Source organism: Candidatus Accumulibacter similis, from assembly GCA_013347225.1.
In the GTDB taxonomy this organism is placed as follows: Bacteria; Pseudomonadota; Gammaproteobacteria; order Burkholderiales; family Rhodocyclaceae; genus Accumulibacter; species Accumulibacter similis.
In genome coordinates this window covers 1,611,953-1,669,623 of record CP054595.1, presented here as the reverse complement: position 1 = coordinate 1,669,623, position 57,671 = coordinate 1,611,953, and the positions used below count along the sequence as shown (strand labels likewise).

The following is a 57,671-nucleotide window of genomic DNA, read 5'->3' as shown; positions in this document are numbered from 1 at the left end:
CCTCGCCGCGCAGGACGCTCATCAGATTGCTCACGCGCATGGCGATCTCGCGGCCGAGCGTCCGCAGATCAGGCTGCGCGCCATCTGGTCGGCCGACTTCCCACTCGAGCGCCACCGTATGGAACGGAATCTGCTCGACATAGGACCGGACCGGTCCCTGCAGGCTGACGATGATCTGGTATGTGGCGAGCTCCTGATGATGTGCCGGCATCGCCTGTGGCTGATGGCTGCCGAGGTCGATTCCCAGCTCCTGCAGCAGGGCGGCCGAGGCTGTATCAAGGGTGCCGGCGCTGCGGCCGCGACTGTGGAACTCGCCAACATCGGGAAAGTTCTTGCGCGCGATCGCCTCGGCAATCGGGCCGAGCAGGCTGTTGTCCTCGTCGAGGAAGAGAATGCGGAAGAACTTCGGTCCCTTGGCCTGGCCGGTGACCGCGAAGACCGTGTCTTCGCAGATGTTCTTCGCCTGGTCGGAAACCCTCTCGAGCGAGTTGAACACCGTCAGGTACGCGAAGAGCTCCTGGACGTTCAAATGATCGCCTTCTCCGACCAGGTCGCTGAAAGCCATGTCGAAGGTCCGCTCGACCTGGTCGGCGATGACCATCGTCGCCTTCGCCTTCCCGGCATCGCTTTCGAGGAAGGCATCGACGGCCTGCTTGAGCATCTGCCGCGCTTCGCCCGCCATCAGTTCGATCTCGCGCGCCATCAGCCCCTGCGGGCGGGCGAGACGAACCGCCTCGCGGCAGATGGTGACGGCGTAGTCGCCGATGCGCTCGAGAGCGACATTCGCATGCACGACGGCCCCCATCAGGCGCAGGTGACTGCCGGTCGGCAGGTGCACGCCGATGAAGGCCATGCGCATGCGATCGAGTTCGTTGCTGACGGCATTGATCCGGTTGTCCGCCAGCACCGTCGCGTAGGCAAGCCGGTCGTCGTCGGCCAGCAGCGCATGGACGGCGTCGCCAAGAGCCTTCTCGACGAGGCCGGCGAGCAGGGCCAACTGTTTCTTGATCTGGGACAGGTCTCTCTCGAGACGTTCTTCATAGTGACTCATCGCGGTCTTCTTCCTCAGGCGCGGGAACACGGGCTCTGGCGGCGTGGCGCCGACGGCGTCGGTACCCCGCCGCAAACGGATCTACTTGCACTTCACCTTCTTCATCGGCGCGTAGCCTTCCTTCTCGATGATGCACTGGCCGGTGTCGCTCTTGATCCACTCCAGATACTTCTTCGTCTCGCCGGTCGGCTCGCCGTTCGTATACATGAACAGCGGCCTGGCGATCGGATAGGTGCCGTCGAAAGCCGTCTGTTCGGTCGGCTTGACGCAGGGCTTGCCGGCCGCCGGCGCGACGCAGAGCGCCTTCATGTGGTCGGTGACGTAGGCGAGCCCGCTGTAGCCGATCGCGCACGGCGTCTTCTCGACCAGGTCGGCAACGTCCTTGGAGCCGTGCATGTCGAGTGTGCCCTGGCGGAACTTGCCCTTCTCGCCGAGGACCGCCTCCTTGAAATAGGCATAGGTACCCGAATTGTTCTGCCGGCTGACGACGACGATGTCGCCCTTGCAGCCGGGAATGGTGATGCCGAGGTCGCTCCACCTGGTCGCACCGCCGTCACGCCCGTAGATCTTCGCCAGGTCGGTGACGGTGATCGTGTCGCCCGGGAAATTCTTGTGCACGAAGATGGCGAGAGCGTCGTAACCGATGATGTGCTCGACCGGCTGCCGGCCCTTGGCCTGCGCCTCCTTGATCTCCTTCTCCGACATCTTGCGGCTGGAGTTGGCGATGTCGACGGTGCCGTTGATCATCGCCGCGATGCCGGTACCCGAACCGCCGCCGGAGACCGCCACCGCCACCTTGGGATTGACCTTGCCGTATTGCTCGGCGAGCGATTGTGCTGCATTGACCAGGGTGTCCGAGCCCTTGTTCTGGATTTCGGTCCGGGCGGATGCGCCGGCGGCGGCCGTCACGCCAAGCGTCAGGACGGCAAGCTGGCACCACATCGAGCGAGAGTTCATCTGTCTTATCTCCGGGTATCGTTGGATTGCTGGATTCGTCGCCTGCCGATGACAGGACGACCGATCATCGCAGGCTTCTGCACGGCTGAAAATTCGGGCGGCAACGTAAGTGATGCTGCCAGCGTGGCGAGCCAGGTGGCGGGCGTCGACTGCCCGTGCAGCAAGCTTTCCGGGCACACGTAAGGGAAACCCTTACGCGTTCTTCCCTATTCCCAAACTGCGGCAGCGGCTGCAGAATGGGAACACGATCAACCTGCGACGGCCCATCATGCCGAAATCGGCGACCCGGCGACTCGCCTGGCGAGACGCACTGCTGCTCGTCGGCGGCTATCTGACGCTCGACTGGGCCAGCCACATCCATCGCCTGCACGGTTTCGACGTCACGCCCTGGAGCCCGGCACCGGCGCTCGGCCTGCTCTTCCTCGTCCGCCACGGCGGCCGCGCCGCGCCGCTGCTGGCACTGGCGATCTTCGCTGCCGACGCGTGGGTCCGCGGGGTGCCGCTGCCGTGGTCACTGTCCGGCGCGCTGGCGCTGCAACTCACGGCCGGTTACTGGCTGATCGCGGAAACCCTGCGCCGCCGCATCGGCCGCAAGGGGATGTTCATCGACCGGCGCGGCCTGATCGAGTGGGTGACGATCATCGTCGTCGGGACGCTTTTCAACAGCCTGGTGCTGATCGCCGGGCTGGCGCTGACCGGGCACCTGCCGACGACTGCCGGCGGCACCGTGCTGCTCGCGACCTGGCTCGCTGACGCCGTCGGCATCCTGATCTCGATGCCGCTGCTCGCCATGCTGCTCGACGAGCGCAGCCGCAGCCGCCTGCGCCGCCTGCTGCTCGGCCGCGAATCGCTGAGCCTGTTGACGACCGGCAGCGTTCTCGTGCTCACCTTCGTCGCCGGCAGGATGACCGAGTTCAAGTATTTCCCGGTGCTCTTCCTGCCGATCGCCTGGGCAGCCGCCCGGCAGGGCCTCGCCGGCGCCGCGCTGACCATCGGCCTGACCCAGGTCGGCGTCATCCTCGCGACGCAACTGCTCAATCTCTCGCCGCTGACCCTGATCGAACTCGAGGTGCTGGTCCTGGTGCTCGCGTTGTCGGGCTTCTTCATCGGCGTCGTCGTCGACGAGAAGCAGCGGCTGAATGCCGAGTTGCAGCAGACGCTGCGGCTCGCCGCCGCCGGCGAGATGGCCGGGGCGCTGTCGCATGAGCTGCACCAGCCGTTGACGGCGCTCCTCGCCTATGCGCGCGCCTGCCAGCAACTGCTCGCGCAAGGAGAGAGCAGCGACCGGCTGCGCGACGTGATCGACCGAATCGTCGCCGAATCGCAGCGCGCCGCCGACGTCGTCAGCCGCCTGCGCGACTTCTTCCGTACCGGCACGACGCGCCTCGAGCGAATCTGGCTGCGCGAACTGCTCTCGTCGGCGGCCTCGCGCTTCTCGGCGCAGGCACAGCAGCAGGGAATCGAACTGCTGCTGCAGCCGGCACCGCCCTGTGCCCTGCTGGCCGATCGGCTGCAGCTCGAGGTGGTGCTGCGCAACCTGCTCGCCAACGCCCTCGAGGCAGCGGCCGAGCGACCGCCGGCAGAACGGCGGGTGCGCGTGTCAGCCCGGCAGGACGACACCGGTCGGGTCTGCATCACGGTCGAGGACAGCGGCGCGGGGATCACTGAACAGATGGAGGAACATCTCTTCGAAGCATTCCATACATCGAAGGCAAGCGGCCTCGGGCTCGGGCTGGCGATCAGCCGGGCGATCGTCGAGGCGCATGGCGGCACCCTGGCGGCCGAAGTCGCCGATCATGGCCTGTTCCGGCTGACGCTGCCGATCGAGGAGGCTGCGACGGATGCCGCATAGAAGCAACACGGTCTTCATCGTCGAGGACGATCAGTCGGTGCGTGACGCGCTGTCGCTCCTGCTCGGCCTGCAGGGTCTTTCGGTGGCGCTGTTTGCCGACGCCGAAAGCTTCCTCGCCGCACGTCGTCCCGACTGGCACGGGTGCCTGCTGGTCGACATCCGGATGCCCGGAATGGACGGTCTGACGCTGCAGAAGCGCCTGTGCGAGAGTGGCTCCTGGCTGCCGGTGATCGTCATGACCGGCCACGGCGACGTCGAATCGGCGCGCCAGGCCTTCCGCAGCGACGCGGTCGACTTCCTCGAGAAGCCGATCGATCACAGCCGGCTCCTGGCGGCGATCGAGGAGGCATTCGCGCGACAGCATGTGCGCCAGGACGATGCCGAACGCGGCGCCGCCGTCACGAGCCTGCTGCAGACGCTGACACCGCGCGAGCGGGAAGTCATGGCGCAGGTGGTCGCCGGTCGGCACAACCGCGAGATCGCCCGCAGGCTGGACATCAGCCCGCGCACCGTCGAGGTGCACAAGGCGCGACTGCTGGCCAAGCTGCAGGTCGGCAGCATCGCCGACCTCGTACGCCTGAGCCTGCGGGCGGGCGAGAAGGACCACGGCTGAGGTCCGGCAGGCGCCGCCGGCGCCCCTGACGGCCACCCGGCAGTGCGCGGGCCTTGGCCGGGCCCGGTCAGTCGTCGATGGCGTGCATACGCTGCACCACCGCCGCCAGCACGGCCGTCGACCAGCCGAACATCAGCATGCCGGTCATCGCCTCGAAACCACCGAAACCGGCCCAGCCGTCGGGCAGCTTGCGCACCCCGACGCCCAGCGTGGTGTAGTACTCCATCGAGTAGTACATGGCGATCTCGGTCGTCGGCACCAGGTCGAGCAGCCGGAAGGCGACCGCCCAGACGACGATGCCGGAGAAATGGGTCAGCACCATGACGCCGACGACACCGACGGTGAACAGCGTGCGCGCACCACGGTTCCGCTCCCGCTTCAGCAACGGCTTGCCAAAGCGCTCGAAGCTGTTGCGCACCAGGCTCATGCCGACGCCGTGCAGGGCGACGGTCAGCGCCATCGGCACGAGTGCCGCCAGGATCTGCGTCAGATACTCGAGATCGACCATCCCCGTCCGCGACCTCCGCTGCAATGCGTCACTGGCAACAACCATGGCGGCCGCCGGCAGCACACTGCTGCCGGCGCGTCACCCGTCGCGGTACCGTGCGCCTGGCTCAGGTGGCGGACGATTCCCTTTCCTTCGCTTCCTTCGCCGGCTTGGCCGGACAATGGGTGTCGTACACCGTCTGCATCCGCCGCAGCTTGAGCACGCCATGGAAGACCGTCACCAGCATCGCGATCACCAGCAGCGAGGCGAAAGTCTTCTCGAGGTCATACGCCCCCTGCCGGTTGGCGACCGTGGCGGCGACGATGAGCGCGACGATGCCGAGGTTGATGGCCCAGTTGAGCGGCCGCGCAACGACGAAGTGCAGGGTGCCCATGCCGGCGAGCTGATAGAGCATGAACGGCAGGATGGCGACTGCCGGGATCAGTTCGGAGGCGCCAAGCGACACGTTCACCGCGCCGGGCGCCATGGCGTGCAGCAAACGGCTGTTCGCCAGTTCGTGGAACAGCGACGGGATGGCGCAGAGGATCGGCACGACCGAGAGCAGTTCGAGAATCAGTGCGCCGCTCCAGGTGCCGATGCGCGACGAATGGTCCGACCCTTCCTCGTTCGACTGGGCACCGATGAAGAGCCCGCCGACGATCGCCGAGATGCTCGCGAGCATCAGCAGTTCCACCGAGATGCCGAAGCCTGCCGGTTCACCGGTCTTGATCAGCAGCAGGGCCAGAAAGCCGGGCGTGTAGAACATGACGCGCACCAGCCGCGCCCAGACGCGCGCATCGCGCTCCGGCGGCAGGACAGGCAATGCCACGCCATTGGTGCCGATGGTCGCTCGTTCCTTGGACATCTCCAAACCTCCCGTTGGTACAGAAAAATTGACGGCCGGGAAGATAGCACGAAACGTGCCCCTTTTCCCGCTCCGCGACGGCGCCGCCTACGACCCCTCGGCGACGAAGCGGGCAACGATGCTGCCGTAGCGCGCTGGCCAGTCGCGCAGCGACGCATCGCCGCCGCCGAAGACACTGCGCAGGAAGGCGAGCGAGAGATCCCGGGTTGCCGCCTTCACCTGCGCGTTCAGTTCGACGCCGCCACTGCCGGCACGGTCGGTGAACATGCTGTGCGAGCCGCCGGCGAACACCGCCAGGATCTTGCGCGGCCCGGCGATGCCGGCGAAGACGGCGATGCGGTCCTCGGCGCCGGAGTAGTAGCCCGGGATGCGAATGATGTCCTCGGTGGCGGTGACATGCAGTGTCGGCACCGTGATCCCGGCGAGTATCTTCGCGCTGTCGCGTTCGCCGTAGAACGGCGGTGCCGAGAGCAGGATCGCGGCCCGCAGGCGTGCATCGGCGAGATCGATGACGCGACCGTGGCGTTCAATGCGCGCGCCCAGCGCCAGCATGACGGTGTTGGCGCCGTACGAGTGACCGGCGGCGACGATGCGCGCGGGATCGATCCGCGCAGCGAGCTGCGGATGTGCCAGCAACTGATCGAGAGCGAAACGCAGGTCGCCAACGCGCGCGATCGCTTCGTCCTCCTGGGCGGCGGCCTGCAGACGGCCGACGAGGCTGAAGACGTTGCCGGTCCACAACGAGCGGTCGCTGCCGACGTGCTGCAGGTGCAGGCTGGCGTAGCCCTGGCTCGCCCAGTAGGTGCCGAGATAGCTGTAGCCCCGCCGTGAACCGCCGATGCCGTGCGAAAACACGACCAGCGGCAGCGCGTGCTCGCCAGCCGCCGCAGCTGGAAGGTACAGGCGCACGGGTACCGGGCGCTGCCGCGTCGCGTCGAACCAGTCGTGATCGTCGACGATGACCGCCGCCGCCTCACCGTCGTGACCGCCTGCGCGCGCGCTGACGGCGACGCCCGGCAGTTCCTCCGCCGCCTGCGCCGCGAACGGCGTCGCGGCGACGAAGAACGTGATGCAGCCGACGACAGCTACGGTGGACGCGTTGCCGCCAGTGCAGCGTCTCCGCCAGGCGACGGGCAGCAGGCTGGTGGCGCGATTTCCCATGGTTTTCATTGTCTGCCGGTGGTTGCGGACATCGCCCACTGGCGACCGTCCAGAGACCCCGCCCGGCTGCCGAAGTTCCGCCGCCAGCCGGGCCGGTTGCCGCCACGAGCCTGTCGCTGCACGGCAGGCATGGACGTTCGACAAGTCTCCGACGGTACGGATATACTGCCGCATGCAAGTGGTCCCTGCCCGGCGCAGAGCTCACTGTCGGCGAGTCACCCCTTCCTGGCTGGCCGCTGCGGAACGTAGCGCAAGGCGGGGGGACGGCCTTCTTTTCGCCAGGAGCGACAGGTGGACAAGCTATCGAGCAGCTTACGGATCGGCGAGAAGATCGGCCTCGGCTTCGCTCTCGTCGGCCTGTTGCTCGCCGGGGTCATCTGGCACTACCACCAGACGCTGCGCTCGGTGGTCGACGATTACCAGCAGTTGCAGCGAATCTTCGAAGTCCGCAAGTCACTGGCGGTCGACATCGAGATCGAGATGGCGGCCGCGCGCGATGCCGAAAAGAGCTTCCTCCTGCTGCACCAGGAACGCTTCGCCGACGCCGTCCATGGACACCTGCAGGCGATGAACGAGAAGGTGGGCGCGCTGGCCAAGGTCGATCAGCAGTCGCAGCAGACAGCCGCGCAGTTGCAGGCGCTGATGACCGTCTACGAGCAGCGTTTCGCCGCCGTCGCCGAAGCCTGGCGGGCAATGGGACTGGACGAGAACTCGGGAATCCAGGGCGCCTTCCGGCAGAAGATCCATCGCCTGCACGAACTGTCCGCGCAGTACAACGTCGACCGCCTGCTCACCGTGCTGCTGCAGATTCGCCGCAACGAAAAGGATCTTGCCCTGCGCCGGGAAGCCACCTACCGGGACCGGGTGCGGCGGCTGGTCGCCGAGTTCCGCCAGCATCTGGAGGCTTCGGCGCTGCCGCCGCCAGCGCGGCAGAAACTGCTGGGCGAGCTGGCAAACTACTCCAGGAGTTTCGAGACCTATGCTGAAAGTGCGCTCAGCCCGGGCTACGGCGGTGGCGGCAGGGGACCGTTCCGTGACGCCGCGCAGCGGATCGAAACCATCCTCCACAGCCACTACGTACCCGAACTGGAGACGAACGTCCTCAGGTTGCGGCGTCGCGAGAAGGACTTCCTGCTGCGTGGCGACGAGTCCTACCCGCCGATGGTGGTCGAGATCGCACGCACGATTCGCGCGCAGATCGGCGAGTCCGCCCTCGCCGAAACCGACAAGGCGCAGTTGCTGGGGTTGCTGCGCGATTACCAGCGCAGTTTCCTGGTCCTCGTTTCACAACGGGCCAGCATCATCGCCCTGACCGCCGAGATGAATGCCGCCGCCGACCAGGTGGCGCCGCTGATCGAGGCGAACGTCGCGCAGGCCAACCAGACGATGAGCAGTCGCGCGCGCACCATCGACGAGGACGCGCAGGCCAGCGTTCGCCTCGGCCTGATCGTCACCGCCTCGACGCTGCTGCTCGCCGTCATCCTCGCGCTCGGCATCACCGCGCGCATCGTCCGCCCGGTACGCCAGATGGCCGGAGTGCTCGACGATCTGGCCTACGGCACGCCGACCGGGCAGGTGCCGACGGTGCCCGGCGGCCGCAACGAGATCAACGCGATGGGTGAGTCGCTCAATGCGCTGCTTGACCATCGCGCCAGTTTCCTCGGCTGGTGGAAGGCGTCGATGGACGAGCTGAGCGCGCGACGCGCAGTGCTGGCCAGCGAAAGCGAAGCGGAGCGCGACGAAGCCATCCTGGAACTGCGCGCCGCCAGCATCGTCAAGGTGCAGAAACTGAACGCGATCCGCGGCCGCCTGCTGCAGCATGCCCACGCCATGGTCGACATCGGCCGGCGGCTGGCCGCCGCCGGCAGCCTGCCGGCGAGCGACGGCAAGCTGCTCGAGCATTCGGCACAGGCGATCGAGTCGCTGCTCGATGTGGTGGCGGTCGAGGAGGACGCGCCACCTGCCGCCACCAGGACCGCCGCGGGCACGGCCGGCGCCGGCGCCTAGGCGCCGACTTGCGGCGAGCGGCCCGCCGCCCGCTGCCGGTGCCGGCAACCGGCCGCTCACTTGCCCGGCTGCACCCGCAGTTCGCGCCAGCGGCCGTCGACGAAGCCTTCGATCGGCCGGAAACGGGCCTTGTATGCCATTTTGCGGCTGTCACGGATCCAGTAACCCAGATACAGGTAAGGCAGTTCGTTGGCAACGCACTGGGCGATCTGCCAGATGATGTTGTAGGTCCCCAGACTCGCCGACGGCAGCGTCGGATCGAAGAAGGTGTACACCGACGACAGCCCGTCGCTGAGCACATCGACGATGCTGACCATGCGCAGGACTCCGGCATCGGCGAACTCGATCAGGCGCGTGTCCACCCGGCTCTGCAGCAGGAAGTGGGTGTATTGCTCGTGGCTGTCCTGGTCCATTCCACCGCCGGCATGCCGCGCCGACTGATATCGCAGGTAGAGCTGGTAGTGGTCGTCGCGAAAGGCGAGCGGCAGCTCACGCGCCTGCAGGCCGCCGTGCAGCCTGATGCTGCGCCGCTGGCTGCGTGAGGGCTGAAAACGTTCCACCGGCACGCGCACCGGCACGCAGGCCTGGCAGTGGTCGCACTTCGGCCGATAGGTGAAGACGCCGCTGCGGCGGAAACCGCCACGCACGAGTTCACCGTAGACTTCACTGGTGATCAGGTGACTGGGCGTCGCCACCTGCGATCGCGCCGATTGCCCGGGCAGGTAGCTGCAGGTGTACGGCGCCGTCGAATAGAACTGCAGCAGGGAAAAGGGCAGTTCCGAGTCGTTGAGTCGCGACATTCGTCTAGGTCCACGGTTGGCTGGCGGCATCGACCGGCCAGCGGCCAGGTTGCCATGCCTGGCCGACAAGTACCCGCAGGCGCTCGAGGAAGATCGTCCGCGGCATCTCGCGCGCGCCGAGCGAGGCCAGGTGCGGGGTGCTCATCTGACAATCTATCATGCCGAAACCCTCCTCTTCAAGGAAGCGGGCAAGATGGGCAGCGGCCACCTTGGAGGCATTGGCGGTGCGCGAGAACATCGACTCGCCGTAGAACATGCGGCCGATGGCCAGGCCGTAGAGCCCGCCGACGAGGTGGCCGTCGCTCCAGGTCTCCACCGAGTGGGCGACGCCGAACTGGAACAGCTTCCAGTAGGCGTCCTGCATCGCCGGCGTGATCCACGTCCCCTCCTGGCCGGCGCGCGGCACCTCGGCACAGGCCCGAATCACCGCCGGGAAATTGCTGTCGAGTCGCACCTGGAAACGCGCCGAGCGCAGACAGCGGCGCAGCGAGCGCGAGACCCGAAACTCCGCCGGCAGCAGCACCATGCGCGGGTCAGGGCTCCACCAGAGGATGGGCTCGCCCGGCGAGTACCAGGGAAAGATGCCGTGCTGGTAGGCAGCAAGCAGCCGCGTCGGCGACAGGTCGCCGCCGGCACAGAGCAGACCGTTCGGTTCGCGCAGCGCCCGCTCCAGCGGCGGAAAGGGCGCTCCCCGCTCGAGCCACGGGATCATCGCCGGAAGCTGATCGGCTGCCGGCTGGCGACCGGCTGTTGGACCGGCGTCTTGAAGGCGACGACATGATCGACGTCGAGGCGGATGCCGATTCGCTCGCCGATGGCGTGATCGTGATGCGAAGGCACCAGCGACAGCACCTCGACGCCGCTGTCGAGCCGCAGCGAGTACAGGATCTCGGCGCCGCGGAAGGCCTTGTGGCGGACTTCCGCCATCAACCCGGCCTGGTCGTCGTGAATCACGTCGTCCGGACGCAGCAGGACCTCGACGCCGCAGCCCTCGCCGCAGGCGGCGCATCCCTGGCTGCACTCGAGCGGCAGACGCGATTCGAGCAGGCCGAGTTCGACCCGCACCCGGTTCTCGTCAACGACGACACCTGGCAGGAAGACGCCCTGGCCGACGAAGTCGGCGACGAAACGGTTGCATGGCTGATGATAGACGCGATACGGGCTGTCCCATTGCTCGATGCGCCCGTTGGCCATGACGCCGACCTCGTCGGCCATCGCGAAGGCTTCGTGCTGGTCGTGCGTCACCAGGACGGCGGTCGTCGCCTCGCGCCGGAGGATATCGCGCACTTCCAGCGACAGGTGCTCGCGCAGATCGACGTCGAGATTGGAAAACGGCTCGTCGAGCAGGATCAGTCGTGGCCGAGGCGCCAGTGCCCGCGCCAGCGCCACGCGCTGTTGCTGGCCACCGGAGAGTTCGTGCGGGTAGTGCTCGCCATGGCCGGACAGACCGATCGTCTCAAGCAGTTCTTCGACCCGCTGCCGCCGCTGGCTGGCGGCGAGACCGGCGAGACCGAAGCCGACGTTGGCGGCGACCGTCAGGTGCGGAAACAGCGCGTACTCCTGAAAAACCATGCCGATCCGCCGCTGCTCCGGCGGCAGTCGGCGCCCGGCGCGGCTGAGCACCTCCCCGTCGACACGAATCTCGCCGGCGACGATGTCCTCGAAACCGGCAATGCAGCGCAGCAGCGTCGTCTTGCCGCAACCCGAAGGACCCAACAGGCAGGCGATGCTGCCCGACTCGACGCGAAAACTGACCGCATCGACAACGGTGTGCGATCCGTAGCGCTGGACGACGCCTTGCAGTTCAAGCTGTGCCATCAGAACTCGCTCATCAGGTGACCGTAGCCCGCGCCGCGCCGGCCACGCGCTGCCGGCGGCTGCAGACCGCCCGGAAAACCGGGCCCGTCAATTATAATTCTCATTCACCCGCCCAACCATGACCAGCCGTCACCTCAACCCCCTGCTCTTCGCTTCCGTCGCGATTGCCGCGCTGGTCGGCATGCCCGTCGTCAGCGTCCTGAGCAACGTCCTCAGCGGCGGTACCGGCGCCATCTGGTCGCATCTGGCGGCAACGGTGCTGCCGGATTACGTTGCCAACACACTGCTGCTGTGCGTCGCCGTCGGCACCGGCGTCATCATCGTCGGCGTCGCCACGGCGTGGTTGACGGCGATGCACGACTTCCCCGGCCGACGAATCTTCGCCTGGGCCCTGGTGCTGCCGATGGCGATGCCGGCCTACGTCCTCGCCTACGTCTACACTGATTTCCTGCAGTTCGTGGGTCCGCTGCAGACCTGGCTGCGCGATTCGTTCGCCTGGAACAGGAACGACTACTGGTTTCCCGAGGTTCGCAGTCTCGGCGGTGCGGTGGCGATGTTCATCTTCGTCCTCTATCCCTACGTCTATCTGCTGGCGCGTACGGCGTTCATCGAGCGCAGCAGCGGCATGCTTGAAGCCGCGCGCACGCTCGGTCTCGGTCCCTGGCAGAGTTTCTTCCGCATCTCGCTGCCACTGGCACGACCGGCCATCGCCGCCGGTGCGACGCTGGCGCTGATGGAAACGCTTGCCGACTACGGCACGGTCTCCTACTTCGGCGTCCAGACCTTCACCACAGGCATCTACCGCGCCTGGTTCTCGCTCGGCGATCGCGTCGCGGCAGCACAACTCTCGGCCGCGCTGCTCGCCTTCGTCATCGTCCTGCTGCTGCTCGAATGGCGCTCGCGCGGCCGTTCCCGCTTTCACAACACGAGCGGGCGCCGGCGTCAGCTGGCCGAACGACGGCTGTCCGGCTGGCGCGGCTGGCTGGCGACGGCTGGCTGCGTGTTGCCGCTGGGGATCGGCTTCGTCCTGCCGGCTGTCCTGCTCCTGCGGCTGACGCTGGCCGAGAGCGAGGCACCGCTCGGCCCACAGTTCATCGGCTTGGCGCGCAACAGCTTCCTGCTCGCCGGACTGACGTCGATCATCGCCCTGACGCTGGCGGTCCTGCTCGCCTATGGCGCCCGCCTGGCGAAGGGCGCCCTGGCACCGGCGCTCAACCGCCTGGTGGGCCTTGGCTACGCCGTCCCCGGATCAGTCATCGCCGTCGGCGTCCTGATCCCGGTCACCCGTCTCGACCACTGGCTGGCGGCAACCTGGCAGACCTGGTCTGGCGAGAATCCCGGACTGCTGCTCACCGGCGGCATCGCGGCGCTGGTCTATGCCTACCTCGTCCGCTTCCTGGCGGTGGCGCTGCAATCGGTCGGCAGCAGCCTGGGCAAGATCACGCACAGCATGGACGATGCCGCGCGCAGCCTCGGTCTCGGGCAGGCAGCGACGCTGCGCCGGGTGCACCTGCCGATCCTCCGCAGCAGCCTCTTCACAGCCGCCCTGCTGGTCTTCGTCGACGTCATGAAGGAACTGCCGGCAACCCTGGTGATGCGTCCCTTCGACTTCGACACGCTGGCGACGCAGGCCTATACGCTGGCGGCCGACGAGCGCCTGGCGGAAGCGGCGGCCGTCTCGCTGGCCATCGTCGCCGTCGGCCTGCTGCCACTGATCGTCCTCTCGCAGCAGATCTCGCGTCAGATCGCGGGTCGCGGTGGCTGATACGGACGGCGCGGGCAGCTTCGCGGGTGACTGTCAGCGATAACCGGAGCGATCGAAGATCAGCTGCGCCTTGGCGCGATAGGTTGCGAGCGAGCCGACCGGCAAGTTGTCGGCCTTGAACGTGCCGAGTTTCTCCAGCGCCGGGTTGCCGACCTTGACCGCCGCCACGACCGGCCATTCGTTGTTGCCATCGGCAAAATGGCGTTGCGCCTCATCGCTGGCAAGGTACTCGAGGAACTTGAGTGCTGCTTCCTTGTGCGGTGCCGTCTTCAGCATGCCGCCGCCGGAAACGTTGACATGCGTCCCGCTGCCCTTCTGGTCCGGCCAGACGACACCGATCCGCTCCATGGTCTTGCGGTCCTCGGGCTTTTCGGAGCGCATCAGGCGTGCCAGGTAGTAGGTGTTCGCAAGCGCGACCCCGCATTCGCCGGCGGCCACCGCGCGAATCTGATCGGTGTCGCCGCCCTTCGGTGCGCGAGCAAAGTTGGCAACCACCCCGCGCGCCCACTCCTCGGCCTTCGCCTCTCCCTGATGCGCAATGATCGACGCCAGCAGCGACAGATTGTAGGGGTGCGAGCCGGAGCGCGAACACAGCTTCCCGCGCAGTCGCGGATTGGCCAGATCCGCGTAGTTCTTCACTTCCTGCGGATCGACGACGCCTTTGGCATAGACGATGACGCGCGCGCGCAGCGAGAAGGCAAACCAGTCATCGGTGCGCAGGTGGGCCGGGATGCGCGTTTCGAGCAGCTTCGAGCGCACCGGCGCCAGCAGGCCCATTTCGTGCGCCACCGCCAGGCGAGCGGCATCGACCGTCAGCAGCACGTCGGCCGGACTGTTCGCGCCCTCGTTGCGAATCCGCTCGAGCAGTTCGTCTTCCTTGCCCTCGATCCGTTTGACGCTGATGCCGGTCTGCCGCGTGAAGCTGCCGTAGAGTTCCTCATCGGTCTGGTAGTGACGGGCCGAGTAGAGATTGACGACCTTTTCCTGCGCCGTCGCGCTGGCCAGCGAGGCGCAGGCCAGAGCGACGGCGATGAGGGGACGCAAGTGCAAGAGTTGCATGGTGCAGCCTCCGTGGTTGACGATGGGAATCCATTTCCAGTGGCCGATGATAGCAGCGGCCACTGACCATGTAAATGCGAATCGTTATTGATAAAGGCGAAAAAAAAGCGACGCTTGCCGTCGCTTCTTCCCGGAGAGAGCTGGTTCAGCGCGTCAGGAGGCGGCGGGCGCCGTTGTAACGCTGAATCCAGTAACTCTGCCGCATGTCTTCGACGCGGATCTCGGCGCCGGTTCGTGGCGCGTGCAGGAAGCGATTGTCGCCGAGATAGATGCCGACATGCGAGAACGCATGCCGCATGGTATTGAAGAAGACGAGGTCGCCGGCCTTCAGTTCGTCGCGGTCGATCACCGCGCCAACCTGACTCTGCTCACGCGCGCTGCGCGGCAGCAGGATGCCCATGGCTTCCTTGAAGACGATCTGCACGAAGCCACTGCAGTCGAGCCCGGTATCCGGATTCGTTCCGCCAAAGCGATAGTTGATGCCGATCAGCTCGAATCCCTTGAGGATCAGATCCTGTGCACTGTTGCTGTAGCGCTCGAGCAGCGACGGTTCCTCGAGGGCTGGCTGCGCTTCGCTGGCGTGGACGGAGCCGACCCCGGAGAGGCTGATCAGGGCGACGCTGAAGACGGTGCGGAGGAGGTGTTTTCTGAGCATGGGGCCCAATTTATGTGAAAAAAGTCACACTGTAAACCCCCTTGGGTCAAATGCCGGCCAGCCGCAGCATCTCGACTCGGCCGCGCTTCGCGATCACGTGACGGCGGAAAGCTGCGTGCGGGCCTTTCGCCAGCGGCCCACGCTGCCCGCGGCAGCTCCGCTGGCGGCGGTCGCCACCGCCGGCAATGCCTGCACGGCGGTCTTGCCAGCCGGCACCGACCGCGGCCGATACGGGAATGCGCGGTGGTTTGTGTTTATAATCGCCGCTCTGCCGACGCGTCGGCCTGCTGTCGTCGCCAACATTGTTGCCACTGATCCACTTCATGGAGTGCGCATGAACCCCTTCAAGGCTTTTCTGATCGAGGACCGTGAGGGTCGGACACACGCTGCCCTGGTGCGGATGGATCCGGCGCAACTCGATGCGGGCGAAGTGACGATCCGCGTCGCCTACTCCAGCGTCAACTACAAGGACGCGCTGGCGGCGACCGGCGCTGGGCGGATCATCCGTCGTTACCCCTGTGTCGGCGGCATCGACCTCTCCGGAACCGTCACCGCCAGCAGCGACCCGCGCTTCCAGCCGGGGGATGAGGTGATCGCCACCAGCTTCGACATCGGCGTCGCGCATCACGGGGGTTACGCCGAGTACGCACGCATCCCCGCCCGATGGGTCGTTCCCCTGCCGGCCGGACTGTCGCTGCACGACGCCATGGCCCTCGGCACGGCTGGTTTCACGGCCGCCCTCGGGGTCGTGCGGATGGAGGAGAATGGCCTGCGGCCTGGCCAGGGCCCGGTCATCGTCAGCGGCGCGACCGGCGGAGTCGGCAGCCTCGCGGTCGACATGCTCGCCGCCCGCGGCTACAAGGTGACCGCGCTCACCGGCAAGGAAAGTGAGCGCGACTATCTTCTGCGCCTCGGTGCCAGCGAGGTGATGTTTCGCTCGCAGTTCGACCCGACGCGCATCCGCCCGCTCGACAGGGCACTCTGGGCGGGCGCGGTCGACAACCTCGGCGGCGACGTGCTGGCCTGGATGGCCAGCACGATGCGCCAGGGCGGAACGATCGCCAGCATCGGTCTCGCCGCCAGCGCCGAACTGAAGACGACGGTGATGCCCTTCATCCTGCGCGGCGCCTGTCTGCTCGGCATCGATTCCGGCTACATCGGCGAACCGTACCGCGGCGGCGTCTGGCAGCGCCTGGCGAGCGACCTGCGACCGCCCCACCTGCACGAAATGACGCGCACCATCGCCTTCGACGACCTGCCGAAGGTCTTCGATGACTACCTCCGGGGTCATGCGCACGGCCGCGTCGTGGTCGCCATTGCTGGCGCCTGACGCGGTCGGGAGCGATCGGGGCAGCGCAGGCGCGATGGAAGAGTCCACCCAGAGCCCGCGCCTCCTGATCGTCGATGAATCGCGAATGGCCCGTGCAGCCCTGATCAAGCGTGTTCGCGAGCGCTACGGCTTTCGCGAGGAGGTCAACTCCGAGTCAGCCTGGCAGGCGCTGGTGCTCGACCATTCGATCCAACTGGTGATCTGTCCGCTGACGCTGCCACTGCTCGAGGGCGACGGCCTGCTGGTCCGGGTACGCGCGTCCCGGCTGGCGCGACTGCGACAGATGCCGGTCCTGGTGATCGCCGGCGACAACCAGGAAGCCAACCAGCGAGCCCGCGAACTGGGTGCATCGGATCTCGTCAGCCGCAGTATCGAAAGCGGCGAGTTGCTGGAGCGCATCGCCACGCTGATCGACCTCGCCCAGATGGAGAGCGAGCTTGCCCGGCAGGCAACGAACCCCGCACAGCACCCGCTGACGGGATTGCCAACGCGGCAGCACATCGAGTTGCAGGCAGCGAGCGCCCTCGCGCAGTCGCTGCGGCACGGCGCTCCGGCGAGCATCCTGGTCATGGGCTTTGACCGTTTCGACGCCCTGCGCAGCGAACACGGCGACGAGTTGGCCGGCAAGCTGCAGCAGAAGCTGGCCAGCATCCTGGCACAGAAGGTGCGCAAGGAAGACAGCCTCGGCCATTATTCGGACAGCGAGCTGGCGGTCGTCTCGCCAGGCACCCCGTACCCGGCCTGCGAAGCGTTCGCCAATCGCCTGCGCGAGGCCTTTGCCGTCGCGCACATCGCGGTACACGGGCAGCGCCTGGCCCTGTCCGTCAGCGTCGGAGTCGCCAACACGCCGGTCGATCGGGCGGCATCGGCGACCTCGCTCCTCGCGCTGGCCGGCGAGCGACTGAAGACGGCCCGCCAGGCGGGCGGCAACCGGGTCCTGGCCTGCGTCGACCAGGCGGAGCCACAGGCACCGGTACCCCGTCTCGGACACGCGATCGACCTCATCCGAGCCGGGAACGACGCTGCAGTGGTTCCGCATCTGGCGCACCTGTGCAGGGAAATACTGCCCTTTCTCGAATTGCTGGAAAGGGAGTGGAAGTTGGGTCTGCCTCTGGCAGGCATTCGTGAACGCATGCAGGACCGGGAGCGCGAATCCGAAGACACCCGGCAAGCATGAAAACCATTGGTGCAGGTGGTACATCTTTTTGAAGAGGGAGTCACATGACGACAGTCAAGGAATTTCACAAGCAGTCGATCGAGAATCCGGAGGAGTTCTGGGGTGAACAGGCGAAGCTGGTGTCGTGGCACAAGCCGTTCACCAAGGTGCTCGACTTTTCCCGGCCGCCGTTTGCCAAGTGGTTCGTCGGCGGCGAAACCAACCTGTGCTACAACGCCGTCGACCGGCACGCCGAAAAGCGTCCGAATGACCGCGCCCTCGTCTTCATCTCGACCGAGACCGACCAGGAAGTCGTCTACAGCTTCGCCGAGCTCAAGAAGGAAGTCATGCGCACGGCGGCGATCATGCAGAGCCTCGGCGTCGGCAAGGGCGACCGCGTCCTGATCTACATGCCGATGGTCGCCGAGGCGCTGTTCGCCATGCTCGCCTGCACGCGCATCGGCGCCATCCACTCGGTCGTCTTCGGTGGTTTCGCCTCCGGCTCGCTGGCGACGCGCATCGACGATGCGGCGCCCAAGCTCATCGTCTCCTCCGATGCCGGCATGCGCGGCGGCAAGGCGGTACCGTACAAGGACCTGCTCGACGAAGCGATCTCGCTGGCGCAGCACAAGCCGGCCAAGGTGCTGATGATCGATCGTGGTCTCGACAAGAACTTCAACAAGGTCGAAGGGCGCGACGTCGACTACGCAACGCTGCGCGCCCAGTTCATGGATGCCGAGGTGCCGGTCACCTGGCTCGAATCCTCCGAGCCGTCGTATATCCTCTACACCTCGGGCACCACCGGCAAGCCGAAGGGCGTCCAGCGCGACACCGGTGGTTACGCCGTCGCACTCGCCTCGTCGATCAAGAACATCTACTGCGGCAACGAAGGCGAGACCTACTTCGCGACCTCGGACATCGGCTGGGTCGTCGGCCACTCGTACATCGTCTACGGGCCGCTGATCGCCGGCATGGCAACGATCATGTACGAGGGAACGCCGCTGCGGCCTGATCCCGGCATCTGGTGGCAGATCGTCGAGAAGTACAAGGTCAGCGTCATGTTCTCGGCGCCGACTGCGGCGCGCGTCCTCAAGAAGCACGACCCGGCGTACATGCACAAGTACGACCTGTCGAGCCTGCGGCACCTGTTCCTCGCCGGCGAGCCGCTTGATCAGCCGACGCACGAATGGATCATGAGCGAGCTGGGCCGGCCGGTGATCGACAACTACTGGCAGACCGAGACCGGCTGGCCGATCCTGTCGGCGATGCCCGGAGTCGAGAAGACCGAGATCCGTTTCGGCACGCCGAGCTTCCCGGTGTACGGCTACAACCTGAAGATCTTCCGCGAGGACGGAACGGTCTGCGATCCGGACGAAAAAGGCATCGTCGGCATCGTGCCGCCGCTGCCGCCGGGCTGCCTGTCGACCGTCTGGGGTGACGATGCGCGCTTCGTCTCGACCTACTTCACGCTCTTCCGCGAGCCGCAGGTCTACTCCTCGTTCGACTGGGGGATCAAGGACAAGGACGGCTACCACTACATCCTCGGCCGCACCGACGACGTCATCAATGTCGCCGGCCACCGCCTCGGCACGCGCGAGATCGAGGAGGCCATCCAGGGCCACCCGGCGATCGCCGAAGTCGCCGTCGTCGGCGTCGCCGACCAGCTCAAGGGGCAGATGCCGATGGCATTCGCCGTCGTCAAGAGCACCGACAGCATCGCCACCCCCGAGTTGGCGGCAGCGCTCGAGAAAGCGGTGATGAAGCAGGTCGACGACAGTCTCGGTGCCATCGCCCGCCCGAGCCGCGTGCACTTTCTCACCGTGCTGCCGAAGACCCGCTCCGGCAAGCTGCTGCGGCGCTCGATCCAGGCGCTGGCCGAAGGCCGCGATCCGGGCGACCTGACGACCATCGAGGACCCGTCCGCCCTCGAGCAACTGCAGCGCGCGCTCGGCACGAAGGCCTGAGCCGGCGCAGCAACGCTGCCGACCACTGATCGGCGAAGCCTGCCCCGCGAGGGGCAGGCTTTTTTTTTTTGCCGGGCCCTGCAGGGCGCACTCGCCCGGAGGTGGTAGCCACCTGCTCGCCCGACGCGTGCAAGGGCCAGCCGAACGGCAGGGTAGCCATCGGCAGCAGGCGAAGGACCCGATCAGCGCCTCGGCGCCCGCCTGGCCGACGTCCGAACGACAGTGATCGGAAAGCTTCCCGGCGGACCTCTGCAGTTATAACATGACGGTCGAAGGATGCCGATTGACAAGTATTTCCGTATTAACCGGCACTTATTGACCGCTTATAGACATCCATGGCAGCGCACGGCTTTGCAACCCCGAACGAACTTCAGGAACTCCTGGGCGAGCGCCTGAAGCGCTTGCGCCTGAATCGCAATCTGGATCAGCGCAGCACGGCCGAGAAAGCCGGCGTTTCGGAAAAGGCCCTGCGCAACCTGGAGTCCGGCCGGGGCTCGACGGTCGAGACCCTGCTGCGCGTGTTGAAAGCGCTCGACCACCTGCAGGGACTCGACATGCTCGCCCCCGAGATCAGCGTCAACCCGCTCGACCTGCTCCGCAAGCCGAAGGCGCGAATCCGTGCAACGCCGCGCGCCCGGCGGGTCAGCAAGCCGCTCAGGGAAAGCTGATCGATGGATACCCCGGTCATCGAAGTCCGCCTCTGGGGCCAACGTGTCGGCGCCGTGGCGCCCGATCCGCGTCTCGGCTGTTACGTTTTCGCCTTCGATCCGGTCTGGCGGAAGACCGGCATCGAACTGGCGCCATTGACCATGCCGCTGCAGGACACCCGCCAGAGCTTTGCCTTTCCGGAGTTGGGCGAGGCCAGCTACCGACGCTTGCCAGGGCTCCTTGCCGATGCCCTGCCGGATGCCTTCGGCAATGCCTTGATCGACGCCTGGATGAGTGCCAGGGGTGTCGACAAATCGGCCGTCACCACGCTCGACCGCCTGGCCTACATGGGCAGGCGCGGCATGGGCGCGCTGGAATTCAGGCCGGCGCGCGGTGCGCATCGCGAGAGCGCCGAGCCGCTGCAGATGAAGAACCTCGTCGAAGCCGCCCGCCGGGTGGTGCATGGCGACCTCACTGGCGATGTGCAGGCGCAGGCTGCTCTGGCCAACATCATCCGGGTTGGCACCTCCGCCGGTGGCGCGCGCGCCAAGGCCGTCGTTGCCTGGAACCCGAAGACGCAGCAGATTCGCAGTGGTCAGTTCGACGCCGCACCCGGTTTCGCGCACTGGCTGCTCAAGTTCGATGGCGTCGGCAACGACGTGGAGCTTGGCGCACCGGCTGGCGGGGCCGACTACGGCCGCATCGAATATGCCTATCACCTGATGGCGCAAGCCGCAGGCATCCACATGTCGCCCTGCCGCTTGCTGCTCGAAAGCGGCCGGGCCCACTTCATGACCCGCCGCTTCGACCGCGACGTGGTCGACGGCCAGAGCATCAAGCACCACATCCAGACGCTCTGCGCCATGAGCCACCTCGACTACAAGCAGCGCGCCACACACGCCTATGCCCAGCTCTTCATGACCATCGCCCGGCTCGAACTGGGCGACGACGCCATCGGCCAGGCATTCCGTCGCATGGCCTTCAACGTCATGGCGAAGAACTGCGACGACCACAGCAAGAACTTCGCCTTCCGCCTGCAGCAGGGCGGCGCCTGGGAGTTGGCCCCGGCCTACGACGTGACCCACGCTCACAACCCCAGGGGCGAGTGGACGTATCAGCACCTGCTGAGCGTCAACGGCCGGTTCGCGGGCATCACGCGTGCCGATCTGCTGGCCGAGGCCGACCGCTTCGGCGTCCGGAGGCCGCAAGACGCGCTCAAGGAGGTTCGCGCCGCCCTCGATCACTGGCCAGACTTCGCCAGGCAGGCCGGCCTGGGCGAGAAAGCCATCGCCGCAATCCACAGCGACTTCGAGCCAGCATGAACATCGTGGCCTCCCCAGACCGCAGCAAGATTCTCGAAACCCGCGTCGCCCAGGCCCGCGCCGCCACCGAAGCCGGCGCCGAGAAAACCCTCAAGGCGCTCGCGGTCGCCGCCAGGGAGGCGCCGGCGCGCGCCAGCGAAGCCCGGAAGAAACTGTGCGTTCGCCCTCTCTGCTGGAGCCATAGCCGCGTGGGCTGACTTGGTCATTGACGAAGGCCTTGAGGTCGTCGGGCAGGGAGATGTCCATGGTGCTCATGCCGTCAGCTTGGGTGCCTCGGCAAGACTTGGCAAGAACCTTCGATGACCCGAAAGAACGCGAGCCACGCCGAGCCCGATCAGCCACCTGCGCTAGCCGCGCCAAACGGCATATTCGGGCCGAAAGCTGGATCAGGCGCTCTTCCGATCCCTTGTCGGTGGCAGCGGCGACGAGTGCCAGCCGGCCCGTGCCAACTCGACGCCACGGAACCTTGATCGCTGGCGGGATGGCGGCCAATGGAACCGTACGCCTGCTCCAAGGCGTCGAAAAAACCGAGCGGGGCGGCCTTCCTTGGTTTCTCCCGCGGGCTCTTGCGCGACCACCGTCCGCGACATCCCGGCGAGCCAATCAGGTCGTCGCGGGCGGGCTGCCGGCAACAGCCGCCGCCTGTCGCCAGAAGGCCCGGTGCTGCGCGACGCTTCGCCGGCGATCGACCAGCACTTCCAGCAGCGTCGGCCCGCCGCGCTGCAGCGCACGCCGCAGCGCGCTGGTGAACCCGTCGAGCGACGCACAGCGCTCGCCGGCGACGCCGAAGGCAGCCGCCGCAGCGACGGGATCGACCGTCTGCGGCGTCAGCCAGCCGCGCTCGAACTCGAGCAGCTTCGCCACCGGCAGATACTCGAAAATTCCGCCGCCACCATTGTTGATGACGACGACGACGATGTCGCGCCCGCCGGCGGCGGCCAGCGCCGTCAGGTCGTGCTGCAGCGTCAGGTCGCCGAGCAGCGCGACGCAGGGTCCTTCGCTGGCGATGCCGATGGCGGTCGACAGATTGCCGTCGATGCCGCTGGCGCCACGATTGCCGAACAGCCGCAACGGCTTGTCGCCACTGCCCGAGAACGCGTCGAGGTCGCGTATCGGCAGTGAATTGCCACAGAAGAGGTTGTGGCCGGCGGGCAGCTCGTCGAGCAGCGCCGGGATCAGCGCGCCTTCGAAATCCTCCCGCGAACGCCAGTCGGCAGCGAGCGCGGCGACGCGCCGTTCGGCCTGCGCGAACATCTCGCGCCAGCCCGACGCTGCCGGCCGCAGCGGCGTCACCAACCAGTCCTCGCAGACGGCCAGCGGATCGCCCTGGATCAGCGCGGCGGCGCAGTGCAGCGGGTCGCGCCAGCGGCTGTCGGCGCCAAGGACGATCTGCAGCGCACCGCCGTTGGCGCGCAGCCAGTCCTGCAGCGTGCGCGTGACGGGAAAGTTGCCACAGCGCAGCAGCCATTCGGGTCGGGCGGCGGCAAGCGGCGATGGCGGCCGCAGGAAGGCGTCGTAGCGCACGCAGAGCCGACTGCGATCGTGCCCGCCGAAACGCAGGTTCGACAACGGCTCGGCCAGCAACGGGCAGTCGAGCTGTCGCGCCAGCGCGCTGACGGCCGCGGCGAAATCCGGCGGCCAGTCGTCACCACAGCAGACGATGACCCCTGGTCGGCCGCTGATCGCTGCACCGATCTCCGCCACCAGTTGCCCGTCCGGCAGCAGGCGGGGACGGCCCGCACGCGGCAGCGCCTGCGCGTCGCTGGCACCGCCGACGGGCGGCGCGCCGGCCGGCAACAGCGGCTCGCGGAAAGCGAGATTGAGGTGCACCGGACCGGGCAGCGGCGAGCAGCATTCGCTCAGCAGGCGTGACGCCAGACGGTGCAGGTAGCCGACCGCGAAGTCCGGCGCCGGCGGCCCGGGCGCGTGGCAGGAACGCACATGGGCGCCGAACAGCCGTTGCTGGTCGATCGTCTGGTTGGCGCCCCAGCCGAGCAGTTCGGGCGGCCGGTCGGCAGACAGCAGCAGCAGCGGCACTGCAGCGAGGTCGGCTTCGATCACCGCCGGCAGCCAGTTCGCCACCGCCGACCCCGAGGTCGCGAGCAGTGCCACCGGCCGCCGGCCCGCCTTGGCGATGCCGAGCGCGAAGAAGGCGGCGCTGCGTTCGTCGACGAGGACATGGCTGGCGATCGCCGACTGCCTCAGGAAGGCGAGCACCAGCGGGCTCGAGCGCGAGCCGGGCGAGAGGACGAGGTCACGCAGCCCCGCCGCGCGCAGGCCGTCGACAAGCGCCTGCGCATACCGCAGGTTGATCGATCCCTGCTCTTCCGGCTGCCTCACGCGCTGGCCGCCTGTCCGGCGACGGGCCGGCGGCGGCGTGCGTGCCGCAACGCGTCGGCGATCACCGCCAGCTTGACCTCCGTCTCGGCCAGTTCCTGCGCCGGGTCGGAGCCACCGACGATGCCGGCACCGGCGAAGAGTTCGGCCTGCCTGCCGTCGATCCGCGCGCAGCGCAGCGCAACGACGCTTTCACCGTCGCCATCGCGATCGACCCAGCCGATGCCGCCGCTGTACCAGGCACCGCGCCGCTCGCCGTGGGCCTGCAGCCAGCGGCTGGCGGCGGCCACCGGCCAGCCGCCGACTGCCGGCGTCGGATGCAGGCTGGCGAGCAGTTCGAAGAAACCCACTCCCGGCCGCAGGCGGCCGCGAACCGTCGTCCGCAGATGCTGCAGGCTGCCGGACTGCAGCACCTCGGCCGCCTGCGGCGCTGCCAGGGCGCTGCAGAGCGGCAACAGGGTGGTGCGCACGGCGTCGACGACCAATTGCTGCTCGCGCCGATTCTTGGCGTCGTGTAGCGACGGCGATGCTGCGCCAACCTCATCCTGCCACGCGGTCCCGGCGAGCGCGTCGACCAGCAGCGTGCGACGCCGCAGGACCAGCAGACGTTCGGGAGTGGCGCCGACGAAGCTCTCGCCAGCGCGCGCAACGCCGTAGATCGTGCAGCCGGGATGGCGGTCGCGCAGCGCCGCGAGCAGTGGCGCAACGGCGATCGCTCGCTCGGCGATGCAGCGCCGACTGCGCGCCAGCACGATCTTCTCCAGCCGGCCGTCATGGATCGCCCGCAGGGCGGCGGCGACACGCGCCATGAAAGCCTGCTCGGCGAGCGGCCCGGTGATCTCCGGCAGCAGCCGCGCCGGCGAGCGCGACGGCGGCCCCTGCCTGGCCCGCAGTTCGCCGAGCCAGCCCGGCAGCGCCGCCTCGCCGGCGGCAGCGACGCAGCTGAAGGTCGCCGTGCGCCTCCCGCCGCAGCTGCGCAGCAGGATCGCCGGCACCAGCAACTGGGCACTCGGCCAGCCGTCCGTGCTCTCGTCGGCGAAGGCAAAACCGAGGTGCGCCAGCGGGCTGAGGCCGGTCCGCTGCGGGTCATCGTGCCGCCATGCCGCCCGCAGCCCGGCGAACGCGGCCTGCAGGGCGGAGAAGCGCGCCGTACCGGTGCTGCGGAAGTCGATCGCACGGCCGATCGCCAGGCGGTACTCGCGGTCGCCGGAGGTGGCCGGCGAAGCCCACCAGCTGCACTCGCGACGCCCAACGTCCACGGTCGGCCAGGCGCCATCCTCGACACCGAGCCAGTCGTCGTCGCCGCCACCGAGATCCAGGCTGATGCTCAGTAGATCGTTGCCGCGCGCGCCGGCAAGCGTGGCGCGCAGGCGGCGGCCGAGCAGTGCGATCTGCGCCGCATCGAGCAGCCAGCCCGGCATCAGACAACCTCCGCCGCCAGACGGAGCAGGACGGCACGCTCGAGCTTGCCCATGCCGTTGCGTGGCAGGCGATCGACGCAGCGGAAGCGCCGTGGCCTGCTGGCCGGCGGCAGGTGTTGACGCGACCACTCGTGCAGCCGTTGCAGGTCGGGCTGACCGACGACCAGCGCCAGCAGCGAATCGCCCCACTCCGGGTCGGCAGTCGCCGTCACCGCCACGTCGCTGACTCCCGGACAGGCTGCCAGGCACTCCTCGACGCCGGCCGGATGGACATTGACGCCACCGCTGACCAGCATGTCGTCGGCACGGCCACGGATGCTGAGGCGCCCGGCGGCATCGATTTCGCCAAGGTCGCCGGTGACCAGCCAGCCGTCGACCAGACCGAGGCCCGGGCGCCTCTCCGGGTTGAGATAACCGGCCATCACCTGCGCTCCGCGCAGGCAGATGCGGCCGTCGGCAGCGATGCGCGCGGCAAGCCCGGGCAGCGGCTCGCCAACCAGGCCGGGCTGCCACCCCAGTTCCGGATCGAGCAGCGTCGCCGCCTGCGCCGCGCTCTCGCTGAGACCCCAGCTCGGACGGATCGGCCAGCCGGCGGCCAGCGCCTGCTCGCAAAGTGGCCGCGACAGGGGGCCGCCGCCGATGAGCGCATGCCGCAGGCTGGCCGGCGGCGGTCGACCGGCGGCGACGTCGAGCAGTCGCGCGAGCATCACCGGCACCAGCGAAATGTGACTCACCGCCTGTTCGTTGAGGTCGCGCCAGACTTGCGGCGCGGCAAAACCGCTGTGCAGCAGCAGTGTGGCGCCGGCCTGCAGGCAGCGACAAAGCAGCGACATGCCGCCGACGTGGTGCAGCGGCAGGCAGCCGAGCCAGGTGTCGCCGGCGGCCAGCGGCAGGCGCTGCTGCGACGCGGCGACCGCCACAGCGAGATTGCCGGCCGTCAGCATCACCGCCTTCGGCTCGCCTTCACTACCGCTGCTGGCGATGACCAGGGCAAGGTCGTCGTGGTCGACGGCGGGCGCTGGCAATCCGCGGTACCGCGGCCACTCGCCGGGAGGCGTGCGCAGGCGCTGCAGCCGGCCGCCGGCGAGTTTCTGCAGGCGCGGCCAAGCGGCAGGGGCGGTCAATGGATCGAGCGGCAACAGCGCCGCCCCCGCCGCCGAACAGGCGACGGCAGCGAGCGCCAGGTCGGGTGCCGTGGCGGCACAGCCGACGATCGCGCCGGCGGCGATGCCACTGCTGCGCAGGCAGGCTGCGCCCTGTCCGGCCAGTGTCAGCAGCTCTCGATAACGCCATTCGCCAGTTGCCGCGCGCAGCGCGCAGGCGTCTGGACGCTCGCGCACAGCCGCGACCAGCCACGAGGCGAGCAGACTCATTGCCGACCGGCGCTGCGCGTGTTCATGCGGCGCATCTTACGCGGCGCCCGCCGCCCGCGGCTTTGCTGCCGATCAAGAAAGGGCCGCTGTTACGCTCGTGTCTAGCCGCCGACCCGGATATCGATCGGCTGCGGTGCTTCGTCCACCGGCGGCGCCTTCGGCACCGGCTGGCCCTCGAAGTAGAGTCCGATCTGGCGCTCGCGACGCAACTTCAGGCCGCGGTGCTCCTTGCCCATGGCCAGCGTCCAGCGCCGCAGTTCGGCCGGTACGCGCTGATGCTCGCCGGCATTGATCAGCTTCAGCAGGGTCGAGTTCTGCAGCATCTCGGCGCCGACGTTGTAGGTGAAATCGCAGAGCGCCGCGTACTGCCCGTCGCTGAGCGGGATCTTCACCAGGCTCATCACCGCCCGCTGCGCGCGCCGCATGCTCTCGGCCAGCATCGCCTCGGCCTGCGCCTCGCTGATGCCGCGGCGCAGCGCCGCCGGTTCGCCGCCCGCACAGGGAGCCTGCCGCAGCAGTTGACCGTAGCCGATGCTGCAATGGTTGTCGGCGTTGGTATACGGGCGTGGCACGAAACCCTCCGACAGCCGCGTCAGCCGCTGGCCCTTCTCCGGAATGCGCCGCAGCCAGGCCCCCTTGGGCAGCGCCAGTTCGATCTCGCCTTCAAGCAGCAGGCCGGGCGTCAGCCGCTCCGCGGGCGCCGGGGAACCGGTCGCCGGCGCCAGACTCGCCGCGTCGCAGGTGCCACCCGGCGCGCACACCAGCAGATAGGACACACCGCCCTGCAATGGCGCCGTCCGCGGCAGGCCGGTGAAGCTCCGCGCCGCCAGCTGCTCGAGCCGGGTACGCGCTGCCGGCGCCAGGCGCGCGAAGCCGTCGTCCACCGGCGACTGCTCGTCAGACCCACCGGCATACTGTTGCAGGTCGAGCGGCTCCTGGCTGAGAAAGGCCGCCAGCAGCGTCACCCCGGCCGGCTTCGCCGGCATCGCTGGCGACTGTGGCGGTTCGCCGGGAATCCGGAACGTGCCCGCAAGCACCTGGTTGTCGGTCTGCTGGCGATTCGGAAAGAGCAGTGTCGCGACATCGTCCGGGCCGACGCTGACGACGTTCAGATGACCGGCGCGCGGCACATCGACGGTCAGCGCCAGCGGCTCGCCTTCGCGATAGCTCGCCCTGCTCAGCCGCAGGGTCAGCCCGCCGGCAAGATTGGCGGCATCCTCGATGCTGCGACGGAAGGGCTGCCGCGCCACCGGCGCTGCGGCCGCCGCGGCCGTGTCCCCCGCAGCCGCGGCCGGCTTCGTCTCCTGCGCCAGAGCGCCGCCCGCCGGCGACAGCAGAAACGCGCCGATGGCGCCGGCGATTGCCTTCCGACCGACCACTGATCTCATTCTTCCCCCCGTTTGCAAGCATGCAGTTCGCGCGTACCGGCGCAAGTATAGCTACACTCACGCCATGTGCGGACGTTATGCCGTCGCAGCGCCTCGCTCGCAGCCCGCTGCGCGCTGCGCTCCCGCTCACTGCGACGACTGCCGGCTGCGCTGCAACATCGCCCCCGGGCAGCGACGTCGCCGCCGTCCGGCTGTCGCCGGCTGGCGAGTGCATGCTGCATCTGCTGCGCTGGGGCCCGCTGCGGCACTGTTGCCAGGCGGGCCGGCAATCGGCGCGCGGCTGATCAACGCCCGCGACGAACCGTTGCGCGCCAGGCCATCGGTCCGCCAGTCCTTCCAGCGCCGGCGCTGCCTGATCCCGACCAGCGGCTTCCACGAATGGCAGGCGGCAACGGCGTCGACAAGGCAACCGTGGTCCTTCTCGCTGCAGTCGGGCGAGCCGCTGGCGATGGGCGGTCTCCGGGAGTCGTGGCCCCCGCCTGCCGGCGACGTCCTGCGGACCTGCTGCGCCATCACGAGCGCGGCCAACGATCTGCTGCGTCCGATCCACGAGCGGCTGCCGCGGATCGTGGCTGGCAGCAACTGGCAGCACTGGCCGGCGGCACGGGCAGGCGAGGCCGACGAGCCGCGGACATGGCCGCTGAGCCAGCGCGTCGGCAGCGCGAGCGCGGAAGGGTCCGACCTCATCGCCGATTGCCGCGGCAGCGACGGTGACGACCCGCAGTGAGCCGCGCGGCAGGCCACGTTCCGGCGGAGCGACTGGTTTTGTAGCATAATCGCGCGCACACCCCGGACCTGAGGCCTGCTTGATCCAGTTCGTTCCCCCACAGCGCTATGACTCGATGAAGGCAACGGGCAAGTTGCCTTCACCAAAGGGTGTCGCCTTCTCGATCATCAAGCTGCTGCAGCGTGACGACTTTCGCGTCTCCGATCTGGTGCAGCTGGTACAGTCCGACCCGGCGATTGCCGGACGCCTGCTGAAGTTCGCCAACGCTGCCGCCTTCGGCCGCACACGGCCGATCGTTTCGCTGCAGCGGGCGATCGTTGCCCTCGGTGCGTTTCGCGTGCGAGAACTGGTGATCGGCCTGTCGGTGATGCACACCCACACCAGCGGTCAGTGCTCGACCTTCGACTACGGTGCCTTCTGGGGACACTCGCTGGCAACCGCCATTGCCTGCCAGGAACTGGCCCACTTTGCCCAGATCTCGAGCGAGGAACTGTTCACCATCGGCTTGTTGGCGCGCGTTGGCGAGCTGGCGATGGCTTCGCTCTACCCGGAAGAATACTCCGTCATTCTGCTCAAGGCGAAGGAGGGCGGCATCAGCCTGGCGACCCTCGAACGCGACTGCCTGGAGATGGACCACCAGCAGCTTGGTGCGACGATGCTCGCCGAATGGGGTCTGCCGGAGTTGCTGATCCAGGCTGCCTACCATCACGAGCAACCGGACCTCGCCGGCTTTCGCGACGGCTCGCGGGTGCAGACGCTGACCCACTCGCTGCACTTCGCGCGCGCGCTGGCCGAAGTCTGCATGGCCAACGAAGAGGCGCGCTGGAGCCTGCTGCCGGGCCTCCTGACGCGCGCCGCCCGCCTCGGCATCAGTGGCGACACGCTGAACGACATGGCCGACCGGACGGTCCGCCGTTGGCGCGAGTGGGGCGCCATGCTGCACGTGCGGACGCAGGAGATGCCCCCGTTCGCAGAGATTCTCGCTGCCAGTCCACCCACCCGGCGGGTCAGCCCGGCCAACCAGGAACCGGACGGCAAGCTGGCTTCGCCGCGCCTGCACGTCCAGCTCGTCGGCATTCCGGTGGCGGAGCTGCCGAATCTGATGCAGCAGATCGAGAGCCTCGGCCACCAGCCGGTGCTGGTCGAAAGCAATATCGATGACCTCAAGCAGGTGCTCCGCGAACCAGCCCAGATCGTCATTGCCGACATGGCCATGCCCGGACTGAAACCGGCCGTCTTCTGCCGCATCCTGCGCCAGACGCCGGCGGGCAAGGAAAGCTACGCGCTGCTGCTGGCCTCGCCGGGCAGTGAAGCGCACATCCTCGAAGCCATCGACGCCGGCGCCGACGACGTCCTGGTCAAACCGGTCGGCATCCAGACGTTGCGCGTCCGCCTCAACACGGCCACGCGGATGCTGCTGCTTCGCGAAGAGATCCAGCGCGAGCGGCGCGGCATCATGCGTTCGACCGACGAGTTCGCCGTCACCCACCGCCGCCTGCTGCAGCAGGCGCTGACCGACGCCCTGACGCAACTGCCGAACCGCCGCCATGGCCTCGACTACCTCGCCTCCGAGTGGGCGTTCGCGCAGTCCAACGGGCTGCCGATGGCGTGCCTGCTGCTCGATATCGATCACTTCAAGCGCATCAACGACAGCTACGGCCATGCCGCCGGAGATGCCGTCCTGCGCCAGCTCGCCGACCTGCTGAAGCGTGCCTCGCGCGTCGAGGACCTGGTCTTCCGCTACGGCGGCGAGGAGTTCGCTGCCGTTCTGCCGAATGCCAACGTCCGCGCTGCCACCCAGATCGCCGAGCGAATCCGCGCCCTGGTCGAGAAGTACACCTTCCTCTGGGAGCAGCAGTCGATTCCCCTCACCGTGAGCATCGGCGTCGCCAACCTCTCGAGCAGCCTCAAGGAGAGCCAGGCACTGATCGAGGCCGCCGACGCCGCGCTCTACGAAGCCAAGCGCAGCGGTCGCAACCGGGTCGTCGTCGCCGCCTGAAGCGTGCCGCGGTGGCGACCGTGGCACCACGCCGGCGATGCGACTGCATCCGCCGCAGACTGTTCCGCGGCTGGCACCGGACGGCTCGGCGAACCGCCTTCGCCGCTTGTCGACCGGCGATTGACGCGCCTCGACCGCGCCACCTATACTCTTGTTGTCACCATTGGCTTTCGCGTCGTTGAGGTTGATGAGCGCCTTTCCGTGCTGGACCGAGATTTATCCGCCCGCCCGCTCGTTCCCGGCAACGCAGGCGGGACCGGCCTGGTCGGTCGATCAGCAGTTTCTGGGCGGCCATCCGGCGAAGGTGCGAGACCTGTTCGTCGACCTGGCCGACGTCGTAACGGCGCTGCGTCGCCGCGACAACCCCATCGACACCCTCGAGATCCATGCCGACGTACTCAGGATCGGCGCAGCCGTCAATTTCACGATGCAGTTCGTCCGCATCCACGTCCGTCGCATCGAGGTGGGCTGCGGTGGCGTCCTGCAGGTAGACCAGCCGGCGAATTCTGGCGAATGCGTGCTCGAAATCGTCAGCGATGAACTCGTCATCGAGAATGCGACCTCGCCCTGGATCAGTTTCCGCGGCTTTGCCCCGCAGCTGCCGCCCGACGAGATGTCCAGGCGGATCCACCTGCAGTGCACGCGCGGCGCAACGGGGGACGCAGTGATCACGCTCGGCACGTCGGATGAGGTGCCGCCGGGTGACTGCCTGCTCGGCGAACTGCAACTGCTGACCGCGATGCGTCTCCGTCATGGCGGCGCCGGCACCGCACCGCAGCTTGCCGGGTTGCCGTTGCGTATCGCCAGCTGGGTCAACCGCTCGCAGACGCACGCCGATGGAGATGCGCGGCTGGCTCTCGAGAGCGCCCTGCTGCTCGAACGTTTGCGCACGTTGCAGCCGCAACTGCATGCCGTTCCAAGCCTGCGCCTCGAGCGTTACAGCCGTCTCGCCGAAAAGACCGCAGACGCACTGCGCGCGATCGACGAGGAGTGCACCCACCTGTTCGACGCCGTCGCCGACATCGGGCTGCGCAATGGCGATGCGGAGGTCGTCCTCGGCCATTATCGCAACTGTGCGGCCCTCTCGCAGAACCTCCTGCACGAGGCGCGCCGGGATGAGGACGCGGCGGCAGCGGCCTGCGCGGCCAGCCGCAGGAAGCTGGAAGCACAGAAGAGCAAGCTCGAGCAGGCGCGCAAGACGTTCCAGGAAGGCTGCGACGAGAAGACCCGGCAACTCGAGCTGGAGGCTGGGGTGGGAATCGGTGCGGCCGTCCTGGCCGTCGTCGTTGGCGTCCTGGCGACGTTCTTCGGCAGCGGGAACGGCCCCGCCGCTGCCGCACAGGGCGTGCAGGGAGCGGCCACTGCCGCCCGGCAACTGAGCCGACTGTTGCAGATCCTGAACCGGATCTGGGATCTGGTGAAGGCCGTGCGGGCCACGCTCGAGCTGATGATGACCGCGCAGAAGGTGTACGACGCCGTCGCCAAGAACCTGGCCGGCCGCTAGGCGGCCACCGAAGCCACCAGGCTGACGGGCTGGAGCGACCCCGCCTCGGGGCACGAGCCGGTGAGTGTAGGCGATTGGGAGGCGTTGCGCGTCGAGGTCCGCGCCGCCTTCGACGAGGCGCTGAAGATGGAGATCAGCGGCGCGACCGAACTGCTCGCGGCGATCGAGGTCTTCATCATCCTCTCCGAAGAGGCCGTCAACACCGGCGTCCATCAGGCACGCTGCATGCAGGTCCGCCTGCAGCGGGAGTGGGAACTGCAGCGCGATACGATCGATGCCGCAGCCGTCGAGGCGAGACGGACGATGCTCGGCAAGCGTGCCGAAATCGACCGCGCGACGCTGATGTTCTACGAGCGCATCCAGGATCAGCTCAAGCTGCAACTCGTGCGCGCAATCGGCAACATGCGCGATGCCTACCGCTATTGCACGCTGCGCGAACCGGCCTTTGCGCCGTCGCTGACGGACAGCGGTGCGACGCTGTACGCGCTGCTGGCCTGCGCCGAGGCGGAACTGACACAGTTCCTCGAGAACTCGCAGCGCATGTCGACCTGGACACCGACGGCCTACCGCATCTGGGAACGGCGGGTGCTCGACGAGCTCGGGACGGAGCGGACGCTGTCGTGGACGATCTCGCTGCACAACTATCCACGTGTCGAACGGATCCGCATTTCCGAGGTGCACCTCTGGCTGGTGTGCGGCAAGCCGTATTACCGCAACATCTCGATCCTCGTCTCGACGCCCGGCATCTACAAGGACCGTACGCCCGCCGGTCCGATCGAGTTCGCTGCCGCCCCCTACAGCAGTACCTTCCAGTACAACCTGCTGCCGCCACGCTCGCACGGGGACGCCCGCGATCATCGGGGCCGCAGCGTGCACATCACGCTGCACGGCGACGACGCCGACAAGTCGCGTTTCGAGCCGACACCCTTCACCACCTGGCGCATCCACATCCCGGCGGACCTCAATCATGGTCTCGATCTGGCGGATGTCGAGGAGATCGGCCTCGAGTTCCGGGGCACTGCAGCCGGCATCGACGCGGGTGACGCCGCCGGCACTGCCGAGTCATCGCCATGAGCGGCAGCGTGCCGGCAGCAGCCGTCCCCGAGCGACCCGCACTGCGGGTCCTGCTGCCAGCCGTCGTCCTCGATGCCGCGTTGCTCGCCGGCGCGGCCGCCGGGCAGGCGGGATGGATTGTCGTGCGCGCCGACACGGTGCGCATCGAGGGACGATGCCTGCTGCCCGGGGCAACGGTCGACATCCTCGCACGGCGGATCGAGTTCGCGCCCGACAGCGCCATCGACGTCACCGGCGCCGCAACGGCCGGCTGCGACGCTGCGGCGCGCGACCCCACCCTGGATGGCACGGCGCAGCACCTCGACGGCCGCCAAGGTGCTGGCGGACCGAACGGCAACGACGGTGGCCTCATCCGGATCTGCGCGCGCGAGGTGGTGGGAACGGCGACGCTGCTCGCGAACGGCAGCGCGGGTGGGCGCAGCCAGCGCGGTGGCGACGGCTTCGCGCACGTCAACGGCCAGAATGCCCGGCGCGACGCCGGCCTTCTCGCCGGTGACATGCCCGTTCCACCGGGCGCTGTCGCGGGTATCGTACGCATGCTGATGCCGGGCGTCGACAGCTACCAGCGCGCCCGCTATGGCGGCCACGCGCAGGCATGGCTCCGCTTCGGCACGCTCGGCCAGGGCGGCCGCGGTGGCGCTCCGGGGCGGCCGGGCGACGGCGGCAGCAGCGGCCGGATCATCCTGCGCCACGCAATACCGTTGGCGACGACACCAATTCTCGCCGCCAGCGGCGGTGCTGCCGGCAAACCCGGCGACTTCGGCGCCGCCGGGGAGCCCGGTGCCGACGGAGCGCACGTCCTGCTGGTCAATCTGGGCCACGGCTACCAGGTCCACGACATCGACATGTATTGGCAATACGAGCTGCAGGGCGAGCTGATGGGCGGCTTGGCGCAACTCCGCGCCGCCGCCGCGAGCGCCGCTGCAATCGTTGCCGAGCCGGCGCAGGCGGGCAGGACGCTGCCGGATGCCGTTTCCTGTACGCCGGCGAGCAGCGCCGAACTGGCCAGCGAGTGTTCGCTCGACTACCTCGAGCTGATCCGCGCGGGCGCGTCGCGCGACCTCGCGCGCGCCAACCGGTCGCGCGGACTTGCACGCTATGAGTGGCTCGCCGACCTCACGCGCAACGCCACCGACCAGGCGCGCCAGGACCTGCATGCTGCGGCGATGAAGGCGATGGCGGCGCTGGCACCCGCCGCCATCGCCCTGCCGGCGACGGACGGCTGACCGGCTGGTGCGCGCTTCGTGACCGCTGCCGGCGCCGCCTTCGTGCCGTCTCGTGCCGCGCCGGGATGCCGCCGACGATGAGCGCGCCGATGACGGCAATTCGCTTCGACCGCAGAGAACCGGATGCCGGCAACGGCTTCCAGGCGGCGAGCGCGCACCTCATCGTCGCCAGTCATGCCCGCCTGTTGCGCCGCGACCTGCTGCCTGACGGCGAGCCGACTGATCTCGCGCAGCGTCTCTACCGCGCGCCGTTCATCGTCCTGGCACACGATGCGGCGCCCGATCCGGTCTTCTTCTACGCCAACCTCGCCGCGCAGGAACTCTTCGCGATGCCGTGGCGGGAAATCGTCCGTCTGCCATCGCGGCTCTCGGCCGAACCGCTGGCGCGCAAGGAACGACAGCGGCTCCTCGATCGCGTCGCCCGCGACGGTTTCATCGACGACTACGGCGGCGTTCGCATCTCCGCCAGAGGTGAACGCTTCCGCATCTGTGGCGCGACCGTCTGGAATCTCGTCAGCGATCAAGGAACGGTCGTCGGGCAGGCGGCGACGTTCGCCACCTGGTTGCCGCTCCGCTGATCGCCGGCAACCACCCCGGTGTGACGAATCCGGCGCCTGTCCGCCGACCGTGATTCAATCAGCGCAGCCAGATGGCCTGCCGGATGTGTTCAGCGCCATCACGCCCATCATCATGCCCGCCGCTTCAGTACCGCAGCGCCCTCGCGTGATGCCGCAGATGATCGTCGATGAAGCTGGCGATGAAGTAGTAGCTGTGGTCGTAGCCCGGCTGCAGCCGCAGCGTCAAGGGCTGGCCGGCGGCGGTACAGGCCTGCTGCAGAAGCTCGGGCAACAGTTGCGTGGCGAGGAAGGGGTCCGCCAGACCCTGGTCGACGAGCAGCGGCAGGCGCTCGCCGGCGATGGCGATCAGCTCGCAGGCGTCCCATTCCTTCCAGCTCTCGCGGTCGGCGCCGAGGTAATTGCCGAAAGCCTTCTCGCCCCACGGGCTGGCGAGCGGGTGACAGATCGGCGCCAGTGCCGACAGCGAGCGATAGCGGCCAGGGTTGCGGAGCGCGCAGACCAGCGCGCCGTGACCGCCCATCGAGTGGCCACTGATGCCGCGCCGGCCATCGATCGGCAGGCTGGCCTCGACCAGTTGCGGCAGTTCGTGCACGACGTAGTCGTGCATGCGGTAGTGCCGCCGCCACGGCAACTGCGTCGCGTTCAGGTAGAAACCCGCACCATGGCCAAAATCCCAGCAGCCTTGCGGGTCGCCGGGCACATCGTCACCGCGCGGACTGGTGTCGGGAGCGACGAGGGCGAGCCCGAGTTCGGCGGCGACGCGCATCGCCCCCGCCTTCTGCATGAAGTTCTCGTCGCTGCAGGTCAGCCCGGAGAGCCAGTAGAGCGCTGGCACCGGGTGCGACTCGGCCTGCGGCGGCAGGTACACGGCGAACACCATGGCGCAACCGAGGGTGGGCGAATGATGACGGTAGCGCCGGTGCCAGCCGCCCCAGCAGCGATTGGCGGCAAGCTCCTCGAGCAGAGGCGGGGTGACAGCCATCTCACTAGAAAAGGATCACCGAGCGGATGCTCTGGCCCGCGGCCATGAGGTCGAAAGCACGGTTGATGTCGGCCAGCCCCATCGTATGGGTGATGAAGGTGTCGAGGGGGATCTCGCCGCGCTGCGCGCGCTCGACGTATCCCGGCAGCTCGGAACGGCCGCGCACACCGCCGAAGGCCGAGCCGCGCCAGACGCGTCCGGTGACGAGCTGGAAGGGCCGTGTCGCGATCTCCTCGCCCGCCCCGGCGACGCCGATGATCACCGACTCGCCCCAGCCCTTGTGACAGCATTCGAGGGCAGCGCGCATCACCGACACGTTGCCGATGCATTCGAAAGAATAATCGACACCGCCATCGCTCAGGTCGACGATCACTTCCTGGATCGGCCGCGCGTGCTCGGCCGGGTTGATGCACTCTGTGGCGCCCAGTTGTCGGGCAATGGGAAACTTGGCCGGGTTGGTGTCGATGGCGATGATGCGCGCCGCGCCGGCCATCACCGCGCCGATGACCACCGCCAGACCGATGCCGCCGAGGCCGAAGACGGCGACTGTCGCCCCCGGCTCGACCTTGGCGGTGTTGCGCACGGCACCGATGCCCGTGGTTACGCCGCAACCCAGCAGGCAGACCTTCTCCAGCGGCGCGTCGCGGGCGATCTTCGCCAGCGCTATCTCCGGCAACACGGTGTACTCGGAGAAGGTCGAGGTCCCCATGTAGTGAAATATCGGCTTGCCGTGCCGCGAAAAGCGGCTGCTGCCATCGGGCATCAACCCCCTGCCCTGCGTCCCGCGAATCGCCTGGCAGAGGTTCGTCTTGCCCGAGCGGCAGAACTTGCACTGTCCGCACTCCGGAGTGTACAAGGGAATCACATGGTCACCGACGGCCACCGAGCTGACGCCCGGCCCGACCGCCTCGACGATGCCGCCCCCCTCGTGACCGAGGATGCTCGGGAAGACGCCTTCGGGATCGGCTCCGGAGAGCGTGAAGGCATCGGTGTGGCAGACGCCGGAGGCGACGATGCGCACCAGCACCTCGCCCTGCCGTGGCTCCTCGACATCCACCTCGGTGACCTCCAGGGGCTGCCCGGCAGCCCAGGCAACCGCAGCGCGTGACTTGATCATCAGCAACCCTCCCAGCAGTTTGCGCCGCCGGCAGGCGGCAATCGGTTTCCACAGCGACAGCGGACCCACCGGCGCGGCCGCCTGCCGCCCGGGGCAACCGCGGTGCGACCGTCAGTGCAGATCACCCGGCTTCACCCGCTGCACGCGGAACACCTCGATGCCCTCGTCGACCAGTTCCTCGTACTCCTCGGGAGTGGCAACGCCACGAATCGAACGCTCGGGCGCCTCGAAATAATGCATGCGCCGCGCCTCCTCGGCAAAATCGGCGCCGACATCCTCGCAGTTCGCGAGCAGCAACACCGTCATGTGGCGGAAAGCCTGCTGCGCGCCGGTGCGCCCATCGACTGCCGGCGCGACCACCGGCGACTCACGGTGCGGCGAATCCGACTGCGTACCGGAGCGGCCCAGGTGAACCGTTGACGGAACCCGCCGGATGTCGAGCGAGCCACAATGCGGGCAACTGAGCAGACCGGAAGCCAGTTGGCGGTCGAAATCCTCGCGTGACTGGAACCAGCCCTCGAACTGATGGTCGTGCTGGCATGCAAGGTCAAAAATGATCATCGGGGCCCGGAGCACGAAGCTCGCAACAAGAGACGTGGAGGTGGTACCCGGAGCCGGGGTCGAACCGGCACGGCCGCTGGGCCGAGGGATTTTAAGTCCCTTGTGTCTACCAATTCCACCACCCGGGCGACACAAGCCATTATACCTGCCCGGAAATGGAAGAAGGGAAAGCGCCTGCGGCACTTTCCCTTCGCGATCTGGAGCGGGAAAAGAGTCTCGAACTCTCGACCTATACCTTGGCAAGGTATCGCTCTACCAACTGAGCTATTCCCGCGCTCTGAACATGGCTGCCTGCCATCCGGCCGAATCGCCGGAGCCACACGACGTCCGCCGGGCAGGAGCGGCACGGATTATCCGCAGGCAAACCGGCACTGTCAACCCCCGGCACACCCCCGGCCACCCCCGGCACACCCCCGGCCACCCGCGGCCCTGCCCAGTGCGACCGCAGCAGCCCGCTTGCGTGCGCGCCGCTCGCCCGGCGACCGCCACGATGCGCGGCAGGCGAGACGGCGAGGGGCACGGCATGTGCCCTGAGCGCCCGGCCGCGACGCCACGGGCGACCAGGCGCCGCCGCAAGATGTCGCGGCCTGTCGTTGCGCATGCATGATCGCGGGTGTTTCGGCATAATGCGCTGCGCGGGGAAGTTGGCAGCCGTCAGCAGCCCTTGACGCCACCATCAGCGAATCGAAAGGAGAAGCACCGATGTCCTTGTCCAGTCCGCAGCGTGCTGCACGGGTTGCCCTTGCCACCACCGCCGGCCTGCTGCTCGCAGGCTGTGCCCAGATGCAGATGGGCTCGCCCGACGCCAAGACCACGGCGACCGGATCCGCCGCCGGTTCGACCACCGACAACGCCAGCAGCCAGCTCGAGAAGTGCGCGAGTTCGCTTGGCACGGTTGCCGTCTACGAGGACACGAACGCTCCCTGGTACGGCATCCTCACCGGGCAGATGAAACTGGGATCGACGAGCCCGGTACTCAAGCTGCTGATCCAGCAGTCGAACTGCTTCGTCGTCGTCGACCGCGGCCGGGCGATGAACAACATGATGCAGGAGCGCGCCCTCGAACAGACCGGCGAGCTGCGCCGCGGATCGAAGTTCGGCAAGGGGCAGATGGTCTCGGCCGACTACACGATGAGCCCGACGATCACCTTCAGCAACAACAACGCCGGTGGCATGGGCGGCGGCCTCGGCGGGCTGGGCCGTGGTGCCGGACTGCTCGGCGCCGTCGTCGGCGCGGTCAACGTCAAGGAGGCGAGCACGCTGCTGACCCTGGTCGACAACCGCTCCGGCGTGCAGCTCGCGGCCGCAGAGGGAAGCGCCCGCAACATGGACTTCGGCGCCATGGGAGCGCTTTTTGGCAGCGGCTTCGGTGCCGGAGGGGGTGGCTACACCAACACCGCCGAAGGCAAGGTGATCGTCGCCGCATTCACCGATTCGTACAACAACCTGGTGCGCGCGGTGCGCAACTACAAGGCGCAGGAGGTCAAGGGCGGGCTCGGTACCGGCGGCAACCTGGGCGTCCAGGGCGCCCAGGAGGCGCAGGGCGCGACGGGCAAGCGCAAGAAGTAGACAGCGACGGCGGCGCGCCAGGTTCAGTGGGCCGTGGCGGCAGCCTGAACGTGCAGCCGACAAGCCGTGCCAGACGACGCGGAAGACGCGAGGACCGCTCCCAGGCCAGCCAGCCAGGACCGGCCGCCGGCGGCCGCAATGCCCGCCGCCGAGCGTGCAGCGGCAGCGTGTCGGCTCTTCCTGGCCCTCTGGCCAACTCCCGCCGAGCGTGACGAACTCCTGCACTACCAGCGGCGATGGTCGTGGCCGCCGGGTGCGGCGCCGATCGTGGCCGAGCGCCTGCACCTGACGCTGCACTTCATCGGCGCGCTGCCGCGACAGCGGCTGGGCGAAGTCAGCGCCGGGCTGCAGGTCGCCAGCGAGCCCTGCGAAGTCGTCCTCGACCGCGCCGAGGTCTGGCCGCATGGCCTCGTCGTGCTGCGCGCGACATCGCCGCCTGCCGCGCTGCAGCAGCTGCACGGCCGTCTCGGCGAAGCGCTGCAGGCCCTCGGCCTGAAGCCCGAGAAGCGCCGCTTCCGGCCACACGTGACGCTCGCCCGCCGCGCCACCGGCAGCATTCCGCCGCTGGCCAGCGTCGCCCTGCGCTGGCAGCTCAGCAGCTACACGCTGGTCGAATCGCTGGCCGGCGCCGCTGGCGGCTACCTGGTCCGCCAGCGCTACGACTGAAGCCGCCGGGCGGCGGGGCGCCGCCGCGCCGTGCTTCCAGCAGCGGAGAAATGCGGCACAATGACGGCCTTTTCGTCGCCGCGGCAGGATGCCTGCGGCAGAAGGAGCAGCGATGTCGCACCGCCGCGCGGTCAGCCTGATGATACTCGTCACCCTGCTCTGGAGCATCGCCGGCGTCGTCGCCCGACACCTCGACAGCGCCCACAGCTTCGAAGTCACCTTCTGGCGCAGCCTGTTCAATGCTCTCGCCCTCGGCTGCGTGCTGAGCCTCCTGCGCGGTCGGCAGCTCTGGCACAGCCTGCTGCATGCCGGTTGGCCGCTCTGGTTCTCCGGCTTCTGCTGGGCGGCGATGTTCACCGCCTTCATGCTGGCGATCACCCTGACCAGCGTCGCCAACGTCCTGGTGACGATGGCGATCGGTCCGCTGATCACCGCCCTCTTTGCCCGCCTTTTCCTGCAGCACCGGCTGCCGGCGCGTACCTGGCTGGCCATTGCCGTGGCCGGTGTCGGCATCGGCTGGATGTTCGGCCAGGAGGCGAGCGCCGGCCTGTCGCTGACCGGCAGCGTCGTCGCCCTGGCAGTGCCCCTCGCGGCGGCGCTCAACTTCACCACCCTGCAACATGTCGGGCATCGCGGCCGCGGCGAAGACGCGACGATGCCGCAGGACATGCTGCCAGCGGTCCTCATCGGCGCCGTACTCTCCGCCGCCGGCACCCTGCCGTTGGCCCAGCCGCTGCAGGCGACGGCGCATGATCTCCGGCTGCTGGCCATACTCGGCGTCGTCCAGCTGGCGATTCCCTGCCTGCTCGTCGTGCACCTGTCGCGTGAACTGGCGGCTCCAGAGATTGCCTTGCTCGGACTGCTCGAGGTCGTCTTCGGAGTCACCTGGGCCTGGCTCGGCGCCGGCGAGCGACCGGGAGGCAGCACGCTGATCGGTGGCGCCCTGGTCCTCGCAGCGCTGGTCGGCAACGAACTGCTGGCGCTGCGCGGACCGGCCGGCAAGGTCGCGCGCGGCGACAGCGGCAACATCCTGATGCGGGAGATTTGATCATGACTTTCAGTTTGCCGTCGTGGCTTCAGTTGGTACTCGCCCTGCTCGTCGTCGTCAGCGCGCCACCGGTTCGCGCCGACGACCTCGTCATCCCGGGCAGTGGCAGCCCCGAATACATCCTCGGCCAGCTCGCCAAGGCGTTCAACCAGCAACAGGCGCTGCATCGGGCAATCGTCCCGCCGTCGACGGGTACGGCCGGCGCCCTGCGCGACGTTGGCGACGGCATCTCCCCCGTCGGACGGGTCGGGCGTCGGCTCAAGGACGAGGAAAGCAGACAGGGCCTCATCTTCGTACCTCTCGGTCGCGATCCGGTCGCGATCGTCGGCGGCGCCGGCGTGACCGTCCGCAGCATCAGCACCAGCCAGTTGCTCGACGTCTACAGCGGCCGGATCACCAACTGGCGCGAACTCGGCGGCAAAGCGGCGCCGATCCGCGCGATCGGCAGAGAGCATACGGACTCGGGCCGACAGGCATTGACGAGGGCGGTCAGACCGTTCAAGGACGTGGTCTTCGGACCGGAGGTCAAGACTGCTCATCTCGACCCCCAGTTGATCGAACTGCTCGACCGCTATCCCACCAGCCTGGGCTTTCTCAACCGCTCGGCACTTGCCGCCTGCAGCAGCAAAGTCGTCCTGCTGGCACTCGACGGCATCGAACCGACGCCCGAGAACGTCGAGAAGGGAGCCTACCAGGCCTGGGTCGAACTCGGTCTGGTCCACAAGGGCGGCCTTCAGCCACCTGCAGCCCGAGCCTTCCTGGAGTTCGTCCGCTCGGTCGAAGGTCAACGCATCCTCCGCCGACACGGCATCCTGCCGTCAGCCGCAGACCACTGACCACCCCCATCATGCCTGGACGCATGTCCTTTCGTCCGTCGATCGGCTGGTCGCTGATCCTTCTCATCGCCATCCTGGCCATTGGCTCGCACTGGTCGGAGTTCGTGGTATTCGAGGACACGCTGGCGGCGGCGCTGCGGTCGGGCGAGATCGACAAGATGAGCACCGTCGGCCGCGTCATTCAGGAACAGGTCGCCGAGCAGTCACGACGCGTGACCCTGACCGCACGCCTGACCGCCAGCAAGACCAGGCTCCGCAGGGCCCTGCAGCATCAGGGTGCGGCGTCGACATCCGTGATCGGCGACGTGCTGACGAAGGCCCGGGAGATCAGCGGCGTGCAGGAGATGCAACTGACCGACAAAGAGGAAATCGTCATCTATCGCGCCCATGATCCGCAACAGTACGGCGACCGTTCCACACTGTGGGGCGTGTTCGAGGCGCTCACCGGCCAGTTCCAGCTGTCCACATCACGCACCGACGACACTCTCGTGTTGCACGCGGTGGCGCCGGTGCTGGGAAGCGACGGAGAGGTCGTCGGCACGCTTGCCGCCGGAGTCCACCTGAACAAAGCCCTTCTGCAACGCATGGCGGACGCTCTGGGGATCGACATTTCACTCGTCGCCAGATCGGGCTCGCTGCTCGCCAGCTCCGCGCAATCTGCGCCTGCGCTCGACCAGGTAGCGATCGACGAGGCTCTGGCAGGAAAGATACCCGTCTACCGCCATCACGCCACCGAGGCACGAACGCTCGGCTACCTGCCGCTGACGATCATCGACGACGCCTATGTCGTTGTCGCATCGCTCGACAGCAGTCACGCTTACGGGATGCTCGCGAGCGCCAGGCAGCGTTCGCTCGTACACCAGCTGCTGGTGCTCACGATCAGCACACTGCTCGGGATATTGCTCGTCCGCTGGATCCTGAGTCCACTGCGGCAACTGCGGCAGCGCTCCGCAGCTCTGGCACAACACCTGACCGGCGAGACGGTCGAAGTCCCTTCGCGCAACGAAGTGTCGGCCGTGGTCAGCGTGCTGGATACACTCACTCAGCGTCTGCTGCAACACAACAAGGAACTCGCCGAGGCGAAGCGGGCGGCAGAGCAGGCCAGCGACGCCAAATCGCAGTTCCTCTCGAACATGAGCCACGAGATCAGGACACCGCTGAACGGCATCCTGGGAATGTCCGAGATGCTCGCCAGAACGCCGCTCAGCCCGACGCAACAGCGCTACCTGCAGGCAATCAGCGGCTCCGGTCATGCGCTGCATGCCCTGCTCGGCGACATCCTCGATCTGGCGAAGATCGAGGCCGGCAAGGTGGTCGCCGAGGAGATCGATTTCGACCTGCGTCAGCTGCTGTCCGGGATCGCCGACAGCTTCCGCGATCTGGCCTCGACCAAGGGCAACCTGCTGAACACCGATTTCCGCCTTCCCGCCAAGCTGGAACTGCGCGGCGACCCGACGCGCGTGCGCCAGATACTCGCCAATCTGCTCGGCAACGCGAACAAGTTCAGCGAGGCCGGAACAATCACGCTGGGGGCACGAATCATCGACCCCCAAGCCGCGGACCGACGCATCTGGATCCGTTTCAGCGTCCGCGACACCGGCATCGGCATCGCCCCCGAGGCGATCGCCAGGCTGTTCGCACCCTTCGTTCAGGCCGACCAGACGACGACGCGACGTTTTGGCGGCAGCGGGCTCGGACTGGCAATCTGCCGCCACCTGGCGACGCTGCTCGGCGGCTCGATCGCGGTTGACAGCGAAGTCGGCCATGGCAGCACGTTCACCGTCGAACTGCCGTTCGGCGAGGCTCTGGCGCCGCCAGTGCCGGCACGCGACGCCGCTCCGGCGGCGCAGAAAATCAGCGGCCGCGTCCTGGTTGCCGAGGACAACCCGGTCAATCAGTCGGTCATCGAAGCGATGCTGCGGGAGATCGGCGTCGCAACCAGCGTCGTCGGCGACGGCGCACTCGCCGTCGCCGCCCTGCGCAGCGCGGCCTTCGACCTCGTACTGATGGACTGTCAGATGCCGGTGATGGACGGCTACGCGGCGACGGCGGCGATCCGCGCCGAGCCGGGGCCGATGGCACGGGTGCCGATCATCGCACTGACCGCCAACGCGCTGCCGGAGGATCGCCAGCGCTGCCTGACGGCGGGCATGGACGACTACCTCAGCAAACCCGTCCGCCTCGACACCCTGGCCAGCACCGTCGGCCGCTGGCTGACCGGCGCCGACGCCGGCGTCACGGCCGTACCGGCGACAGCCGCAGCGAGCACCACCGGCAACCCGCCAACGGCACCGGCGGCGCCGCCGACGCCCGCGGCAGATGCGGCAACGCCCGCTGCCACAGGCGCGGCGCCGGTGCCTGTCCTCGATCGCAACGCGCTCCTCGACAACCCGAACTTCGGCCGTGCGACGAGCGGCAACCTGATCGAGCGTGTCATCGGCATCTACCTCGAGAACACGCCGAAGCTGCTCGCGACGATCAGCGACGGCCTGCCGGCAAAGGCCTGGCCGGAAGTGGCGCGTGCAGCGCACAGCCTGAAATCCTCGAGCGCGACGATCGGACTGCAGCGTGTGTCGGCGATCGCTGCCCGCATCGAAGCGCTCGCCCGCCAGGAGGACAGCGCCGCGGTCGCCGACGAGCTGCCCGGCCTGCAGACCGAGTGCGCGCGAGGGATTCCCGAGTTGCAGACGGAACTCGAGCGACTGTCAGCAGGCACAGCGCCGGCCTGAGGCGGCCGCAGGCGGCTGCAGACCGCCCCTCCGCGCTCCGTCGCCATCACCGGCGGCAGCCGCCGGTACCGCGAGACGACCCCTTGAACTGGCTGCGCTCACGCAGCGATGTACCGCCCCGGGCGATGGTTGATCGCCAGCGTCAGGTTCAGCGTCGCCGCGCCAAGCAGCGAAATGAGGATTCGCTCGAGCGGCAGCATCGCCAGCGAAGCACCGATGATCGCCAGGTCGATCGCCAGCTGGACGTAGCCGCCGCGCCAGCCAAAACACTCCTGCAGCCAGTGCACGACGACGTTCAGCCCGCCGAGGCTGGCCTGGTGACGGAAGAGGATGATCATCGCGATGCCGGCCAGCAGTCCGCCCATGACCGCGGCGTAGAGCGGGTCGATGGCTGCGAAGCCGAGGCAGCGGGGCAGCAGATCGGTGGCCAGCGACAGCAGGGCGATCGCGCACAGCGTCTTGACGGCAAAGGCGCGGCCGACGCGAAACCAGGCGAGCACCATGAACGGCAGGTTGATGGCAAGGTACAGGGCACCGAGGCTGACGCCGCTGGCGTAGTGGGCAATGAAGGCGAGTCCGACCGTGCCGCCGGTGATCAGCCCGGCTTGCTGGAGCAGGCCGAGGCCAAGTGAACCGACGAGGGCAGCCGCCGCCAGCGCCTGCACGTCTTCGAGCAGGCTGTGGCGCGGCGGGGAAGGCAGCGGTGGCGGCGATGCCATCGGCTGGCGAGTCAACGACGGGTTCTTCGCGACAGGTCGAGCTGCACGCCGGCAGCAGCGCCGTCCGGGTAGCTGGCGGCGTAGCGATAGCGCCGCTGCAGCGCGGTCGATGACCACATCTCGTTGAACTCGCTGCGATAGTTGAAGTGCAGGCGGATATCGCCGCCGCCGTCGCGCAGCACGCGCGCGATGGCCTCAGCGTCGGGATGACGGAACTGCTTGCCGTTGCTCGACACCAGCCAGTTGCGGCACTGCAGGGCCCGCACCAGCTCGCTGCTGGTGTTGCCCCGGCTGCCATGATGCGACAGCTTGCAGGCGTCGACGGCGAAACGGCCGCCGGCGTTGCCGGCCAGACGCGCAAGTGAAGCGAGCAGCACCTCGGCGAAGGCGTCGCCGGTGAGCAGCGCCCGCCGCCCGCCGTACTCGGCCAGCAGGGCGATGCTCGACCCGTTCGGCCGCGCGCGATCCGCCTTGTACGGCCGTGCCGCGAGTTGCTCGGGATCGGGGTCGCCGAGCAGATCGTCGCCTTCCTGCTCGGCATCGGCCTCCTCGAGACGGCTGCCGTCGTCGGCAGCGGCGACGCCGGGGACGAGTCCCGCCTTGCGACAGGCCGCGTCCCAGACCGGCCTGAGCGCGTCGAGCTGCTCCTGGCGCGGCGACAGCACGGTCAGCCGCATGCCGCCCGGCAGGCTGAGCTGCGGCAGCGGTCCGGTGTCCGGCACCAGCAGCGCGCCGCCGCGCACCAGAGCATTCCAGCGCTGGCGACCGTTGGCGACGATCAGGTCGCTCAGTTCCTCGCCCTGCAGCGGCCCGAGCGTGTCGTCGCCGGCGGCCGGGACGACGCCGCCCGGGCTGAGATGCATGTAGCCGTTGAACCAGATCTCGCCGAAGCTGGCACCGAGGCTTGCACTCTCGCGCAGCAGGGGCAGCGCGCCGCCGATGTGGTCGAGGTCGACATGCGTCACGAGCAGCAGTTCAAAATGCCGCTGACCCTCCGGCAGCGCCAGGATGCGCTCGCGGATTCGCGGGTACACCGCCGCCGTGCCACAGTCGATCAGCAGGCGGTTGATGCGCTGCCGTTGCCCGTACTCGAGCCAGATGGCGTCGCCGTACTCGGCCGGCAGCAGGTCGATGCGAAACATGTCGTCACTCCTCGTTGGCGCCCCTGGGCGCCCGTTCATAGCCGCCAGCCGACGTCGCCGTAGGCGGTCAGGCTGAGGGCAAAGCCGTCGCCGCCGGCAAGCAGGCGCCGACGGGTGGCGAGAAAGACCTCGCCGAAGGTCTGCTCGCTGCCGGCCGCCGCCTTCAGCCCCGCCAGCAATTCGCCGACGAAGGCGACGGCGCGCCGACCGCGGATCGTCGCCAGCGTGCCGATGACGAGTGCCGCCCGCTCGCGCTTGAACGCCTCGACGAAGTTGAGGAACGGCACCTCGCTCAGCTGCGTGCTGCAACCGAGCAGCAGCACCACCGGCGCGGCGGCAGCCGGCCCGGCAACGTACGAGCTCTCGAGTTCGGGACGCGTCAGCAGCACTCCGCCGATCTCCAGCCCGCTGATCCCCGGGTGCGCCGGATCCTCCTGCGAATGCGGCAGCAGCAGGAGCAGCGACGGCGAATCCGCGGCGACGGCCTGCTCCCATTCGGCCCAGTCGCGCACCGTGCGCGCGCGCGTGGCGACCTGGCGAACCGCGTCGACGATGCCACCGGGGTCGCCGAGATCCTGCGCCCGCACCCGCTTGCTGGCGCCGACGAGCACCGAGCGCAGGACGTCGAGACGCTCGTCGCCGGGCTGCGGCAGACTGAGCGTGTAATCCGCTCCGCTTGGCGCAGCCATTTCCGGCTGTCGCTCGATGACGCAGTTCAGCCCCCAGAACCGCAGTGGACAATGGACGTCGCGATCGTCACGGTGCGCGCACTGCTCATGGCTGCCTGCGCCGAGCAGCGCCGCGCGCGCGTTCGGGCACAGTGGCGCAGCGGCCTGTGGCAGAGCTGCCGCGTAGAGAATCTCCACCGGCAGCCAGGCGCCGGCACGCGCCTCGACGATCTGGATGCGCGCACCCGCGGGCACCCGGCCCTGCAATGGCTCCGGCAGCGCCTTGAGCAGCGACCGCCCGTAACGCGCGAGCGCGTCGAAGAGCTGCAGCAGCGCCGGATCATCGAGCGACCCGCGCGCGGCGGTGAAACTCGCCTCGGCGGACAGCAGCGCCTTGACCTCGCTGACCAGACGATCGATGCCGAGCGGTTCGCGGAAACTGACTTCGCTGCCGACGACAGTGGTGAAACCCGCCTGACCGCTGGCCGCATGATTGACGACGATGGCGGCGTCGAATGGCTGCGCCGTCGGCGACGGGTCGAAGGACGCCGCGACGCGGTTCTCGACCGTCAGCGAGAGACGTCCAGCAGTTCCGGCAAGCGGCGAGGAAAGGATCAGCGTCTGCAGAACACGCGTTTCATGGGCGATCAGGATGCGCGCCCGGTATTCGTCGCGCACGCCATGCGTGCGGAAGCTCAGACGACAGGGAGGGCTGTCGCCCTCTGGCGGCAGGAACAGGCGCCCCTGCTGCGGTGTGTGCAGGCGGCCGCTGGCGCTCCGTACGAGCGGCACGAAGAACAGGTCGAGCCAGTGACCCGCGTCCGACGGCGGCAGCAGGCCGCTCGGAAAGACCTCCGGTGCGCTCGCCGCCGTCGCCCGCGGCAAACCGATGTCGAAGTCGATCAGGTAGGCGCGATCGCTGGCCAGACGGTCCTCGACCCGCAGCGGCCGCGCCGCGTCGCTGACGTCGATGACGCTGCAGTTGAGCCGCCGCTGCTCGCCGGCCGTGCCCCCGGCATCGCCGGCGCCGTCCGCTGCCGGCAACAGACGCGCGCCGAGCCGCCCCTCGAGCGCGCGACGCAGACGCGCCAGTTCGATGGCGTCGCCGGCATCGCTCGCCCACGAGCTGCGCGTGGCGCTGGCGGTCAACGACCGGGCCAGCGCCGCCGCCTCGCTGTCGGGCGGCCCGCCGCCGCGGCTCGCCGGCGGCACCGCCGCCGTGGCGAGCCGCGGCCGCTCGGGCGGCAGCAGGCGATCGACCTGCCGCGCCAGCCGCTGCGCCGCCGCCGTCAGGCGGGCAGCCGCTGCCAGCCGGCGCGAGGCGACGAGCAGCGCCGGTTCGCCGGCGGCGCCATCCTGCGCCGCCGGCAGTGCCCGTTGCAACGCCACATCGAGCGGCATGTCGGCGGCAAGCCGTGCCAGCAGCGAATCAACGTACTCGCCCTGCCGCTCGCGCTCGACGGCGGCGATGCCGACGCCGCCGCCAAGCACCTCGGAGCGCAACGCGCCGACGAGGGGCAGGATTCGCTCGCCGGCGGTGCCCGCGCCGCCGAGGACCAGCACGCAGGCAGCACGCAGACGCCGCGCTGACTGCAGCACCCGCGCCAGGCCATGTCGCAGGTCATCCGGCAACAGCAGCAGCTCGCACTCCTCGTCCGCGGCGACGAGCCGCAGCAGATCCGGCCAGCGGCTCGCCGCCAGAGCGGCAGCCAGGTCGCCGGCGGGCGCATCGCCGAGCACAGCGACACGCAGCGGCCAGCCCCAGCTGATCGGTCGCTGCCGCCCGTCCAGGCGCAGATAGGCCGAACTCGCGAGGTCGGCGCCACTGCCGAGCAGGAGCCCGAACAGCCACAGCACGTCCGGCACCACGGGCGGCCGATCGGCGCCCGGCAGCGGCTCGATCTCGAGCCGCAGCAGCGCGCGCCCGGCATCCCGGCCCTGCAGGCGGCACGCGCTGAAGGCATCCCAGGCCGCGACGAACTCCGCCGCCGGCGGCAGCGCGGCGCCACCGCCGGCGATCGCCGACAACATTGCGACGAGGTGCTCCACCCGCAGGACGGCGACTTCGCCAGCGGCGGCGCCAAGGCTGCGCGCGGCGACCAGCGGCGGCGGCCCGTCGCGCGTGACACCGAGCAGCGCCGCGGCAGCCACGGCGCGGGCGAACGACTCCTGCGGCAGACCGGCACCCCAGGCCCCGAACAGCGATCGGCTCATCCGTCCCTCCCTGCCATCCCTTGCTCATCGCCACGCGGCCGCCACTGCCCGAACCGCCGCGCACCCGCCTGCCGCCTGCCGGGGAGTGCGCGCAAACCCGGCGGCGGTACCCGGCAACAAGGATTATGCTGCAAATCGCGGCGGCTGCGCGCCCGCCGCACGGCCGCCGCCAGTTGTGCCGCAGACTGTCGGCCCGCGGCCGGCTGTCGGCGACTGCAACGAGAAGTAATGCCGCTTCCCGTCGCGCAGGCTCTCCTATACTTGCGCCGCTCGGAACGAATGGCGCCGGCCAAGCCAGGCCGGCGCCACCTGGAACTGCGGCCGACGGCCGCCATCCCCTTGCTTCACCGCCAATGGTCAGACGATGAACGAAAAGCAACGCAGAGGAGGAGAACGATGAGCACCGCCGACGCGGTGCCGGCACTCGCCGCCAGCGGCCCACGCGCAACGACCGCTGCGGACTGGCTCGCCTTCGCCGGCCTGCTGGCGATCGCCCTGGCGGTCAGACTGGCCTTCTACACCGGCTTCTTCGGCTCCGACGAGGTGACCTACGTCGCCAACGCCTACCGGCTGCTCGACGGCGACTGGCAAGTCTCGAGCTACGTCGGCAGCAACCGTTACGGCATGAACCTGCCGCTGGCCGCGATGGCCTTCCTCTTCGGCCGCCACGAGCTGGTCGCCAACGCCTATCCGCTGCTCTGCTCGCTGGGCGAGGTCGCACTGGTGTTTCATTTCGGCCGCCAACTGCTCGGCCTGCGCGCAGCGGTCCTTGCCGCGCTGCTGCTGGCGCTGCTGCCGCTGCACGCACACTACGCCGGACGCCTGATGGCCGACGCGCCGCTGGCGCTGATGATCACCGCCAGTTTCCTGTTCTTCTGGCACGGCGAGCGCCACCGCGATGGCCGGAGCTTTTTCATCGCCGGCCTGGCAGCGGGATGCAGCTTCTGGATCAAGCCGCACGCCATCATCTACCTGGCGGTCTTTGCCTTCCATCCTCTTCTCGTCCGGCGCTGGGACCGGCGCTGGCTGTTGATGGCCGGTGCCTGCTGCCTGATGATCGCCGCCAACTGCCTCCTGTTCCACTTCCTCAGCGGCGACTTCTTCTTCCTCGTCGAAGCGATGCGCGCCCGGCACACCGGCGTCGACCGGGCGGCGGCGGCCGCCGCCGATCCGTTCCATGTCTCCGCCGGCTATTATCTCGTCTATCTGCTGGCCAGGGTCTACCACACCTGGATCGTCTTCCACCTCGCGCTGGCTGCCCCCTTCGTCTGGTGGTTGCGCCGCCGCCGGGGCGCGACCGACGACGACGACGCGATGCGCTTCCTCCTCTGGTGGGCGGCAGGGCTGCTGCTCATCTTCTCGCTCTTCGTCGCTTCCTGGAATCCGCTCGTCCTGATCCCGAAGCAGACGAACTACATGCTGATCTTCGTCGCGCCGCTGACGCTCCTCGCCGGCTACGCGCTGGCCCGCGCCCGCGGCGTACCGTTCCTGATCCTGCTGCTGCTCGTCGCCGGGCCGGCGCTCTTGCTGACCGCGATGCAACAGAGCCTGATCCACGTGTTTACCGCGAACAGCAAGGCGACCGTCGAATTCGCCCGGGCACACGCCGACGCCGAGGTCTACGGCAACACCAACGCCGTTCGCGCGGCGCACTTCGCCCGCCTGGTGCAGCCGCAAGCGGCGCTTGCCGAGATCCGTCCCATCGCCGACCTGCTGGCAGGCGCCGACGGCGAGGGCGGCGCATCACCGACGGCGCCGACGGCGCCGCGCTACGCGGTGATCGACACCGAGACCTTGAGCTGGGCTCGCGACGAGCCGCTGCGCGACATCAGCGAGGTGCCCGCGTGCTGGATCGGCGAAGGCGTCCTGCAACCCTCGGCTTACGGCCTGGGTCCATTGCTGCTGCGGCAGTTCGCTGCCTTCACCGCGCTGCTGCCCGAGACGCTGGCGGTGCGTGCCCGGCCGGCGCTGGCTTCGCTGACGCAGCCGCGGCCGGCATACGTCTACCGGGTTCCGGCGCAGGGATGTGGCTGAGATGAGCACAGCCCCCACCGCCGCCAGCAGCAATCCACCGATGCCGGCCGCGCCACCGCCTTCGGTCTCGATCGTCGTACCGGTTTTCGGCAGCGGCGAGAGCCTGCACGAACTCGTCAGCCGGGTGCAGGCCGCCCTGTCGCCGCTGGTCTCCGGCCTCGAGCTGATCCTGGTGAACGATGGCAGCGGGCATCGCAGCTGGCAGCTGATCGAAGCCCTGGCACGGAGTGAACCGCAAGTGCGGGGGCTCGACCTGATGCACAACTACGGCCAGCACAATGCGCTGCTCGCCGGCATCACCCGGGCACGGAATTCGATCATCGTCACCATGGACGACGACCTGCAGCACCCACCGGAGGAACTGCCGAAACTGCTGGCGGCAATCGCCGAAGGCAACGATGTCGCCTACGGCAAGCCGCAGCGGCGCGAACACTCGCCTTGGCGCAACCTCGCTTCACGCCTGACCAAGCGCGCCGTACGGGCCGCTCTCGGGGCGGAGATGGCGGAAAAGAGCAGCGCCTTCCGCATGTTCCGCGCCGAACTCAGGGAAGGATTCGCCGGCTTTCGCGACGCCCAGGTGTCGATCGACGTCCTCCTCTCCTGGAGCGCGGACCGGGTGGCCTGCGTCGCCGTCGATCATCATCCGCGCCGGCAGGGGCGCTCGGGGTACGACCTGGGCAAGCTGCTGGCAGTCACCCTCGGCATGATCACCGGCTATTCGACGCTGCCGCTGCGCCTGGCCAGCGTCCTCGGACTGCTGTCGGCAACGCTTGGCCTCGGGCTGCTCTTCTGGCTGCTGCTGCAGATGCTGACCGCCGACAGCCAGCCCACCGGACTGACCCTGATTGCCGCGATGATCGCGCTCTTCGCCGGACTGCAGCTGTTCGCCATCGGCGTCGTTGGCGAGTACCTCGCCCGCATGCACTTCCGCACGCTGGGAAGACCCGCCTTCGTCATCCGCACGGAAACGGGCCCAACACCACGACTGGAGAACCAGGATCCATGAGGAAGGCTCTCATCCTCGGCACCGGCGCCGCGCAGGTAGACGCCATCCATTACCTCAGGAACGCCGGCTGGTGGGTGATCGGTTGCAGCTACCTGCGCGATGGTCCGGGGCTGTCCCTGGTGCACGAGTTCCGGCAGATCAACATCACCGACGTCCCGGCACTCGAAGGGCTGGCGCGCAGTGAAGGGGTCGAACTCGTCTATTCGGTCGGTTCCGACCTCGCCATGCCGGCGGTCGCAAGGGTCGCCACGGCCCTCGGACTGCGCCGCTTCATCTCGCCCGCGCAGGCCGACCTGACGCAGAACAAGGTCAGCCTGCGCGACCACCTGCGAAGTCACCACATCAGCCCGGTCAGCTACCGGCAACTGCGAAGGCGCGCCGACGCCACCGGCTGGGACCACTTCCCGGCGATCGTCAAACCGGCCGACAGCCAGGGGCAGCGCGGCGTCGGCCGCGCCGACTCGATGGGCGAACTCCTGGCGTGCCTGAAGCCGGCACTCGCGGCATCGCGCTGCGCCACCGCCATCGTCGAGGAGCTTCTCGACGGCCCCGAGGTCTCGGCCAACGTCTTCGTCGTCGGCGGCAAGATCGTCGTCAATGAGCTTTCCGACCGCCTGGTGGTCACCGACTTCCCGGGCGGAATCCCGCGCGGGCACGTGCTGCCGGCGCAGAGCGGCAGCGAGACGGTGCTCGCCGAGGCTCGGGAACTCGCCGAACGATGCGTGCGGGCGCTGGGAATCGAGAACGGCCCGGTCTATCTGCAGATGAAGCTCACCCGCTGCGGACCGCGCATCATCGAGATTACGCCGCGCCTCGACGGCTGCCACATCTGGCGCCTGATCCTGGAGGCGCGGGGCATCGACCTGCTGGCGGCCAGTTTCCAGCTGCTGGCGGGGGAACCGCTGCGCGCCCTCGACGGACCGCGGCGAGCCGACGATCTCAGCCTGCACTTCTTCCTGCAAACGCCCGGCGAGCCGTCCTCGCGTGCGCCGCATCAACCGCCGCGAGCGGCCCTCTACAACGAGTTCTACCTGCAAGAGGGCGACATCGTCGCGGCGGTCAACGGCCACCTCGAGAAAGTCGGCTATTTCCTGCTGCGGGAGCCGGCATGCGCATCGCGCTGACCGGCGCCAGCGGCATGCTGGGCGGCGCGTGCCTGCGCCAGCTTGCCGGCCGCGGCGACCAGGTCGTCGCCCTCGGCCGCGGCAACGCGGCAGCGCCGGCGCCAACGCCGCCCGGGATCGACCTGCGCCCCACCGACTACAGCCGCGACGATCTGCGGCTGGCGCTGCGCGACGTCGAGGCCGTGATCCATCTCGGTGCGCTGCGGGCCAACCCCGAGGCCGACCGCAACGGCTGCCAGTCGTACTTCGAGGCCAACGTCCGCAGCACCGAGAATCTCCTCATCGCCGCGCTGGAGAACGGCGTCGGGAGCTTCTGTCTCGCCTCGTCGATCGCCGTCTACGCGCGGCACAACCCGCAGCCCTGGCAGGAAAGCGACCTGCCGGCGCCGACGAGCCATTACGGCATCAGCAAGCTCGCCTGCGAACACCTGGCGGCGCTCTACGGCGAGCAGGGCGGCATGCGCGTTGTCGCCCTGCGCATCGCACAGATCATCGGCGACGACCGGAGTAGACGACAGGGCATGCTGCTGCAGTTCATCGCCCGCGCCCGGCGCCAGCAGAGGCTGTTGCTGTGGGGCAGCGGCATGGCGGCGCGCGATCTCGTCTATGTGGAGGATGTGGCCAACGCCATCCTGCTGACGCTCGGCGATGACCGCCCCGGCGGCGTCTACAACATCGGTGGCGGGCGCGCCTTCTCCAACCGCGAGGTGGCGGAGACGATCAACGAGGTCTTCCGCAACCCTGCCGGGCTTTGGCTCGACCCGACGCGCCCGGACGATACAGGCAGCCAGTTCATGGACTGCGAACGTGCCCGGCGGCAACTCGGCTGGCAGGGGCAGTGGAGCCTGTCGGCGGCGCTCGACGAACTGCGCCGGCAAGGCGTCGGATGACCGGCGCGGCAGTCGCCGAGCGGCGGCCGACCGCCGCCCGCGTGTACCGCCGGGCAGCCGGGTGAGCAACCGTCGTCGCCTGCTGCTCGGGTTGCAGTTCGTCGTCGCCGGTGCCGCCCTCGCCGCTGTCGTGGCGCTGGTCGACTGGCCCGCAGCAGCCGGCGTCTGGGCCGCGGCCGACCTGCGCTGGCTGGCTGCAGCCTGGCTCCTGTCGCTCGCCGGATTCCTGCCGGCGGCGCTGCGCTGGACCCGGCTGCTGGCGGCGGTCGGCCTGCACTACCCCCTCCTGGCCGCCTACCGGGCCTACCTGGTCGGCGTCTTCTGCGGCCTGGCGATGCCCGGAGTCATCGCTGGCGATGCCGCGCGGATCTGGCTGTGCAGCCGCGAAGCGCGCGCACCACTGGCGCTGGCGACGACCACGGTCGTCGCCGAACGGGCGCTCGGCGTCGCCGCCCTGCTGGCGATCCTCAGCCTGGGCAGCGGCATCGTCGGCGGCGACGCCGTTGCCGGCGTTCCCGCCTGGCTGCCCGCCGTCTGCCTGCTGCTCGTCGGTGCGCTCCTCACCCTGCCGCGCTGCCTGCGCTGGCTCGACGACAGGTGGCCCGCAGCGGCGGCGGTCCCCCCGTCCCTGCCGGCTGCGCTGATCGCCCGCCTGCGCGCCGTTACCGGCGCGCTGCGCCGCATCGGCACTGCCGGCCTGCTGCTGGCGCTCGTCCTGTCGCTCACCTTCCAGCTGATCGACATCATCGTCGTCCATGCGATCGGCCGCGCCCTCGCCATCGACCTCGGCCTGCCGGTCCTGCTGGTCACGATGCCACTGGTTCATCTGGCAACGGTGCTGCCGCTGTCACCAGGCGGCCTGGGCGTACGCGAGGGAACGATGGCGTTCGTCCTGGCACAGTCCGGAGTGAGTTCCTCGGCCGCCGCCCTGCTGGCACTGACGGTCTTCCTCAATCGCGTTCTCGTCGGCGCCGTCGGCGGCCTCGCCCATCTCGCCGGCGGCGGCAGGCTGGCAGACGCCAGCGGCGGCGGCCAGCGACCCGGCGCAGCCGCCGCAGCGGTGGTCGGCCAGCGCAGTCCGCCTGCCGGCAGACGTCCGGGCGACTGAACCGACGGCGGCTGCGGGCAACGGCAGCGAGCCATCCGGCGGCGCCGCGTCATCGTTGACCGGCGACCAGAGCCCGGATCCTGCACCCGCCTGCATCCGCGGTCGTCGCAACCGCCCGGAGGACGCGGCTGCGCCATGCCGCTCGCGGCCGCCAGCCGCCAGCGGCAACACATGTTGCAGTGCAGCTTGCCAGACGCGGAATCCGCCTGTATGGTCACGCCTTGCCGTTTATATCGTATACGATATTCGGCGTTCAGCTGCGGAGTACAGCCTCTTGCCGACGCCTTCAGCCCTCGAGTTGGTCACTGCCCAGAAAGTGCCGCGCCTGAGCGCGTCCGATCACGTCGCGCAGACCCTGAAGAAGGCGATCGTCGATGGCCTGCTGCCGGCCGGCGAACTGCTGCGACAGGACGAGATCGCCGCCCACTTCCACGTCAGCAAGATTCCCGTTCGCGAAGCGCTGAAACACCTCGAGGCCAAGGGGCTGGTCACCTTCCTGCGCAACCGCGGCGTCGTCGTCGCCTCGCTGTCGGCGGCGGAGATCAGCGAGTACATGGAGATCCGCGCCCTGCTCGAAGCCCGCGCGGCGCGCCTGGCCGCGCCACTCATCGGCCAGCCGGCGATCGACGAGGCACGCCAGCACCTCGCGGAATTCGCGCGCGCCGCCGACAGCCGTCGCTGGGGCGAGCTGAACTGGCTGTTCCACTCGACGCTCTACGCGGCAGCCGCACGGCCGATCCTGCTCGGCGAGATTCGCTCGCTGTACAACCGGGTCGAGCGCTACGTGCGCGCACTGCTGTCGGTCACCACCGAAATGCCCAAGACCCGGCAGGAACACGCCGAGATACTCGACGCGTTCGTCCGCCGGGACCCCGACGCGGCGGCAGAACTCACTCGGGCGCACGTGCTCGATGCGGGTGCGTCACTCGTCACTTATCTCAACGACCACCGTAACCAAGGAGGAAACCGATGAAGAAACAAATCCTGGCAGCCAGTCTCGGGCTGCTTTCGCTGGCCGCCACCAGCGTCTACGCCGACATCGTGGTGGCCATTGCCGGCCCGATGACCGGCCAGTATGCCTCGGCCGGCGACCAGATCCGCAAGGGCGCGGAAATGGCGATCGCCGACATCAACGCCAAGGGCGGGGTCCTCGGCCAGAAGCTGAAGCTCGAAGTCGGCGACGATGCCTGCGACCCGAAGCAGGCGGTGTCGGTGGCGAACACGATGGTCAACAAGAAGATCAGCTTCATGCACGGGCACTGGTGTTCGAGCTCGACGATCCCGGCCTCCGACGTCTACAATGAAGCCCAGATCCCGATGGCGACGGTATCGACCAACCCGCAGGTGACCGAGCGCGGACTGAAGAACATCTTCCGCATCATGGGCCGCGATGACCAGCAGGGACTGGTCGCCGGCGCCTTCCTCGCCGAGCACTTCAAGGGCCAGAAGATCGCCGTTGTCGACGACAAGAGCGCCTACGGCAAGGGCCTCGCCGACGAGATCGCCAAGGCGATGGAGGCGAAGGGCGTCAAGCCGGCATTGCGCGAGTCGATCACCGCCGGCGAGAAGGACTACTCCGGTCTGGTCAGCAAGCTCAAGTCGGCCGGCGTCAGCGTGATGGCATTCGGTGGCTACCACACCGAAGTGGCGCTCATCCTGCGGCAGGCGCAACAGGCAGGGCTGAAGCTGACGGTCATGGGCGGCGACACGATGACCAACTCGGAACTCGTCACCGCTGCCGGCCCGGCGGCCGACAACGTCCTCTTCACCTTCGCGCCCGATCCGCGCAAGAACCCCGCCGCCGCCGGCGTGGTGAAGAAGTTCCGCGACGCCAAGGTCGAACCCGAAGGTTACGTGATGTACGCCTACGCCGCCATGCAACTCTTCGCCGAAGCGGCCACCAAGGCCAAGAGCACCAAGTACGCCGACATGGAGAAGGCACTGCGTGAAGGCAGTTTCGACACCGTCATCGGCAAGCTCGGCTTCGACGCCAAGGGCGACAACAAGCTGCCCGGCTTCATGGTCTACCAGTGGAAGGGCGGCCAGTACGACTACGTGAAGAAGTGAGGCAGTGAACCGCCCCTGTCGCGTCGCGCCCGGCCGGGCATGGCACGGCAGGTT

General features: G+C 68.5%; 48 protein-coding genes and 2 tRNA genes (1 of these 50 cut by a window edge). 28 read left to right on the top strand and 22 right to left on the bottom strand.

Annotated elements, in window-relative coordinates; all coding sequences use genetic code 11:
- On the bottom strand, positions 1-1,051 hold the 5' portion of the coding sequence (locus tag HT579_07710; protein ID QKS28816.1) for a hypothetical protein. The gene continues 11 nt to the left of window position 1, outside the view; 1,051 of the gene's 1,062 nt are visible here — the first part of the coding sequence; the start codon lies at positions 1,049-1,051; the stop codon falls past the left edge of the window.
- Positions 1,052-1,132: 81 nt separating this feature from the next.
- Complete coding sequence (locus HT579_07705; protein ID QKS28815.1) at positions 1,133-2,008, bottom strand: phosphate ABC transporter substrate-binding protein; 876 nt, start codon at positions 2,006-2,008, stop codon at positions 1,133-1,135.
- A 268-nt stretch (positions 2,009-2,276) separates the two neighbouring features.
- Between HT579_07705 and HT579_07700 the strand changes: the two genes are divergently transcribed.
- The gene (locus HT579_07700; GenBank protein ID QKS28814.1) at positions 2,277-3,860 is read left to right on the top strand and encodes an MASE1 domain-containing protein; all 1,584 of its coding nucleotides are present in this window, start codon (positions 2,277-2,279) and stop codon (positions 3,858-3,860) included.
- Complete coding sequence (locus HT579_07695) at positions 3,850-4,473, top strand: response regulator transcription factor (protein QKS28813.1); 624 nt, start codon at positions 3,850-3,852, stop codon at positions 4,471-4,473. Before HT579_07700 ends, HT579_07695 begins: the two co-directional genes overlap by 11 nt.
- 67 nt (positions 4,474-4,540) lie before the next feature.
- On the opposite strand, the gene HT579_07690 is transcribed toward HT579_07695, so the two are convergent.
- The 3 genes from HT579_07690 to HT579_07680 all read right to left on the bottom strand — a co-directional run bounded on the left by HT579_07690 (position 4,541) and on the right by HT579_07680 (position 6,986).
- Positions 4,541-5,026 carry a hypothetical protein gene (locus HT579_07690; protein QKS28812.1) on the bottom strand — a complete coding sequence of 162 codons (486 nt, stop codon included), beginning with the start codon at positions 5,024-5,026 and terminating at the stop codon, positions 4,541-4,543.
- Positions 5,027-5,087: 61 nt separating this feature from the next.
- Positions 5,088-5,825 (bottom strand): hypothetical protein, encoded by a 738-nt coding sequence (locus tag HT579_07685; protein QKS28811.1) that lies wholly within the window; start codon positions 5,823-5,825, stop codon positions 5,088-5,090.
- 87 nt (positions 5,826-5,912) lie between these two features.
- Entirely contained in the window at positions 5,913-6,986 is a 1,074-nt protein-coding gene (locus tag HT579_07680; GenBank protein ID QKS28810.1) for an acetylhydrolase, read from the bottom strand.
- A 291-nt stretch (positions 6,987-7,277) separates the two neighbouring features.
- Between HT579_07680 and HT579_07675 the strand changes: the two genes are divergently transcribed.
- On the top strand, positions 7,278-8,993 hold the full coding sequence (locus tag HT579_07675; protein QKS28809.1) for a HAMP domain-containing protein: 1,716 nt from the start codon (positions 7,278-7,280) through the stop codon (positions 8,991-8,993).
- A 56-nt stretch (positions 8,994-9,049) separates the two neighbouring features.
- Here HT579_07675 and HT579_07670 read toward each other — a convergent pair whose 3' ends face one another.
- From HT579_07670 to HT579_07660, 3 genes are read right to left on the bottom strand one after another with little or no spacing between them, the layout of a single operon-like run.
- Complete coding sequence (locus HT579_07670; GenBank protein ID QKS28808.1) at positions 9,050-9,793, bottom strand: arginyltransferase; 744 nt, start codon at positions 9,791-9,793, stop codon at positions 9,050-9,052.
- A gap of 4 nt (positions 9,794-9,797) precedes the next feature.
- Complete coding sequence (locus HT579_07665) at positions 9,798-10,505, bottom strand: leucyl/phenylalanyl-tRNA--protein transferase (protein QKS28807.1); 708 nt, start codon at positions 10,503-10,505, stop codon at positions 9,798-9,800.
- Positions 10,502-11,611, bottom strand: coding sequence for an ABC transporter ATP-binding protein (locus tag HT579_07660; GenBank protein QKS28806.1), 1,110 nt, complete (start codon positions 11,609-11,611; stop codon positions 10,502-10,504). The genes HT579_07665 and HT579_07660 overlap by 4 nt, the downstream gene beginning before the upstream one ends.
- 118 nt (positions 11,612-11,729) lie before the next feature.
- On the opposite strand from HT579_07660, the gene HT579_07655 reads away from it, so the two are divergent.
- Positions 11,730-13,376 (top strand): iron ABC transporter permease, encoded by a 1,647-nt coding sequence (locus HT579_07655; protein QKS28805.1) that lies wholly within the window; start codon positions 11,730-11,732, stop codon positions 13,374-13,376.
- Between the two features lie 33 nt (positions 13,377-13,409).
- On the opposite strand, the gene HT579_07650 is transcribed toward HT579_07655, so the two are convergent.
- Together HT579_07650 and HT579_07645 are read right to left on the bottom strand one after the other, a co-directional pair.
- Positions 13,410-14,435, bottom strand: coding sequence for a Fe(3+) ABC transporter substrate-binding protein (locus HT579_07650; protein QKS28804.1), 1,026 nt, complete (start codon positions 14,433-14,435; stop codon positions 13,410-13,412).
- 145 nt (positions 14,436-14,580) lie between these two features.
- The gene (locus HT579_07645) at positions 14,581-15,090 is read right to left on the bottom strand and encodes a C40 family peptidase (protein QKS28803.1); all 510 of its coding nucleotides are present in this window, start codon (positions 15,088-15,090) and stop codon (positions 14,581-14,583) included.
- Between the two features lie 334 nt (positions 15,091-15,424).
- Between HT579_07645 and HT579_07640 the strand changes: the two genes are divergently transcribed.
- From HT579_07640 to HT579_07615, 6 genes are all read left to right on the top strand, one after another.
- Positions 15,425-16,420, top strand: coding sequence for an oxidoreductase (locus tag HT579_07640; GenBank protein ID QKS28802.1), 996 nt, complete (start codon positions 15,425-15,427; stop codon positions 16,418-16,420).
- Between the two features lie 34 nt (positions 16,421-16,454).
- Positions 16,455-17,597 carry a diguanylate cyclase gene (locus HT579_07635; protein QKS28801.1) on the top strand — a complete coding sequence of 381 codons (1,143 nt, stop codon included), beginning with the start codon at positions 16,455-16,457 and terminating at the stop codon, positions 17,595-17,597.
- Between the two features lie 44 nt (positions 17,598-17,641).
- Positions 17,642-19,540 (top strand): propionate--CoA ligase, encoded by a 1,899-nt coding sequence (locus HT579_07630; GenBank protein ID QKS28800.1) that lies wholly within the window; start codon positions 17,642-17,644, stop codon positions 19,538-19,540.
- Positions 19,541-19,875: 335 nt separating this feature from the next.
- Positions 19,876-20,208, top strand: a complete 333-nt coding sequence (locus HT579_07625) for a helix-turn-helix transcriptional regulator (GenBank protein ID QKS28799.1) — start codon at positions 19,876-19,878, stop codon at positions 20,206-20,208.
- Positions 20,209-20,211: 3 nt separating this feature from the next.
- A complete protein-coding gene (locus HT579_07620; protein ID QKS28798.1) occupies positions 20,212-21,510 on the top strand; it encodes a type II toxin-antitoxin system HipA family toxin in 1,299 nt (432 codons plus the stop codon).
- A complete protein-coding gene (locus HT579_07615) occupies positions 21,507-21,707 on the top strand; it encodes a hypothetical protein (protein ID QKS28797.1) in 201 nt (66 codons plus the stop codon). The genes HT579_07620 and HT579_07615 overlap by 4 nt, the downstream gene beginning before the upstream one ends.
- A 406-nt stretch (positions 21,708-22,113) precedes the next feature.
- On the opposite strand, the gene menD is transcribed toward HT579_07615, so the two are convergent.
- The 4 genes from menD to HT579_07595 form a co-directional block, all read right to left on the bottom strand.
- Positions 22,114-23,850, bottom strand: a complete 1,737-nt coding sequence (gene menD, locus HT579_07610) for a 2-succinyl-5-enolpyruvyl-6-hydroxy-3-cyclohexene-1-carboxylic-acid synthase (protein QKS28796.1) — start codon at positions 23,848-23,850, stop codon at positions 22,114-22,116.
- Complete coding sequence (locus HT579_07605; protein QKS28795.1) at positions 23,847-25,268, bottom strand: isochorismate synthase; 1,422 nt, start codon at positions 25,266-25,268, stop codon at positions 23,847-23,849. Before HT579_07605 ends, menD begins: the two co-directional genes overlap by 4 nt.
- Positions 25,268-26,641: a long-chain fatty acid--CoA ligase gene (locus HT579_07600; GenBank protein ID QKS28794.1), complete on the bottom strand. Its 1,374-nt coding sequence runs from the start codon at positions 26,639-26,641 to the stop codon at positions 25,268-25,270. Before HT579_07600 ends, HT579_07605 begins: the two co-directional genes overlap by 1 nt.
- Before the next feature lie 101 nt (positions 26,642-26,742).
- Positions 26,743-28,029, bottom strand: a complete 1,287-nt coding sequence (locus HT579_07595; protein ID QKS28793.1) for a DUF4384 domain-containing protein — start codon at positions 28,027-28,029, stop codon at positions 26,743-26,745.
- Positions 28,030-28,093: 64 nt separating this feature from the next.
- On the opposite strand from HT579_07595, the gene HT579_07590 reads away from it, so the two are divergent.
- From HT579_07590 to HT579_07565, 6 genes are all read left to right on the top strand, one after another.
- On the top strand, positions 28,094-28,756 hold the full coding sequence (locus HT579_07590) for an SOS response-associated peptidase (protein ID QKS28792.1): 663 nt from the start codon (positions 28,094-28,096) through the stop codon (positions 28,754-28,756).
- Between the two features lie 79 nt (positions 28,757-28,835).
- Complete coding sequence (locus HT579_07585) at positions 28,836-30,755, top strand: HDOD domain-containing protein (GenBank protein QKS28791.1); 1,920 nt, start codon at positions 28,836-28,838, stop codon at positions 30,753-30,755.
- 187 nt (positions 30,756-30,942) lie between these two features.
- Positions 30,943-32,259, top strand: a complete 1,317-nt coding sequence (locus HT579_07580; GenBank protein ID QKS28790.1) for a hypothetical protein — start codon at positions 30,943-30,945, stop codon at positions 32,257-32,259.
- 60 nt (positions 32,260-32,319) lie between these two features.
- Positions 32,320-33,333 carry a hypothetical protein gene (locus HT579_07575; protein QKS28789.1) on the top strand — a complete coding sequence of 338 codons (1,014 nt, stop codon included), beginning with the start codon at positions 32,320-32,322 and terminating at the stop codon, positions 33,331-33,333.
- Positions 33,330-34,559, top strand: a complete 1,230-nt coding sequence (locus tag HT579_07570; protein ID QKS28788.1) for a hypothetical protein — start codon at positions 33,330-33,332, stop codon at positions 34,557-34,559. The genes HT579_07575 and HT579_07570 overlap by 4 nt, the downstream gene beginning before the upstream one ends.
- A gap of 89 nt (positions 34,560-34,648) precedes the next feature.
- Positions 34,649-35,137, top strand: a complete 489-nt coding sequence (locus tag HT579_07565) for an MEKHLA domain-containing protein (protein ID QKS28787.1) — start codon at positions 34,649-34,651, stop codon at positions 35,135-35,137.
- Positions 35,138-35,261: 124 nt separating this feature from the next.
- On the opposite strand, the gene fghA is transcribed toward HT579_07565, so the two are convergent.
- The 5 genes from fghA to HT579_07540 form a co-directional block, all read right to left on the bottom strand.
- Positions 35,262-36,119, bottom strand: coding sequence for an S-formylglutathione hydrolase (fghA, locus tag HT579_07560; protein QKS28786.1), 858 nt, complete (start codon positions 36,117-36,119; stop codon positions 35,262-35,264).
- A 4-nt stretch (positions 36,120-36,123) separates the two neighbouring features.
- On the bottom strand, positions 36,124-37,233 hold the full coding sequence (locus tag HT579_07555) for an S-(hydroxymethyl)glutathione dehydrogenase/class III alcohol dehydrogenase (GenBank protein QKS31555.1): 1,110 nt from the start codon (positions 37,231-37,233) through the stop codon (positions 36,124-36,126).
- Positions 37,234-37,347: 114 nt separating this feature from the next.
- A complete protein-coding gene (locus tag HT579_07550) occupies positions 37,348-37,797 on the bottom strand; it encodes a DUF1178 family protein (protein QKS28785.1) in 450 nt (149 codons plus the stop codon).
- Between the two features lie 41 nt (positions 37,798-37,838).
- Positions 37,839-37,925: transfer RNA gene (locus HT579_07545), tRNA-Leu, on the bottom strand.
- Between the two features lie 70 nt (positions 37,926-37,995).
- Positions 37,996-38,071: transfer RNA gene (locus HT579_07540), tRNA-Gly, on the bottom strand.
- Positions 38,072-38,499: 428 nt separating this feature from the next.
- On the opposite strand from HT579_07540, the gene HT579_07535 reads away from it, so the two are divergent.
- The 5 genes from HT579_07535 to HT579_07515 all read left to right on the top strand — a co-directional run bounded on the left by HT579_07535 (position 38,500) and on the right by HT579_07515 (position 44,645).
- Positions 38,500-39,366, top strand: coding sequence for a peptidoglycan-binding protein (locus tag HT579_07535; protein QKS28784.1), 867 nt, complete (start codon positions 38,500-38,502; stop codon positions 39,364-39,366).
- 138 nt (positions 39,367-39,504) lie between these two features.
- Positions 39,505-40,032: an RNA 2',3'-cyclic phosphodiesterase gene (thpR, locus tag HT579_07530; GenBank protein QKS28783.1), complete on the top strand. Its 528-nt coding sequence runs from the start codon at positions 39,505-39,507 to the stop codon at positions 40,030-40,032.
- 112 nt (positions 40,033-40,144) lie between these two features.
- On the top strand, positions 40,145-41,080 hold the full coding sequence (locus HT579_07525; protein QKS28782.1) for a DMT family transporter: 936 nt from the start codon (positions 40,145-40,147) through the stop codon (positions 41,078-41,080).
- Positions 41,081-41,082: 2 nt separating this feature from the next.
- A complete protein-coding gene (locus HT579_07520) occupies positions 41,083-41,916 on the top strand; it encodes a substrate-binding domain-containing protein (GenBank protein ID QKS28781.1) in 834 nt (277 codons plus the stop codon).
- A gap of 23 nt (positions 41,917-41,939) precedes the next feature.
- A complete protein-coding gene (locus tag HT579_07515; GenBank protein QKS28780.1) occupies positions 41,940-44,645 on the top strand; it encodes a response regulator in 2,706 nt (901 codons plus the stop codon).
- Positions 44,646-44,743: 98 nt separating this feature from the next.
- On the opposite strand, the gene HT579_07510 is transcribed toward HT579_07515, so the two are convergent.
- Genes HT579_07510 through HT579_07500 form a run of 3 tightly spaced genes read right to left on the bottom strand, consistent with a single transcriptional unit; the run spans position 44,744 to position 49,388 of the window.
- On the bottom strand, positions 44,744-45,364 hold the full coding sequence (locus HT579_07510; protein QKS31554.1) for a YitT family protein: 621 nt from the start codon (positions 45,362-45,364) through the stop codon (positions 44,744-44,746).
- An 11-nt stretch (positions 45,365-45,375) separates the two neighbouring features.
- Positions 45,376-46,506 carry an MBL fold metallo-hydrolase gene (locus HT579_07505; protein QKS28779.1) on the bottom strand — a complete coding sequence of 377 codons (1,131 nt, stop codon included), beginning with the start codon at positions 46,504-46,506 and terminating at the stop codon, positions 45,376-45,378.
- A gap of 35 nt (positions 46,507-46,541) precedes the next feature.
- On the bottom strand, positions 46,542-49,388 hold the full coding sequence (locus HT579_07500; protein QKS28778.1) for a hypothetical protein: 2,847 nt from the start codon (positions 49,386-49,388) through the stop codon (positions 46,542-46,544).
- 396 nt (positions 49,389-49,784) lie between these two features.
- Here HT579_07500 and HT579_07495 point away from each other — a divergent pair, with 396 nt between their 5' ends.
- The 7 genes from HT579_07495 (at position 49,785) to HT579_07465 (ending at position 57,617) form a co-directional block, all read left to right on the top strand.
- A complete protein-coding gene (locus HT579_07495; GenBank protein ID QKS28777.1) occupies positions 49,785-51,422 on the top strand; it encodes a glycosyltransferase family 39 protein in 1,638 nt (545 codons plus the stop codon).
- Between the two features lie 40 nt (positions 51,423-51,462).
- A complete protein-coding gene (locus tag HT579_07490) occupies positions 51,463-52,428 on the top strand; it encodes a glycosyltransferase family 2 protein (protein QKS31553.1) in 966 nt (321 codons plus the stop codon).
- Positions 52,425-53,552, top strand: coding sequence for an ATP-grasp domain-containing protein (locus tag HT579_07485; GenBank protein ID QKS28776.1), 1,128 nt, complete (start codon positions 52,425-52,427; stop codon positions 53,550-53,552). The genes HT579_07490 and HT579_07485 overlap by 4 nt, the downstream gene beginning before the upstream one ends.
- Positions 53,537-54,442, top strand: a complete 906-nt coding sequence (locus HT579_07480) for an NAD(P)-dependent oxidoreductase (GenBank protein ID QKS28775.1) — start codon at positions 53,537-53,539, stop codon at positions 54,440-54,442. The genes HT579_07485 and HT579_07480 overlap by 16 nt, the downstream gene beginning before the upstream one ends.
- Before the next feature lie 61 nt (positions 54,443-54,503).
- Entirely contained in the window at positions 54,504-55,550 is a 1,047-nt protein-coding gene (locus HT579_07475; GenBank protein ID QKS28774.1) for a flippase-like domain-containing protein, read from the top strand.
- 274 nt (positions 55,551-55,824) lie between these two features.
- Positions 55,825-56,523: a GntR family transcriptional regulator gene (locus HT579_07470; GenBank protein QKS28773.1), complete on the top strand. Its 699-nt coding sequence runs from the start codon at positions 55,825-55,827 to the stop codon at positions 56,521-56,523.
- Positions 56,520-57,617 (top strand): branched-chain amino acid ABC transporter substrate-binding protein, encoded by a 1,098-nt coding sequence (locus HT579_07465; protein QKS28772.1) that lies wholly within the window; start codon positions 56,520-56,522, stop codon positions 57,615-57,617. The genes HT579_07470 and HT579_07465 overlap by 4 nt, the downstream gene beginning before the upstream one ends.
- The last annotated feature ends 54 nt before the right edge of the window (positions 57,618-57,671 follow it).

Coding starts and splice junctions, on each gene's coding strand:
- HT579_07525 (QKS28782.1), top strand. CDS start 40,145: ATGTCGCACCGCCGCGCGGTCAGCCTGATGATACTCGTCACCCTGCTC.
- HT579_07690 (QKS28812.1), bottom strand. CDS start 5,026: ATGGTTGTTGCCAGTGACGCATTGCAGCGGAGGTCGCGGACGGGGATG.
- HT579_07635 (QKS28801.1), top strand. CDS start 16,455: ATGGAAGAGTCCACCCAGAGCCCGCGCCTCCTGATCGTCGATGAATCG.
- HT579_07645 (QKS28803.1), bottom strand. CDS start 15,090: ATGCTCAGAAAACACCTCCTCCGCACCGTCTTCAGCGTCGCCCTGATC.
- HT579_07650 (QKS28804.1), bottom strand. CDS start 14,435: ATGCAACTCTTGCACTTGCGTCCCCTCATCGCCGTCGCTCTGGCCTGC.
- HT579_07495 (QKS28777.1), top strand. CDS start 49,785: ATGAGCACCGCCGACGCGGTGCCGGCACTCGCCGCCAGCGGCCCACGC.
- HT579_07595 (QKS28793.1), bottom strand. CDS start 28,029: ATGAGATCAGTGGTCGGTCGGAAGGCAATCGCCGGCGCCATCGGCGCG.
- HT579_07695 (QKS28813.1), top strand. CDS start 3,850: ATGCCGCATAGAAGCAACACGGTCTTCATCGTCGAGGACGATCAGTCG.
- HT579_07705 (QKS28815.1), bottom strand. CDS start 2,008: ATGAACTCTCGCTCGATGTGGTGCCAGCTTGCCGTCCTGACGCTTGGC.
- HT579_07505 (QKS28779.1), bottom strand. CDS start 46,506: ATGTTTCGCATCGACCTGCTGCCGGCCGAGTACGGCGACGCCATCTGG.
- HT579_07655 (QKS28805.1), top strand. CDS start 11,730: ATGACCAGCCGTCACCTCAACCCCCTGCTCTTCGCTTCCGTCGCGATT.
- HT579_07515 (QKS28780.1), top strand. CDS start 41,940: ATGTCCTTTCGTCCGTCGATCGGCTGGTCGCTGATCCTTCTCATCGCC.
- HT579_07490 (QKS31553.1), top strand. CDS start 51,463: ATGCCGGCCGCGCCACCGCCTTCGGTCTCGATCGTCGTACCGGTTTTC.
- HT579_07620 (QKS28798.1), top strand. CDS start 20,212: ATGGATACCCCGGTCATCGAAGTCCGCCTCTGGGGCCAACGTGTCGGC.
- HT579_07485 (QKS28776.1), top strand. CDS start 52,425: ATGAGGAAGGCTCTCATCCTCGGCACCGGCGCCGCGCAGGTAGACGCC.
- HT579_07660 (QKS28806.1), bottom strand. CDS start 11,611: ATGGCACAGCTTGAACTGCAAGGCGTCGTCCAGCGCTACGGATCGCAC.
- HT579_07685 (QKS28811.1), bottom strand. CDS start 5,825: ATGTCCAAGGAACGAGCGACCATCGGCACCAATGGCGTGGCATTGCCT.
- HT579_07680 (QKS28810.1), bottom strand. CDS start 6,986: ATGGGAAATCGCGCCACCAGCCTGCTGCCCGTCGCCTGGCGGAGACGC.
- HT579_07510 (QKS31554.1), bottom strand. CDS start 45,364: ATGGCATCGCCGCCACCGCTGCCTTCCCCGCCGCGCCACAGCCTGCTC.
- HT579_07570 (QKS28788.1), top strand. CDS start 33,330: ATGAGCGGCAGCGTGCCGGCAGCAGCCGTCCCCGAGCGACCCGCACTG.
- HT579_07535 (QKS28784.1), top strand. CDS start 38,500: ATGTCCTTGTCCAGTCCGCAGCGTGCTGCACGGGTTGCCCTTGCCACC.
- HT579_07670 (QKS28808.1), bottom strand. CDS start 9,793: ATGTCGCGACTCAACGACTCGGAACTGCCCTTTTCCCTGCTGCAGTTC.
- thpR (QKS28783.1), top strand. CDS start 39,505: ATGCCCGCCGCCGAGCGTGCAGCGGCAGCGTGTCGGCTCTTCCTGGCC.
- HT579_07700 (QKS28814.1), top strand. CDS start 2,277: ATGCCGAAATCGGCGACCCGGCGACTCGCCTGGCGAGACGCACTGCTG.
- HT579_07665 (QKS28807.1), bottom strand. CDS start 10,505: ATGATCCCGTGGCTCGAGCGGGGAGCGCCCTTTCCGCCGCTGGAGCGG.
- HT579_07480 (QKS28775.1), top strand. CDS start 53,537: ATGCGCATCGCGCTGACCGGCGCCAGCGGCATGCTGGGCGGCGCGTGC.
- HT579_07580 (QKS28790.1), top strand. CDS start 30,943: ATGAGCGCCTTTCCGTGCTGGACCGAGATTTATCCGCCCGCCCGCTCG.
- HT579_07465 (QKS28772.1), top strand. CDS start 56,520: ATGAAGAAACAAATCCTGGCAGCCAGTCTCGGGCTGCTTTCGCTGGCC.
- HT579_07565 (QKS28787.1), top strand. CDS start 34,649: ATGACGGCAATTCGCTTCGACCGCAGAGAACCGGATGCCGGCAACGGC.
- HT579_07590 (QKS28792.1), top strand. CDS start 28,094: ATGTGCGGACGTTATGCCGTCGCAGCGCCTCGCTCGCAGCCCGCTGCG.
- fghA (QKS28786.1), bottom strand. CDS start 36,119: ATGGCTGTCACCCCGCCTCTGCTCGAGGAGCTTGCCGCCAATCGCTGC.
- HT579_07630 (QKS28800.1), top strand. CDS start 17,642: ATGACGACAGTCAAGGAATTTCACAAGCAGTCGATCGAGAATCCGGAG.
- HT579_07605 (QKS28795.1), bottom strand. CDS start 25,268: ATGCCGGGCTGGCTGCTCGATGCGGCGCAGATCGCACTGCTCGGCCGC.
- HT579_07615 (QKS28797.1), top strand. CDS start 21,507: ATGAACATCGTGGCCTCCCCAGACCGCAGCAAGATTCTCGAAACCCGC.
- HT579_07500 (QKS28778.1), bottom strand. CDS start 49,388: ATGAGCCGATCGCTGTTCGGGGCCTGGGGTGCCGGTCTGCCGCAGGAG.
- HT579_07600 (QKS28794.1), bottom strand. CDS start 26,641: ATGAGTCTGCTCGCCTCGTGGCTGGTCGCGGCTGTGCGCGAGCGTCCA.
- HT579_07625 (QKS28799.1), top strand. CDS start 19,876: ATGGCAGCGCACGGCTTTGCAACCCCGAACGAACTTCAGGAACTCCTG.
- HT579_07550 (QKS28785.1), bottom strand. CDS start 37,797: ATGATCATTTTTGACCTTGCATGCCAGCACGACCATCAGTTCGAGGGC.
- HT579_07520 (QKS28781.1), top strand. CDS start 41,083: ATGACTTTCAGTTTGCCGTCGTGGCTTCAGTTGGTACTCGCCCTGCTC.
- HT579_07640 (QKS28802.1), top strand. CDS start 15,425: ATGAACCCCTTCAAGGCTTTTCTGATCGAGGACCGTGAGGGTCGGACA.